This window comes from Pseudomonas sp. GW821-FHT02H09 (assembly GCF_059421425.1).
This window is the reverse complement of sequence record NZ_JBWKVA010000009.1, coordinates 111,012-164,857: the sequence shown is the minus strand read 5'-3', so window position 1 is coordinate 164,857 and position 53,846 is coordinate 111,012. Positions and strand designations below refer to the sequence as shown.

The 53,846-nt window shown below is 58.5% G+C and carries 64 protein-coding genes, 1 tRNA gene and 2 pseudogenes (1 of these 67 only partly in view); 20 read left to right on the top strand and 47 right to left on the bottom strand.

The features are described from left to right. From AC07VR_RS14710 to speE, 4 genes are all read right to left on the bottom strand, one after another. On the bottom strand, nucleotides 1-35 hold the 5' end (the start) of the coding sequence (locus AC07VR_RS14710) for a YnfA family protein (RefSeq protein ID WP_494994611.1). The gene continues 298 nt to the left of window position 1, outside the view; 35 of the gene's 333 nt are visible here — the first part of the coding sequence; the start codon lies at nucleotides 33-35; its stop codon lies off the left edge, out of view. 64 nt (nucleotides 36-99) lie between these two features. After that, nucleotides 100-915 carry an SDR family oxidoreductase gene (locus AC07VR_RS14705; protein WP_495011620.1) on the bottom strand — a complete coding sequence of 272 codons (816 nt, stop codon included), beginning with the start codon at nucleotides 913-915 and terminating at the stop codon, nucleotides 100-102. 324 nt (nucleotides 916-1,239) lie between these two features. Continuing rightward, nucleotides 1,240-3,327, bottom strand: a complete 2,088-nt coding sequence (locus tag AC07VR_RS14700; protein WP_494994609.1) for an LTA synthase family protein — start codon at nucleotides 3,325-3,327, stop codon at nucleotides 1,240-1,242. 316 nt (nucleotides 3,328-3,643) lie between these two features. Then, nucleotides 3,644-4,519 (bottom strand): polyamine aminopropyltransferase, encoded by an 876-nt coding sequence (speE, locus tag AC07VR_RS14695; protein ID WP_494994608.1) that lies wholly within the window; start codon nucleotides 4,517-4,519, stop codon nucleotides 3,644-3,646. Between the two features lie 178 nt (nucleotides 4,520-4,697). Between speE and AC07VR_RS14690 the strand changes: the two genes are divergently transcribed. Then, a complete protein-coding gene (locus AC07VR_RS14690; protein WP_494994607.1) occupies nucleotides 4,698-5,171 on the top strand; it encodes a methylated-DNA--[protein]-cysteine S-methyltransferase in 474 nt (157 codons plus the stop codon). A gap of 51 nt (nucleotides 5,172-5,222) precedes the next feature. Here AC07VR_RS14690 and AC07VR_RS14685 read toward each other — a convergent pair whose 3' ends face one another. The 3 genes from AC07VR_RS14685 to AC07VR_RS14675 all read right to left on the bottom strand — a co-directional run bounded on the left by AC07VR_RS14685 (nucleotide 5,223) and on the right by AC07VR_RS14675 (nucleotide 6,746). Continuing rightward, entirely contained in the window at nucleotides 5,223-5,411 is a 189-nt protein-coding gene (locus tag AC07VR_RS14685) for a PLDc N-terminal domain-containing protein (RefSeq protein WP_494994606.1), read from the bottom strand. Between the two features lie 71 nt (nucleotides 5,412-5,482). Next, on the bottom strand, nucleotides 5,483-6,013 hold the full coding sequence (locus AC07VR_RS14680; protein ID WP_494994605.1) for a hypothetical protein: 531 nt from the start codon (nucleotides 6,011-6,013) through the stop codon (nucleotides 5,483-5,485). A gap of 214 nt (nucleotides 6,014-6,227) precedes the next feature. Next, nucleotides 6,228-6,746, bottom strand: a complete 519-nt coding sequence (locus tag AC07VR_RS14675) for an ankyrin repeat domain-containing protein (protein ID WP_495011619.1) — start codon at nucleotides 6,744-6,746, stop codon at nucleotides 6,228-6,230. Between the two features lie 436 nt (nucleotides 6,747-7,182). Between AC07VR_RS14675 and AC07VR_RS14670 the strand changes: the two genes are divergently transcribed. Next, nucleotides 7,183-7,461, top strand: coding sequence for a DUF3509 domain-containing protein (locus AC07VR_RS14670; RefSeq protein ID WP_495011618.1), 279 nt, complete (start codon nucleotides 7,183-7,185; stop codon nucleotides 7,459-7,461). Between the two features lie 98 nt (nucleotides 7,462-7,559). Here AC07VR_RS14670 and mtnC read toward each other — a convergent pair whose 3' ends face one another. From mtnC to aroC, 5 genes are all read right to left on the bottom strand, one after another. Next, complete coding sequence (mtnC, locus tag AC07VR_RS14665) at nucleotides 7,560-8,243, bottom strand: acireductone synthase (RefSeq protein ID WP_495011617.1); 684 nt, start codon at nucleotides 8,241-8,243, stop codon at nucleotides 7,560-7,562. A gap of 4 nt (nucleotides 8,244-8,247) precedes the next feature. Further along, complete coding sequence (locus AC07VR_RS14660) at nucleotides 8,248-8,793, bottom strand: 1,2-dihydroxy-3-keto-5-methylthiopentene dioxygenase (protein ID WP_495011616.1); 546 nt, start codon at nucleotides 8,791-8,793, stop codon at nucleotides 8,248-8,250. Nucleotides 8,794-8,893: 100 nt separating this feature from the next. After that, nucleotides 8,894-9,514 carry a methylthioribulose 1-phosphate dehydratase gene (locus AC07VR_RS14655; RefSeq protein ID WP_495011615.1) on the bottom strand — a complete coding sequence of 207 codons (621 nt, stop codon included), beginning with the start codon at nucleotides 9,512-9,514 and terminating at the stop codon, nucleotides 8,894-8,896. Beyond that, nucleotides 9,511-10,656: an MFS transporter gene (locus tag AC07VR_RS14650; protein ID WP_494994598.1), complete on the bottom strand. Its 1,146-nt coding sequence runs from the start codon at nucleotides 10,654-10,656 to the stop codon at nucleotides 9,511-9,513. The genes AC07VR_RS14655 and AC07VR_RS14650 overlap by 4 nt, the downstream gene beginning before the upstream one ends. Before the next feature lie 40 nt (nucleotides 10,657-10,696). Further along, nucleotides 10,697-11,788: a chorismate synthase gene (aroC, locus tag AC07VR_RS14645; RefSeq protein ID WP_495011614.1), complete on the bottom strand. Its 1,092-nt coding sequence runs from the start codon at nucleotides 11,786-11,788 to the stop codon at nucleotides 10,697-10,699. Nucleotides 11,789-11,870: 82 nt separating this feature from the next. On the opposite strand from aroC, the gene AC07VR_RS14640 reads away from it, so the two are divergent. Together AC07VR_RS14640 and AC07VR_RS14635 are read left to right on the top strand one after the other, a co-directional pair. Then, entirely contained in the window at nucleotides 11,871-12,869 is a 999-nt protein-coding gene (locus AC07VR_RS14640; RefSeq protein WP_494994674.1) for an alpha/beta hydrolase, read from the top strand. A 99-nt stretch (nucleotides 12,870-12,968) separates the two neighbouring features. Then, on the top strand, nucleotides 12,969-13,760 hold the full coding sequence (locus AC07VR_RS14635; protein ID WP_495011613.1) for a hypothetical protein: 792 nt from the start codon (nucleotides 12,969-12,971) through the stop codon (nucleotides 13,758-13,760). Between the two features lie 56 nt (nucleotides 13,761-13,816). Here AC07VR_RS14635 and AC07VR_RS14630 read toward each other — a convergent pair whose 3' ends face one another. The 5 genes from AC07VR_RS14630 to AC07VR_RS14610 form a co-directional block, all read right to left on the bottom strand. Then, a complete protein-coding gene (locus tag AC07VR_RS14630) occupies nucleotides 13,817-14,680 on the bottom strand; it encodes a DMT family transporter (protein ID WP_494994595.1) in 864 nt (287 codons plus the stop codon). Nucleotides 14,681-15,040: 360 nt separating this feature from the next. Continuing rightward, nucleotides 15,041-15,979 carry an aspartyl/asparaginyl beta-hydroxylase domain-containing protein gene (locus tag AC07VR_RS14625; protein ID WP_495011612.1) on the bottom strand — a complete coding sequence of 313 codons (939 nt, stop codon included), beginning with the start codon at nucleotides 15,977-15,979 and terminating at the stop codon, nucleotides 15,041-15,043. 325 nt (nucleotides 15,980-16,304) lie between these two features. Continuing rightward, nucleotides 16,305-17,279 (bottom strand): cysteine synthase A, encoded by a 975-nt coding sequence (gene cysK / locus AC07VR_RS14620; RefSeq protein WP_494994593.1) that lies wholly within the window; start codon nucleotides 17,277-17,279, stop codon nucleotides 16,305-16,307. Between the two features lie 142 nt (nucleotides 17,280-17,421). Continuing rightward, a complete protein-coding gene (locus tag AC07VR_RS14615; RefSeq protein ID WP_495011611.1) occupies nucleotides 17,422-17,928 on the bottom strand; it encodes a DUF2442 domain-containing protein in 507 nt (168 codons plus the stop codon). Further along, nucleotides 17,916-18,146 carry a DUF4160 domain-containing protein gene (locus tag AC07VR_RS14610; protein WP_495011677.1) on the bottom strand — a complete coding sequence of 77 codons (231 nt, stop codon included), beginning with the start codon at nucleotides 18,144-18,146 and terminating at the stop codon, nucleotides 17,916-17,918. The genes AC07VR_RS14615 and AC07VR_RS14610 overlap by 13 nt, the downstream gene beginning before the upstream one ends. Nucleotides 18,147-18,347: 201 nt before the next feature. Between AC07VR_RS14610 and AC07VR_RS14605 the strand changes: the two genes are divergently transcribed. Both AC07VR_RS14605 and AC07VR_RS14600 read left to right on the top strand, forming a co-directional pair. After that, nucleotides 18,348-19,193 carry an AAA family ATPase gene (locus AC07VR_RS14605; RefSeq protein WP_495011610.1) on the top strand — a complete coding sequence of 282 codons (846 nt, stop codon included), beginning with the start codon at nucleotides 18,348-18,350 and terminating at the stop codon, nucleotides 19,191-19,193. Nucleotides 19,194-19,226: 33 nt separating this feature from the next. Further along, the gene (locus AC07VR_RS14600; protein ID WP_495011609.1) at nucleotides 19,227-20,405 is read left to right on the top strand and encodes a vWA domain-containing protein; all 1,179 of its coding nucleotides are present in this window, start codon (nucleotides 19,227-19,229) and stop codon (nucleotides 20,403-20,405) included. A 129-nt stretch (nucleotides 20,406-20,534) separates the two neighbouring features. Here AC07VR_RS14600 and AC07VR_RS14595 read toward each other — a convergent pair whose 3' ends face one another. From AC07VR_RS14595 to AC07VR_RS14565, 7 genes and pseudogenes are all read right to left on the bottom strand, one after another. Beyond that, nucleotides 20,535-21,452, bottom strand: a complete 918-nt coding sequence (locus AC07VR_RS14595; RefSeq protein WP_495011608.1) for a 5-oxoprolinase subunit C family protein — start codon at nucleotides 21,450-21,452, stop codon at nucleotides 20,535-20,537. Next, complete coding sequence (pxpB, locus tag AC07VR_RS14590) at nucleotides 21,449-22,153, bottom strand: 5-oxoprolinase subunit PxpB (protein ID WP_495011607.1); 705 nt, start codon at nucleotides 22,151-22,153, stop codon at nucleotides 21,449-21,451. Before pxpB ends, AC07VR_RS14595 begins: the two co-directional genes overlap by 4 nt. Next, a complete protein-coding gene (locus AC07VR_RS14585) occupies nucleotides 22,150-22,902 on the bottom strand; it encodes a 5-oxoprolinase subunit PxpA (RefSeq protein WP_494994587.1) in 753 nt (250 codons plus the stop codon). The genes pxpB and AC07VR_RS14585 overlap by 4 nt, the downstream gene beginning before the upstream one ends. A 66-nt stretch (nucleotides 22,903-22,968) precedes the next feature. Further along, nucleotides 22,969-23,130: pseudogene (locus AC07VR_RS14580) on the bottom strand (MFS transporter); the annotation flags it as partial. A 202-nt stretch (nucleotides 23,131-23,332) separates the two neighbouring features. After that, nucleotides 23,333-23,875: a DUF2937 family protein gene (locus AC07VR_RS14575; RefSeq protein WP_494994586.1), complete on the bottom strand. Its 543-nt coding sequence runs from the start codon at nucleotides 23,873-23,875 to the stop codon at nucleotides 23,333-23,335. Between the two features lie 9 nt (nucleotides 23,876-23,884). Next, nucleotides 23,885-24,661 (bottom strand): class II glutamine amidotransferase, encoded by a 777-nt coding sequence (locus AC07VR_RS14570; protein ID WP_495011606.1) that lies wholly within the window; start codon nucleotides 24,659-24,661, stop codon nucleotides 23,885-23,887. A gap of 32 nt (nucleotides 24,662-24,693) precedes the next feature. Next, nucleotides 24,694-25,191 carry an MFS transporter gene (locus tag AC07VR_RS14565; RefSeq protein WP_495011605.1) on the bottom strand — a complete coding sequence of 166 codons (498 nt, stop codon included), beginning with the start codon at nucleotides 25,189-25,191 and terminating at the stop codon, nucleotides 24,694-24,696. A gap of 101 nt (nucleotides 25,192-25,292) precedes the next feature. On the opposite strand from AC07VR_RS14565, the gene AC07VR_RS14560 reads away from it, so the two are divergent. Beyond that, nucleotides 25,293-27,362, top strand: a complete 2,070-nt coding sequence (locus AC07VR_RS14560; protein WP_495011604.1) for a S9 family peptidase — start codon at nucleotides 25,293-25,295, stop codon at nucleotides 27,360-27,362. A 102-nt stretch (nucleotides 27,363-27,464) separates the two neighbouring features. Further along, nucleotides 27,465-27,938 carry a cyclic nucleotide-binding domain-containing protein gene (locus AC07VR_RS14555; protein WP_495011603.1) on the top strand — a complete coding sequence of 158 codons (474 nt, stop codon included), beginning with the start codon at nucleotides 27,465-27,467 and terminating at the stop codon, nucleotides 27,936-27,938. Here the strand turns inward: AC07VR_RS14555 and AC07VR_RS14550 are convergent. Next, the gene (locus AC07VR_RS14550) at nucleotides 27,935-28,225 is read right to left on the bottom strand and encodes a hypothetical protein (RefSeq protein WP_494994581.1); all 291 of its coding nucleotides are present in this window, start codon (nucleotides 28,223-28,225) and stop codon (nucleotides 27,935-27,937) included. The two genes, AC07VR_RS14555 and AC07VR_RS14550, sit on opposite strands and share 4 nt — an antisense overlap. A 97-nt stretch (nucleotides 28,226-28,322) precedes the next feature. On the opposite strand from AC07VR_RS14550, the gene AC07VR_RS14545 reads away from it, so the two are divergent. From AC07VR_RS14545 to AC07VR_RS14530, 4 genes are all read left to right on the top strand, one after another. Beyond that, a complete protein-coding gene (locus AC07VR_RS14545; RefSeq protein WP_494994580.1) occupies nucleotides 28,323-29,009 on the top strand; it encodes a spermidine synthase in 687 nt (228 codons plus the stop codon). Between the two features lie 49 nt (nucleotides 29,010-29,058). Then, a complete protein-coding gene (locus tag AC07VR_RS14540; RefSeq protein ID WP_494994579.1) occupies nucleotides 29,059-29,433 on the top strand; it encodes a YajD family HNH nuclease in 375 nt (124 codons plus the stop codon). A 185-nt stretch (nucleotides 29,434-29,618) separates the two neighbouring features. Continuing rightward, nucleotides 29,619-30,086 (top strand): RNA methyltransferase, encoded by a 468-nt coding sequence (locus tag AC07VR_RS14535; protein ID WP_150642116.1) that lies wholly within the window; start codon nucleotides 29,619-29,621, stop codon nucleotides 30,084-30,086. 82 nt (nucleotides 30,087-30,168) lie between these two features. Then, on the top strand, nucleotides 30,169-30,546 hold the full coding sequence (locus AC07VR_RS14530; protein ID WP_495011602.1) for a YgaP family membrane protein: 378 nt from the start codon (nucleotides 30,169-30,171) through the stop codon (nucleotides 30,544-30,546). A gap of 49 nt (nucleotides 30,547-30,595) precedes the next feature. Here AC07VR_RS14530 and AC07VR_RS14525 read toward each other — a convergent pair whose 3' ends face one another. After that, on the bottom strand, nucleotides 30,596-31,834 hold the full coding sequence (locus AC07VR_RS14525; protein ID WP_494994577.1) for a hypothetical protein: 1,239 nt from the start codon (nucleotides 31,832-31,834) through the stop codon (nucleotides 30,596-30,598). A 48-nt stretch (nucleotides 31,835-31,882) separates the two neighbouring features. Further along, on the bottom strand, nucleotides 31,883-32,332 hold the full coding sequence (locus tag AC07VR_RS14520) for a YcgN family cysteine cluster protein (RefSeq protein WP_495011601.1): 450 nt from the start codon (nucleotides 32,330-32,332) through the stop codon (nucleotides 31,883-31,885). A gap of 277 nt (nucleotides 32,333-32,609) precedes the next feature. On the opposite strand from AC07VR_RS14520, the gene AC07VR_RS14515 reads away from it, so the two are divergent. Then, complete coding sequence (locus tag AC07VR_RS14515; RefSeq protein ID WP_494994576.1) at nucleotides 32,610-33,203, top strand: nitroreductase family protein; 594 nt, start codon at nucleotides 32,610-32,612, stop codon at nucleotides 33,201-33,203. Nucleotides 33,204-33,328: 125 nt separating this feature from the next. Here AC07VR_RS14515 and AC07VR_RS14510 read toward each other — a convergent pair whose 3' ends face one another. The 6 genes from AC07VR_RS14510 to cynR form a co-directional block, all read right to left on the bottom strand. Continuing rightward, nucleotides 33,329-34,261 (bottom strand): D-2-hydroxyacid dehydrogenase, encoded by a 933-nt coding sequence (locus AC07VR_RS14510; protein WP_495011600.1) that lies wholly within the window; start codon nucleotides 34,259-34,261, stop codon nucleotides 33,329-33,331. 125 nt (nucleotides 34,262-34,386) lie between these two features. Beyond that, entirely contained in the window at nucleotides 34,387-34,680 is a 294-nt protein-coding gene (locus AC07VR_RS14505; protein ID WP_494994574.1) for a YcgL domain-containing protein, read from the bottom strand. Continuing rightward, nucleotides 34,677-35,810, bottom strand: coding sequence for a ribonuclease D (rnd, locus tag AC07VR_RS14500; RefSeq protein ID WP_495011599.1), 1,134 nt, complete (start codon nucleotides 35,808-35,810; stop codon nucleotides 34,677-34,679). Before rnd ends, AC07VR_RS14505 begins: the two co-directional genes overlap by 4 nt. A gap of 123 nt (nucleotides 35,811-35,933) precedes the next feature. Next, nucleotides 35,934-36,620 (bottom strand): class I SAM-dependent methyltransferase, encoded by a 687-nt coding sequence (locus tag AC07VR_RS14495; protein WP_495011598.1) that lies wholly within the window; start codon nucleotides 36,618-36,620, stop codon nucleotides 35,934-35,936. A gap of 250 nt (nucleotides 36,621-36,870) precedes the next feature. Further along, the gene (locus tag AC07VR_RS14490) at nucleotides 36,871-38,253 is read right to left on the bottom strand and encodes a glutamine synthetase family protein (protein WP_495011597.1); all 1,383 of its coding nucleotides are present in this window, start codon (nucleotides 38,251-38,253) and stop codon (nucleotides 36,871-36,873) included. 362 nt (nucleotides 38,254-38,615) lie between these two features. Then, a complete protein-coding gene (cynR, locus tag AC07VR_RS14485) occupies nucleotides 38,616-39,497 on the bottom strand; it encodes a transcriptional regulator CynR (RefSeq protein ID WP_495011596.1) in 882 nt (293 codons plus the stop codon). A gap of 108 nt (nucleotides 39,498-39,605) precedes the next feature. Here cynR and AC07VR_RS14480 point away from each other — a divergent pair, with 108 nt between their 5' ends. From AC07VR_RS14480 to AC07VR_RS14465, 4 genes are all read left to right on the top strand, one after another. After that, on the top strand, nucleotides 39,606-40,265 hold the full coding sequence (locus tag AC07VR_RS14480; RefSeq protein WP_495011595.1) for a carbonic anhydrase: 660 nt from the start codon (nucleotides 39,606-39,608) through the stop codon (nucleotides 40,263-40,265). Between the two features lie 35 nt (nucleotides 40,266-40,300). Beyond that, on the top strand, nucleotides 40,301-40,771 hold the full coding sequence (gene cynS, locus AC07VR_RS14475; protein ID WP_494994568.1) for a cyanase: 471 nt from the start codon (nucleotides 40,301-40,303) through the stop codon (nucleotides 40,769-40,771). A 170-nt stretch (nucleotides 40,772-40,941) separates the two neighbouring features. After that, nucleotides 40,942-41,853, top strand: a complete 912-nt coding sequence (locus tag AC07VR_RS14470; RefSeq protein WP_495011594.1) for a DMT family transporter — start codon at nucleotides 40,942-40,944, stop codon at nucleotides 41,851-41,853. Between the two features lie 159 nt (nucleotides 41,854-42,012). Next, on the top strand, nucleotides 42,013-42,948 hold the full coding sequence (locus AC07VR_RS14465; RefSeq protein ID WP_494994566.1) for a LysR family transcriptional regulator: 936 nt from the start codon (nucleotides 42,013-42,015) through the stop codon (nucleotides 42,946-42,948). A 17-nt stretch (nucleotides 42,949-42,965) separates the two neighbouring features. On the opposite strand, the gene AC07VR_RS14460 is transcribed toward AC07VR_RS14465, so the two are convergent. The 7 genes and pseudogenes from AC07VR_RS14460 to AC07VR_RS14430 form a co-directional block, all read right to left on the bottom strand. After that, entirely contained in the window at nucleotides 42,966-43,331 is a 366-nt protein-coding gene (locus AC07VR_RS14460; RefSeq protein WP_495011593.1) for a 5-carboxymethyl-2-hydroxymuconate Delta-isomerase, read from the bottom strand. 81 nt (nucleotides 43,332-43,412) lie between these two features. Next, a complete protein-coding gene (locus AC07VR_RS14455) occupies nucleotides 43,413-43,544 on the bottom strand; it encodes a hypothetical protein (RefSeq protein ID WP_495011592.1) in 132 nt (43 codons plus the stop codon). Nucleotides 43,545-43,640: 96 nt separating this feature from the next. Further along, nucleotides 43,641-44,579, bottom strand: a complete 939-nt coding sequence (locus AC07VR_RS14450; protein ID WP_494994564.1) for a LysR family transcriptional regulator — start codon at nucleotides 44,577-44,579, stop codon at nucleotides 43,641-43,643. Then, nucleotides 44,569-45,447: a DUF6311 domain-containing protein gene (locus AC07VR_RS14445; protein ID WP_495011591.1), complete on the bottom strand. Its 879-nt coding sequence runs from the start codon at nucleotides 45,445-45,447 to the stop codon at nucleotides 44,569-44,571. Before AC07VR_RS14445 ends, AC07VR_RS14450 begins: the two co-directional genes overlap by 11 nt. Beyond that, a complete protein-coding gene (locus tag AC07VR_RS14440; RefSeq protein WP_494994562.1) occupies nucleotides 45,416-45,811 on the bottom strand; it encodes a GtrA family protein in 396 nt (131 codons plus the stop codon). The genes AC07VR_RS14445 and AC07VR_RS14440 overlap by 32 nt, the downstream gene beginning before the upstream one ends. 28 nt (nucleotides 45,812-45,839) lie before the next feature. Next, nucleotides 45,840-46,550, bottom strand: coding sequence for a class I SAM-dependent methyltransferase (locus AC07VR_RS14435; protein WP_495011590.1), 711 nt, complete (start codon nucleotides 46,548-46,550; stop codon nucleotides 45,840-45,842). Nucleotides 46,551-46,552: 2 nt separating this feature from the next. Further along, nucleotides 46,553-46,784 (bottom strand): annotated as a pseudogene (locus AC07VR_RS14430) (glycosyltransferase); the annotation flags it as partial. A gap of 160 nt (nucleotides 46,785-46,944) precedes the next feature. Between AC07VR_RS14430 and AC07VR_RS14425 the strand changes: the two are divergent. Beyond that, nucleotides 46,945-47,136, top strand: coding sequence for a YegP family protein (locus AC07VR_RS14425; protein WP_494994560.1), 192 nt, complete (start codon nucleotides 46,945-46,947; stop codon nucleotides 47,134-47,136). A gap of 141 nt (nucleotides 47,137-47,277) precedes the next feature. Here AC07VR_RS14425 and AC07VR_RS14420 read toward each other — a convergent pair. From AC07VR_RS14420 to dapA, 5 genes are all read right to left on the bottom strand, one after another. Beyond that, nucleotides 47,278-47,367, bottom strand: a tRNA-Ser gene (locus AC07VR_RS14420). Nucleotides 47,368-47,450: 83 nt separating this feature from the next. After that, entirely contained in the window at nucleotides 47,451-48,161 is a 711-nt protein-coding gene (gene purC / locus AC07VR_RS14415; protein WP_419115063.1) for a phosphoribosylaminoimidazolesuccinocarboxamide synthase, read from the bottom strand. A gap of 49 nt (nucleotides 48,162-48,210) precedes the next feature. Then, nucleotides 48,211-48,969, bottom strand: a complete 759-nt coding sequence (locus AC07VR_RS14410; RefSeq protein WP_495011589.1) for an MBL fold metallo-hydrolase — start codon at nucleotides 48,967-48,969, stop codon at nucleotides 48,211-48,213. 4 nt (nucleotides 48,970-48,973) lie between these two features. Then, the gene (gene bamC, locus AC07VR_RS14405; protein ID WP_495011588.1) at nucleotides 48,974-50,089 is read right to left on the bottom strand and encodes an NlpB/DapX family lipoprotein; all 1,116 of its coding nucleotides are present in this window, start codon (nucleotides 50,087-50,089) and stop codon (nucleotides 48,974-48,976) included. A 17-nt stretch (nucleotides 50,090-50,106) separates the two neighbouring features. Then, entirely contained in the window at nucleotides 50,107-50,985 is an 879-nt protein-coding gene (gene dapA, locus AC07VR_RS14400) for a 4-hydroxy-tetrahydrodipicolinate synthase (protein ID WP_495011587.1), read from the bottom strand. 329 nt (nucleotides 50,986-51,314) lie between these two features. Between dapA and AC07VR_RS14395 the strand changes: the two genes are divergently transcribed. Together AC07VR_RS14395 and AC07VR_RS14390 are read left to right on the top strand one after the other, a co-directional pair. Then, on the top strand, nucleotides 51,315-51,875 hold the full coding sequence (locus AC07VR_RS14395) for a glycine cleavage system transcriptional repressor (RefSeq protein WP_419115067.1): 561 nt from the start codon (nucleotides 51,315-51,317) through the stop codon (nucleotides 51,873-51,875). A 10-nt stretch (nucleotides 51,876-51,885) separates the two neighbouring features. Beyond that, nucleotides 51,886-52,359, top strand: a complete 474-nt coding sequence (locus AC07VR_RS14390; RefSeq protein WP_495011586.1) for a peroxiredoxin — start codon at nucleotides 51,886-51,888, stop codon at nucleotides 52,357-52,359. A 49-nt stretch (nucleotides 52,360-52,408) separates the two neighbouring features. Here the strand turns inward: AC07VR_RS14390 and AC07VR_RS14385 are convergent, their stop codons facing one another. Beyond that, on the bottom strand, nucleotides 52,409-53,479 hold the full coding sequence (locus AC07VR_RS14385; protein ID WP_494994544.1) for an AI-2E family transporter: 1,071 nt from the start codon (nucleotides 53,477-53,479) through the stop codon (nucleotides 52,409-52,411). Between the two features lie 31 nt (nucleotides 53,480-53,510). After that, a complete protein-coding gene (locus AC07VR_RS14380) occupies nucleotides 53,511-53,750 on the bottom strand; it encodes a sulfurtransferase TusA family protein (protein WP_494994543.1) in 240 nt (79 codons plus the stop codon). Nucleotides 53,751-53,846 lie beyond the last annotated feature (96 nt).

The following is a 53,846-nucleotide window of genomic DNA, read 5'->3' as shown; positions in this document are numbered from 1 at the left end:
AGCGCCGCGAGAAAAAACCACAGGTAATTGAGCATGCAACGGTCTCCTCAAGGCTGCCAGAATCGGCAACCCTAACGAGGCAGCTCCCCGTGAGCAAGTTCAGCCGGCGGTTTGTTTGGCCTTGGCGCGCATCTTGTCCGCCATCACGGTCATTTCGTTGTAGAGCAACTGCGGGTTCTTCTGCTTCAGCGCCCAGGCCATGCGCCCCTGTTCATGGGGCAGAATCATGAATTCACCCTCGGCGACATGTTGGTAGATGTAGTCGGCGATATCGCTGGCGCTGATCGGAGAGCTTTCCAGCAGTTTGCCGACCTGGGCTTTCATGGCGGGTGTCGGGCCACGGAAGGAATCCAGCAGGTTGGTCTGGAAGAACGACGGGCAAACCACGTGCACGGCGATTTCCTGGTGCGCCAGTTCAATCAACAGGCTTTCGGACAAGGCCACCACGCCGGCCTTGGCCACGTTGTAGTTGCTCATCGCAGGGCCTTGCATCAAGGCTGCCATGGAGGCGATGTTGATGATCTTGCCTTTGCTTTTTTCCAGCAGCGGCAGGAAGGCCTTGCAGCCTTTGACCACCCCCATCAGGTTGATCGAGATCTGCCAGTCCCAGTCTTCGAGGGACAGCTCACTAAAGAAGCCGCCCGAGGCCACGCCTGCGTTATTGACGATGACATCGATGCCGCCCAGCTTCACTTCGCAGGCTTGAGCAAACGCGGTCAATTGGCTGTAGTCGCGCACATCACAACGCTGGATAAAACCGTCGCCTCCGGCTTCACGAACCAGTTTGAGTGTCTCTTGCAAACCCGCCTCGCTGACATCCGACAAGGCTAACCGCCAGCCTTCACGGGCCCAGCGCAGAGCGATTTCGCGACCAAGGCCGGATCCAGCGCCGGTGATCATCATGCGATTTTGCATAGGAAGTTGCCTTGTTGTTCCGGGGAAGATGAGCCGCAGTGTAGCGAAGGACTTTCCTCCATCCACGCACCATCAGAGTGCTGAATGCCCCAGGCAAACCACGGAGCTGTACGACGACAAATTGCGTTGCAGCCAATCGCGGGCAAGCCTTGCTCCTACAGTTTTAACGCGTACTCGCAGGAGCGAGGCTTGCCCGCGATTGAACGATAACGCGGTCTTGCTGAATGAATGCAGCAAGTAAAACAAAAGAAATAAGCCCGGCACCGGAAAACATGTTCAAAAAAAGAGGCCCACATGGGGCCTCTTCCTTATTGAGCCAAACCCTTAGTCCGGGTTGCCGTCGACAACGCCAGCGGTGTTATCGAGCAGGCTCTTGGTAGCGGTCTGCAGGAACGCGTCCAATTTCTGCTTGAGGCCGGCTTCATCCGGCGAGTTCGGGATCACCTGACCTCCAGGGTTGGCCCCAAGCTTGTACTGCCAGACCTTGGCCGGCATATCCTTGGGTTGTACCAGAATGTGGTCACCGTTGATGATGGCCACCGTCGGTTCGTTACCCGAAGGTTTGATGACACCGATGCCCTTGTCGCCTTCCGGCAGGTTGAGCAAGTCACGCCCCCAGCATTGCTGGCGGAACTCGCCACCGATACGACCCATGATGGTCGGCACGATATCAATCTGCGTGCCCACGATGTCACTGCGCTTGCCGAACTTCTCCTGGAGGCCCGGAGCGATCATCAGCATTGGCACGTTGAAACGTCCCAGGTCCATCTCGGTGATCTGCTGATCGTTACCAAACCCGTGGTCACCCACAACGACAAACAAGGTTTCTTTGAAATACGGCTCTTTACGCGCTTTTTCGAAGAACTGGCCCAAAGCCCAGTCGGCGTAGCGCATGGCAGTCAAGTGCTCGTTCAATGTGCCGCTGTCCGTAACCTTGTCGACGGGCAAGGGTGTCGGCAACGCATACGGTGTGTGGTTGGACAGGGTTTGCAGCAGTGCGTAGAACGGTTTTTTGCCATCGCGTTTCTTCAGTTCTTCGAGGCCACGATTGAACATGTCTTGATCGGAAACACCCCACGTCGGATCGGAGAACACCGGGTCGATGAAGTCGTTACGACCAATGAAGTTGGTCATGCCCTGATTGCTGAAGAAGCCTGATTGGTTATCCCAGGCAAAGTCGCCGTTATAGACGTACACATCGTCATACTTACGAGTGCTGAGCAATTGAGGCAGACCGGACAGCTTGTGGCTGCCTTCCGGGGTTTGCATCAGGTACTCGAAGCCTGGCAGGTTGGGGAAGCAAGCCATAGTCGCAAACATACCCTGGTGGGTATGGGTACCGTTTGAGAAGAAACGGTCGAACAAAAGGCCTTCTTTCGACAGATTATCGAAGTACGGCGTGATATTGCCGGGACGACCCAGCGCGCCCACCGAATGACCGGCGAAGCTTTCCATCAGAATGACCACGACGTTTTTGATCGGCAGGGTATTTGCCTCCGGCGGCGTAGTATCGCGACGCATGGCGGCAATATCGGCGTCGACCAGCTTGTCGTTGGCCACCAGCAACATGTCGCGCACGGTCTGCTGAGCCAAAGGCTGATCCAGAGTGGCTTTCCAGATATTGGAGCGATCGTCGGACAAACGGCTCTCCGCCGCGGAGATCAGTGTCAACGTTCCGTTGAGGCCCAACTGGTTGGCAAAGTTGGAGTTGGTGGTGTAGGCGTCACCCCAACGCAGCGGCGGGCCTTGACGCAAGGTGCCACGGGCAGCCACGACACAAATCAGCATACATACCACGAATACACCAATGCGCACGTACCACGGGGCGATTTGACGCGTGCCGATGCTGCCACCGCTGAACGGGCCACGAGGCCGGGTCGCACGGTCGGCGCCCTTGAACGCCAGGCTCAACAACCAGGTGCCAACGACCCAGGCCAGCAGATAGCGAACCACCGGGAAGCCGTACCAGAGCATGCTCATCACGGTTTTCGGGTCTTCCTTCACGTACTGGAAGACCAACCCGTTAAGGCGCTGGTGAAACTCGCGGTAGAAGTCCATCTCCATCAGGCCGAGGAACAGCGCAATGCTGGAGGCGATGGTCAGCCAGAAACGGAAGAAACCACGGGCGGCCATGATCCGGGCGCTGAACAGTGCCAGCAGCAGCGGGATACTGATGTAGACCACCAGACGCACGTCAAAACGCAGGCCGTTGGCAAAGGCTTCGAGGAAGGTCGAGGCCGGGGTGTCGAGGATCATCTCTCGGTTATAAACCAGCAGCGCCACGCGCAGCACAGAGAGCATCACCATCATGACCAGGGCGCAGAGTAGCGTATATGCCAGATGCGATTTGACGGTCGGTTGCAGCAAGCGACTTGAAGCTCGCTGCTGACTCAGGGCGTCCGGGATTGCCATGTCGATTCAGAACTCATTGGAAGTTAAAATTTCATAAATGCAGCTGCGCCCTGCCCTCTCATAGCCATTACTTGTACGTATTGGTCGCGGGGTTTTCGCGGTGCGCAAATGGTGCACGATCACTCGCGGCATTACCATTTATTACTGGCATGCGCTCCCAGCGTGGTGTTTCAAGGCTCTGGAACAGGAGGCTGCTGAAGGCTGAGCGCGGAAAACAGCGGGTGCGAATTGTCTTGGAGCGGTTGTGAAAATTTCGTTCAACGCACATTTTGACACATAAAAAAGGGCCTTGCGGCCCTTTCATCAACACTGTTGCTTAGTCATTGCTCGGTTTATTAATCGCCTGCAATACATATTGCGGCAAGGCGAAAGCGCCGATATGAATCTCAGGGTTGTAATAGCGAGTGATGATGCCGCTGCCAGCAAAACGCTGACTCAGAGTCTCGCGGGACAACTTGCGGTAAGCGGTGTTGGTCGCGCCCCAGGCGAAGGTCATCGCGCCGCCGATGTAGGTCGGCACCGCAGCCTGATAGAAGTGCCAGTCCGGGAACAGGCTACGCATACGACCGGCAGTGGTTTTCACTTCGCTCAGTTGCATGAACGGCGTGCCGTTCTGGGTCACCAGGATGCCGCCCTCGTTCAGGCAACGGTGGCACGCCTGATAGAAGTTTTCCGAGAACAGCACTTCGCCCGGACCGATCGGGTCGGTGGAGTCGGAAATGATCACGTCGAACTTCTCTTCGGTGGTCGCGACGAAACGCATGCCGTCGTCGATCACCAGATTCAGGCGTGGATCATTGAACGCGCCCTTGGAGTGATCCGGTAGAAACTCTTTGCACATGTCGACCACGGTGCCGTCGATTTCGACCATGGTGATGTGTTCGATGCTGCGGTGCTTGGCTACTTCACGCAGCATGCCGCCATCACCACCACCGATGATCAGCACCCGCTTGGCAGTGCCATGGGCCAGGATCGGTACATGGGTGAGCATCTCGTGGTAGATGAACTCGTCGGCTTCGGTGGTCTGGATCACGCCGTCCAGGGCCATCACGCGACCCATGCGCGGGTTCTCGAAGATCACCAGATGCTGGTGTTCGGTGCGCACTTCGTGCAGCAGTTTTTCCATGCGGAAACGCTGGCCGTAGCCTTCGTAAAGGGTTTCCAGGTACTCGCTGTTCTGGGTGGTGCTCATGGGTAAGTCCCCCGGTAAATGCTGGTGGCAACGGACGGTCACCCGCCCATGCTGGCCAATCGTCGGCACGGGTGTCGGCAATTGACCAAGGAAAGGCGCGCATTCTACGTCGCAGAACATGACAGGTCGAACCTTCTGGCTCTATCTTTGTGCCTGACCTTTACCAAGAGCCAACAAGATGTTTTACCGCTATCACCCAAGCCCGATCGGGCCGCTGCTGCTGGCCGGGGATGAGCAGGGGCTGCGCCAGCTGTACATGGACAACCACCAGCACTGGACGCCGCCGCAGTACTGGTTCGAAGCCAGTAATGAACTCGATACCGTCTGTCGGCAACTGGATGAATATTTCGAGGGTAAGCGTGAGTGTTTCGATGTGCGCCTGGCACCTCAGGGCACGCCGTTCCAACAAACGGTGTGGCAGGCCTTGCAGCGAATCCCCTACGGCCATACCTGGAGCTACGCCGAGCTGGCGGTGCAGATCGGCAACCCGAAAGCCGTACGTGCGGTCGGCACCGCCAATGGCGCCAACCCGATATCGATCATCATCCCTTGCCATCGGGTGATCGGCAGCAACGGGACCCTCACCGGCTATGGTGGTGGACTGGAACGCAAACAAACGCTGTTGCAACTCGAGGGTGCGTGGCTGATTTGAACCGAGGCGCAGTCGCTGGGCTGGCAAAAAGATCGCAGCCTGCGCCAGCCCCTACATATTGTTGCCCCGTGGCCCGGCGATGGCCCAGATGATCAGACCCAGTACCGGCAGCAAGATAATCACCATCACCCAGATGATCTTCATCCCGGTATCGACGCCGCTTTTAAGAATGTTGATGATCGCCCAGATATCCAGGACAAGGACTATCAGGCCGACCAGACCATTGAAAGTGGAACCCACGGTGTCGCTCCTAAGTAATGGCTAACACACTCAGGATAGCCGGGCTTGATAAGGATTCCGTCTGATTATGGTTAGACGTGAATCGCCACTCGTAGTGCTTCAAGGGACGGCGCAGCGTTGATGCCGACTTCGGCGCACAACTCCAGCACCCGTGGCACGTCGTTGCCATACACCAGCACCGCCTGAATTTCGTCATCGAGCAACTGGCTGAAGTTCATCAGCACATAACCACCGTTTTCAGGGTTCATGCTGCTCAGCTGGATCTGGATGCGGTTGAGCGCAGTCAACGCTTCGACTTTGGCAAGCTGTTTGGGTTTGATATTGAACGCCACGCCCGGGCCGAACGAAGCGACTATCCCGGCAAACAGGTCCATATAGGTGTCCGCCTGAAACAACACGGTTTCCGGCAGGCTGCCCACCACGACCCACTCACCCAGCGGGATCGAAAACGTGTCGTCGTAGTTGATGTCCGGATTGGCCGCCAGGAAAGCGTCCGCGTCGGCGTAGGCTTGCGCAGCTTCGTCGGCGATCCGCGCCACTTCATCATCACCCATACACCCGGAGCTGATTTTGCTGATGAGTTCAACGAGGGCGGTTTTCATGGGCGAATCCTGTAACGAAGGAAATTTGAGGGCGCGAAGGATAGCGCATTCGGGGGCAAACCTGTGTAGCAGGCTGGCGCCAGGCTGCGTCCGACCGCGTAGCGGTCGTAAAATCAGACACTGCGATTTTGCAGGTTAACCGAGGAGGCCGGATTTACGACCGCTTCGCGGTCGGACGCAGGCTTCGCCAGCTGCTACGGACAACCTTGAACTCTCAGCCCGGCAACTTTTCCAACTGCACCGTGGTGTCCGCTGCGCCCATGGTTTTTGCGGCGTCCAGCGCGGACACTCCATTGGCATCCCTGGCCTTTGGATCGGCGCCTTTGCTGATCAGGTAGTCGACGATTTGCGTACGGTTGAACATCGCCGCCATCATCAACGCGGTGCGACCGTCAAAGGACGAACCCTCGACCTCGGCGCCACCTTCGACCAGCACTTTGACCACCGGCAGGTCACCTTTGAACGCTGCGCCGGCAATCGGGCTTTGGCCGTTGTCGTTGCGGATCTCCGGATCAGCCTTGTGCTCGAGCAATACCCGCACCGCATCGACGTGCCCGTGATAGCTGGCGAGCATCAGCAAGGTATCGCCCTTGTGGTTGCGCAGATTGACCGGCAGGCCTTTGCTCAGCAGCGCCGCGAGCATGGCCGCGTCGCCTTCACGCGCTTTGTTGAACACCTGCTCGGCAAACTCCGCAGCTTCTTCTTCGGTCATCTGGCGGCTTTTGTCTGACATTCGGGACTCCACATTCTGATCGCAAAGCCGATAGTTTCCCGAGCGGCCTTGCGCCTGTCACCCCTTTTTTCTCAAGGCCTGCCATAGTCAGAATCAATAGCGAAACTTGCCACCTTGAATATCCGCCAGCACCTGCTCGGTCACTAGCACGTAAGTGTCCGATCCCGGCACGCCCCTGACATTTTTTTGCATGAAGCCGACCTCGTTGCGAATCGGCGCACAGCGGTTCAGCGTGTTGCTGCGATCTGAAAATCCCTGCAAACCACGCAAAATGCACGATGCACGATGGCCACTCATGCAAATTGCACGAAGCCGAAATGCCTGTAAAATTATAACTTACTGATTTATATAGTATTTTTTATAGCGGCAATACTGGCACAATCAATGCTCCTATCACTTCACGCTTGCCATTCAAGAGCTAACGGAGCTGATAGACATGAGCCTTATCCAGGAAAAGTTCTCTTCTTTGTTCTCCGACTTCAACGTCACCACCCAGGCACGGCCTGACGGCAGCATTGTGCTCACGTTGTGCAACCGCGAAGGTAAACAGCTCAAACGATCCATTTCTTATGCGCAGTTACATGCCGGTGAGCAACTTTCCAGGGTGATCAGCGCGATTCGCCGCGACCTGGCAGAACAGGCCGGCGAACTGCCAAAGATTTCAATGCTGCAAAGCCAACAACGCTTTGCGCTGCCGACCTATTACTCGGCCTGATTCATCACCCGCTTCAACTGTTCAGGTCGTGAAGCCTTCTGGCTTCACGACCTGATTTCATTTTGGGGTCAGTTCAATCACGCCCCAACCACTGCGGCTTAGAACCCTGACGGATCTATTTGCGCGAAACTGTTCACGTTCAGATGCCCGGCCAGTTCACCGCCATTGCGCACCAGACCGCACGTGGCCATGCCCGCTTGCTGCGCCGCATCCAGCTCCTGGACGATATCGGACAAGAACAGAACGTGCTCGGGCTCGCAGCCAATCGCCTGGCTGATCCGCTGATAGGACTGCGCTTCGCGCTTGGGGCCCGACGTGGTGTCGAAATAGCCACTGAACAACGGCGACAAATCACCGGCTTCGGAGCAACCGAAAATCAGCCGCTGAGCCTGGATAGACCCGGAGGAGTAAACAAACAGTTGATAGCCGTCCTGATGCCAGCGTTCAAGCGCTTCGACCGCATCCGGGTAAACGTGCCCTTTGAGCAGCCCGGCTTGATACCCCTGCTCCCAGACCATCCCTTGCAAGGCTTTGAGTGGCGTCGCCTTACGGTCTTCGGCAATCCAGCTCAAGAGGATCTCGATGACCCGCTCAACGTCTGCCGTCGGTTCACCGCTGTCCTGACGAACTGCCTGCAGTTGCTCAGCCACGTTCGGTTGTTCGGCGTTCTTGCGGACAAACTCCGGAAGGTGTCGGGTGGCATAAGGAAACAGCACCTCAAACACGAAACTCACGGCGCTGGTGGTGCCTTCAATGTCGGTGAGAATGGCTTTGATCGACATCCGCTCAGTCCTCCAGGCGTGGGAAGCGATTGGCGATGTCTTCGCCAGTGAATCTGGCCACCCACCCCTCGGGATTGTTGAACAGGCGGATCGCCACAAAGTGCGGGTTCTCGCCCATGTCGAACCAATGCGGCGTACCCGCGGGTACCGAGATCAGATCATTTTTCTCGCAGAGCACGGCGTACACGTAATCGTCGATGTGCAGGGTGAACAAGCCACGCCCGGCGACAAAAAACCGTACCTCGTCCTCGGCATGCCGGTGCTCATCAAGGAACCTGGCACGCAGCTCGGCTTTTTGCGGGTGATCGCTGTTGAGGCTGATGACGTCGACAGTGATGTAACCGCGCTCGGTCATCAACTGATCGATCTGCACCCGATAAGCGGCGATCACTTCGTCCTGGCTCGCACCCGGTTCGATTCGTGTAGCGGCTTGCCAGCGGTCGAAGCGCACGCCCTTCTCGGCCAGGGTCGAAGAAATATCGTCGAAATGGGTCAGAACCTTGTTCGGCAGTTCCGGGCTGGATACGTGGTAAACGGACAGGCTGCTCATGCTGGCAACTCCTCGGTATCAGCATCGCCTTCCGGTTTTTTACAGACCGGTCAGGTGGTGCGTTTCATCAGGCGGTGAGCTACTTCTGAAGAAGTAAGCGTTAACGGTTAAGCACCGAGCGGGTCTTCAACTCACACTCGAACAAAAATTCAAAGGCTTCGATCTGCCGCAGCGCATCACTCATCCGCGCGCCCCAGGTGTACAGGCCATGGCCGCGGATCAGGTAACCCACGCAATCGGGGTGAGCCTCAAGCCAAGGCTGCACCCTGGCGGCCAGGCGAGCAATATCCTGATCGTTATCAAAGATCGGCACCCGCACTCTGGACTCGTGAGTGGAGATGCCACTGAATGCCTTTTGCAGTTCGTAGTCTTCGAACTCGATAAAGTCTTCGATGGTCAGCCGCGACAGTACGGTGGCGTTCACCGAATGCGTATGCAACACCGCGCCGATCTCCGGGCGCCAGCTGTAGAGCTGGGTGTGCAGCAGGGTTTCGGCCGAGGGTTTCTTGCCCGGTTCCAGGCTGTTGCCGGACAGATCAGTGGCTAATACGTCATCGGGCCCCAACTGACCTTTATGCTTGCCGGAGACGGTCAGCAAGGCTTCGCCGGGCGACAGCCGGGTCGAGTAATTGCTGCTGGTGGCCGGCGACCAGCCGCGACCATAGAGAAAACGCCCGGCTTCGATGATTTCCAGGGCTAGCTGTTCACGGGTAAGGCTCATGGCCTGTCCTCTTGCATACGAGTGGCAATGATAACGGCTGCAGCCAGCGCTGCGAGGCTGGCAATACTAAAGGTCAACGTCGCCCCCAGGGCATTCCAGCTGTAACCGGAATACAACGCGCCCAGCGCGCCGCCAGTGCCGGCCAGCGCGGCATATAGCGCCTGGCCCTGACCTTGCTGACGAGCACCGAAGCTACGTTGCACGAAATGGATGGCAGCCGCATGAAAGCTGCCGAAGGTGGCCGCGTGCAGCACTTGAGCAAACAGCAGCACCCATAAAAACTCAGCGAAGGAGCCCAGCAACAACCAGCGCAACGCGGCCAGCAGGAAACTCGCCATCAGCACGCGACGCACGGAGAACCGCACCAGAATCTTGCTCATGGCCAAAAACATCAGCACTTCGGCGACAACACCCAACGCCCAAAGCATGCCGATCAAGCCACGGGTGTAACCCAGTCGCTCGAGGTGCAGAGTCAGGAAGGTGTAATAAGGTCCATGACTCATCTGCATCAGCCCCACACAGGCATAAAACGCCAATACGCCGGGGCTGCGCAATTGCTTTACAAAACCCTCTCCCGCCAGACGACTGCCCTGGACTGGCTGGGCATTCGGCACCCAGGCGCTGCTGACGACGATCCCGGCCATGATCACCACTATCGCCACCGGATAAATGTCCAGACTCAGCCATTCGAACAAGCGTCCAAGCGCCACCACCGTGATGATGAAGCCGATGGACCCCCATAAGCGGATCTGGCTGTAACGCGAGGTCTGGTCGTTCAAGTGCGCCAGGGTGATGACTTCGAATTGTGGCAACACCGCGTGCCAGAAGAACGCATGCAAGGCCATGACCATCGCCAGCCAGGCGTAGCTCTTGCTGAGGAAGATCAGTGAAAAGCTCAGCAACGTGCAGACCGCGCCAAAACGCACGATCGCCAGTCGGCGCCCGGTGTAATCACCGAGCCAGCCCCAGATATTCGGCGCCACGCAGCGCATCAGCATAGGGATCGCCACCAGCTCGCCAATGCGCGCGCTGGAAAAGCCCAGGTGATCGAAATACAGCGCCAGAAACGGCGCCGTCGAACCGAGCAAGGCGAAATAGAACAGATAGAAACTGGATAACCGCCAGTACGGCAGCGCCGCCACGGCCGTCAGACCGTGGCGACTGGCTGGGCGCCGCCGGCCATTACAGCTGGCCCAGCACCGGTGTGCTCACGCGCACGTCCGCGTTCTGCCCGCGATTGCGCAGCAAGTGGTCCATCAGCACGATGGCCATCATCGCTTCGGCGATCGGCGTGGCGCGGATGCCGACGCACGGGTCGTGACGGCCCTTGGTGATGACATCCACCGGATCGCCGTGCACATCAATGGAGCGGCCCGGTGTGGTAATGCTCGAAGTCGGCTTGAGGGCCAAGTGCGCAACGATCGGCTGCCCGGAGGAAATCCCGCCCAGAATGCCGCCGGAGTTATTGCTGAGGAACCCTTGTGGGGTCATTTCGTCACGGTGCTCGGTGCCGCGCTGGGCGACACTGGCGAAACCGGCACCGATTTCCACGCCCTTGACCGCGTTGATGCTCATCAGTGCATGGGCCAGTTCAGCGTCGAGGCGGTCGAAAATCGGCTCGCCCAGACCCGGCATCACGCCCTCGGCGACCACGGTTATCTTCGCACCGATGGAGTCCTGATCACGGCGCAGCTGGTCCATGTAGGCTTCAAGCTCCGGCACTTTGTCCGGATCGGGGCAGAAGAAGGCGTTCTCTTCCACCGAATCCCAGGTCTTGAACGGGATTTCGATCGGCCCCAACTGACTCATGTAACCGCGAATTACGATGCCCTGGCCGGCCAGGTATTTTTTCGCAATCGCGCCGGCCGCCACGCGCATGGCGGTTTCCCGCGCCGAACTGCGACCGCCGCCGCGATAATCGCGTTCGCCGTATTTATGGTGATAGGTGTAATCGGCATGGGCTGGACGGAACAGACCCTTGATCGCCGAGTAGTCCTTGGACTTCTGGTCGGTGTTGCGGATCAACAGACCAATCGGGCAACCGGTGGTGCGGCCTTCGAAAACCCCGGAGAGGATTTCGACTTCATCGGCTTCCTGGCGCTGGGTAGTGTGGCGGCTGGTGCCGGGCTTGCGCCGATCCAGATCGCGTTGCAGGTCGTCCAGCGACAGCTCAAGGCCCGGCGGGCAGCCGTCGACAATGGCGACCAACGCCGGACCATGGCTTTCGCCAGCGGTGGTGACAGTGAACAGCTTGCCGTAGGTATTGCCGGACATGCAGGGCGCTCCGCGAAATCAGCTCAAAAAACCAAAGGCGCCAGTATACGCAGGCTGCCTCAGTAGTTCATCCTCGAACCTTATCGGTGCCTGCGAGTCCAACCTGCACCTTGTCCATGATGGCGCGATGATGCTGCGAGTTCTTGTCTTGAGCCTTTCCCTGTTTACCGGCCTGGTCCAGGCCTCTGTCCTGCAACGCCCGCTCAGTCTGGACACCGGTAACGGCGAATTGTATGGCTCGATGTTACTGCCAAAATCCGACGCACCGGTGCCTGTGGTGTTGATCATCTCAGGCTCCGGCCCCACCGATCGCGACGGCAACAACCCCGAAGGCGGGCGCAACGACAGCCTCAAACGCCTGGCCTGGGTGCTTGCCAAACACAACATCGCCAGCGTGCGTTACGATAAACGCGGCGTCGCCGCCAGCCTCGCGGCCACCCCCGACGAACGCAATCTGACCCTCGACGACTATGTGGCCGACGCCGTGGCCTGGGGCAAGAAGCTCAAGGCCGATCCACGCCTGGGTAAATTGATTCTCCTCGGACACAGCGAAGGGGCGCTGATCGCCAGCCTCGCAGCGCCTGAAGTGGATGCCGCGGCGGTGATTTCCGTCTCCGGCAGCGCCCGCCCGATCGACCAGGTATTGCGTCAACAATTGAGCTATCGCCTGCCAGCACCGTTGATGCTGCGCAGCAATCAGCTGCTCGACAGTCTCAAGGCCGGGCACGTCGTCGACGACGTGCCAGCACCACTGCTAGTGATTTTCCGCCCCAGCGTACAGCCATATCTGATCACGCTGTTTCGCCAGGACCCGGCGGCGGCCTTCGCCAAACTGAAGATGCCGGCCTTGATCATCCAGGGCAGTAACGACATTCAGGTCGGCGTCGGCGATGCGCAAATGCTCAAGGCGGCCAAACCGGACGCCGAACTGGCACTGATCAGCGGCATGAACCACGTCATGCGCATCGTGCCCAACGATATCAGGCGCCAAATGGCCTCTTACAAAGACCCGCAACTACCGCTGGCTGCGGAGTTGGGCGCGCATATCTTGAGCTTTATTGAAGGACTTCGCGCCAGTTAAGCGGCTTTGCCCCTCCAGTCCTGAAAAAAACGGCCGATAAACCATTGCCGGCAGTTCACTTGCAATCGGCAAGCAGGACTTGGACAGGATTTCGCCGTTATGACTGATACCCAGAATTCACCCGAAACAGCAGCCGATGAAACCGCCCCGCAAGCGGTCGAACTGCCGTGGGCGGACGTCCAGGTCGAGCACCACAAGATGCTCCGCCTGGCGCCGCTGCAAACCGATCGCGCCACCGGCGGACGGCCTTTACGCTTTGTCGAATTCGGCTACGCCGAGCGCAACGGCAAGGACCACAGCCTGCTGCGGATGAATATCCAGTTACCGGGCCAGCGGGTTCGCAAAGAGCAGAACTATCTGGACGTGTGGGTCGATCACGCTACCCGCCGGGTGCGTTTCAGCCCTGAAATCGGCTTGCAGATCGAACCCTGGAACCGTGGAATCGGCCGTTTCCTGATGGCTCAGGGGGTCACTTGGGCGCAGAAAAAATGGTCGAATTACCGCGTCGATGGCATGGATCTGTCGAACAAGGATGCCCTCAATGAGGACACGCGTCTGCGCCGTGATCACTTTTTGCGCATCCATGGTTTCGATGTGGTTTACGCCGATGTCCAGCACCTGAAGGGCAGTGTGAAAGATGTGCTGGTCAGTGAGCTGCGGGGAAACTGGAACACTGAAAAGCTGCAGTTCGTAGAAATTCTCGAAGCCGCGCAGATGCTCCAGCAAGCCGAGCAAAACCTGGCGGAACAAGAAGTCAAACTACGCCAGCAGGAAGAAAAGGTCAGCAAGTTCAAACGCGAAGATATCGGGTTGCGCTTCACCATTACTTGCCTGGTGGCGTTCTCGGTGTTCCAGGCCGGGTTGTTGATCTGGATTGCTACCCATCGTTAATCCACTTGATCGGCAGGAGCCTTCGATAACGCCAAAGGCTCCTAAGCCGCCTCGAATCAGCTCGTTTTACGGAACACAAACACCAGACCGACGATGATCAGCAACATGCCGAGCATGCTCAGCGCCGCCAGTTTGTTGCCGAAGAACAGATAGTCCATCACCGCTGTTACCGCCGGCACCAGATAGAACAGACTGGTGACATTCACCAGATTGCCCCGGGCGATCAAGCGATACAGCAACAGGGTCGCCAGCACCGAGACCACCAGCCCCATCCACAACACCGGCACGATAAAACCCGTGCTGTGTTCAATGTGAAACGGCTGGAACGGCACAAACACCCCGCACAACAACAGGCCCGCCAGGTATTGGACTGGCAGCGTGCCCAACGGGTTATCGGTAATGCGCTTCTGCATGATCGCGCCGAACGTCATGCTCGCCAGCGCCAGCAAACCGAAGAGCATCCCGGCCAAGGACATACCGGCCAGGCCAATGCCCTGATAAACCACCATGACCAGACCTGCCAGCCCAAGCCCCAGACCGAAGATCCGGCGCCATGAACGCTGACGCTCCATCAGCACCACGGTGAGGATCGGTTGAACGCCCATGATGGTGGCCATTACCCCGGGGGTGACCTTCAAGTCGAGGGCCAGCAGATAGAAAATCTGATAAGCCCCCAGCAACACCACGCCGGTAGCCGCCGCATAAAGCATCGGTTTGCCGCCACGGGGCAGTCTCAATTTGAGCAATGGCATCAACAGCACCAGCCCGAACAGCGCAATGGCGAAGCGGATCAGCAGGAAGGCAAACGGTGAAGCGTGGGCCAGGCCCCATTTAGAGAAGATCGCCCCGCTGCTCCAGAGCAGGACGAACAGGCTCGTCGAGGCCGCCGCGGCCGCGGATTTTTTCGAAATGACAAACATGGATACCACCTGTAGTCAGGCAAAAACGCCAACTCAGCAAACGCTGAAATTCAGTAGTTTTTTTCAGACGGGCACAGGGAACAGCAAACGAAGCTGATCAGCCCGAAATGCCAACGCCTGGCGGTGATACGACTGCGCACACCGGCGTGCTACTGACAGGTGGGGGGTAATGACTGATCTGCGCAGGCTGTTGACCCCCGCACGGCACGACGCCAGCGTTGACCGCTGAATCGACTACCGCGTTGATGAGGGAAACCGGCATGTGCTGATCTTTTTGAGGGAAATCAAGGTGGATGTTGAAATGCACCGAGCGCCGACTATAACCAGCGCTCGATGCCTATTGCAACGACTTGCAACGACTTAGCCAAACAACCAGTAACCCAGCAACGTCAGCACCACCACCGCCAGCACCGGTCGCAGGACGCGATACAGTTTGGGATTGCGGCGTTTCCATTGTTTGACCACGCCACTGAAGCGGTCACTGGAGTTCTTGGTCCAGGCGTAGGCCTGGTTGATCCCGCCGACGCGTTCGTCGTCGAGATTCTGTGGTGCCGTGGCGCGGCCCAGCACGCCACTGACCCAGCGATTGATGCGGGTCATGAGGCGGCTGCTCAGGGGACGCTCGATGTCACAGAACAGGATCACGCGGGTCTTCTCGGTTTCGTTCTTGACCCAATGCACGTAGGTTTCGTCGAACATCACGTCTTCGCCATCGCGCCAGGCGTAGACCTGACCGTCAACGAAAATCCGGCAATCGTCGGAGTTCGGTGTCGACAGCCCCAAGTGATAACGCAACGAACCGGCAAACGGATCGCGGTGCGGGTTGAGGTGGCTACCGCCCGGCAGCAAGGCAAACATCGCGCCTTTTACATTGGGAATACTGCTCAACAATGCCACGGTTTTCGGGCAGAGCACATTGGCCGACGGCAGCGGCTTGTCGTACCACTTGAGGTAAAAACGCTTCCAGCCCTTCTTGAAGAACGACCCAAAACCGGCGTCGTTGTTCTTCTCGGCAGCGCGGATGTAGCCCTCGTCGAACAAGTGCATGGCTTCGTCGCGGATGACTTCCCAGTTGTCTTTGAGTACATCCAGTTCCGGGAACTTGCTGCGATCCAGGTACGGTTTGGATGGCACGCCGGAGAACAGGTACATCAAGGCGTTATAGGGCGCGAACAATGCCGAATGGTTGACGAATTGACGCAATACCGGCAAACGCGCCTTGCCGCGCAAATGCACATAAAGCGTGCTGCCCAGGAACAGCAGCAACACCGACGCCTTGGCGGCAAAGGAAAAGGTCATGCAACAACTCCTTGAAAATAGGCAACTCTGTGCTGCGTCATTTACCCGGCATGGCAGCCGGGCATGATAAACACTACCGGCCTCGGGAAAAACCCGCATAACTCAACATTCAGTGTTAAGGGATACGCAATAAAGCACTTATTAACATAAGGCGGTTGAATGGGAGCTGATGTGGGTCAGCACAATTGTGCCCAGACTGTTTGCGACCGCTTCGCGATCGATCGCGGGCAAGCCTCGCTCCTACAGGGATCCGCCGCACCATAGGAGCACTCCTTGCCCGCGAAGGCGTCCTCACAGACGCTAAAAAACTATCGACACAAGATCGTTACTGCTGATTTTCCTGTTCAGTAAACAAATCGCTGAACAACATGCTCGACAGGTAACGCTCACCCGAGTCCGGCAGGATCACCACAATAGTCTTGCCCTGCATTTCCGGGGTTTCGGCCAGCCGCGCGGCGACGGCCATGGCCGCACCACTGGAAATACCGCACAAAATCCCCTCTTCCTGCATCAACCGTAGCGCCATGGTCTTGGATTCTTCATCGCTGACCAATTCGACCCGGTCGACCATTGACAGATCAAGGTTATTCGGCACAAATCCGGCGCCGATGCCCTGGATCTTGTGCGGACTCGGTTTTATTTCTTCCCCTGCGAGCTTCTGAGTGATGACTGGTGAGCTAATCGGCTCCACCGCCACCGACAGAATCGGCTTGCCCTGGGTGTTCTTGATGTAGCGAGACACCCCGGTAATAGTCCCGCCGGTGCCCACACCCGCCACCAGCACGTCTACCGCACCGTCGGTGTCATTCCATATCTCCGGGCCGGTGGTTTTTTCGTGGATAGCCGGGTTGGCCGGGTTATCGAATTGTTGTGGCATGAAGTACATCGCCGGATCGCTGGCGGAAATCTCGGTAGCCTTTTCGATGGCGCCTTTCATGCCTTTGGCAGGGTCAGTCAGCACCAATTCGGCACCCAGCGCCTTGAGAACCTTGCGTCGTTCGATACTCATGGACGACGGCATGGTCAGCACCAACTTGTAACCGCGAGCTGCCGCGACGAACGCCAGGCCGATACCGGTATTGCCCGAGGTCGGCTCGATAATGGTCATACCAGGCTTGAGCTTGCCGGTGCTTTCGGCGTCCCAGATCATGCTTGCGCCAATCCGGCACTTGACTGAATACCCTGGATTACGCCCTTCGATCTTGGCCAGAATCGTCACGCCACGGGGGGCGATGCGGTTGATCTGTACCAGGGGCGTATTGCCGATGGAGTGGGCGTTATCAGCAAAAATACGGCTCATGACTGGGTCCTTATGCAGCATTGAAGAAGCCTTCAAGGGTATGCCTCGTGCTCATGGGCGTCCAGTCAGCCGAGCGACTGTCGTGTAGAACAATCAATGGCTTAATGCGACTTGAGACTAACCAGCACAACGCATCGGTTGACTAGTTTTTGCGGGTCACTTGATAACGGCCGGTTTCTTCGGCTGCTTGCAGAGCGGGCGATGCCAGCTCCTGCAACGAGTCCCAGCCCAGACAGGCCAGCGCCAGAGACCGAGGCACCGGCTCGCGGCCGTTACTGTAGCGGGAGATGCTACGCGTACTGACCCCCAGCGCTTCGGCGGCCTGGCTAAGTGGCAACCCGGTACGGGCTCGCCAGCCGATGAAGATCCGGGTGTTTTCGTCTGCAGCATTCTGCGCCAGAGCATCCAGGTACAAGGTGTCGGCGCCGATCTGAATGTCCAGCTCCGGCCATTCCACGGTCCAGCCGTCATCACCCAACTCTGCGCCAGCAAACGCTTGCCCATCCTGCAGCGGCAACAGCCCCGGGAATTTACTCGGATCGCTGCTTAAATCCAGGGTCAATTGCTGACCATCGATAAAGGTCAATGCCAGTCTGCTATCAGGCAATACCTGCACGGCCGCCAAGCGTGGCCGTTTCATCGATACCATAGTTTCCACTCCTCCAAAAGTTGCTCGCGATGCGCCCTTACCCATTCCAGCGCTTCCTTCTGGATCAGCGCGGGAGCATGGCCCGCCATCACTTCCACTGTTTCCAGGCTAATCATTACATCCACCCCGCCACCGGTCAGATGAACGTGTGGCGGTAAATGGTCCTGTTCCCGCAACTGAATACGGTATTTGTCGCGAAATCGATATTTAGTAGACATGCCGAGCAAGCTATAGCCAAAATGGCGATACATCAATACTGGCTCCCCGCCCTGACTGAGTCAAGATGTGACGCCCCATTCAGAGACTGAATGGGGCGTCTGCGTTCACAGTCGACCGGGCACCGCGTTATAGTCGGACATGACTTTTACTTCGCCCGCCCTGCTTTGCTCAGGTCGGCGTTACCGTTCGAGGATTTGCAGATGAAGTTCGAAGGCACCAGCGCATACGTCGCCACCGATGACCTGAAGCTTGCGGTCAACGCCGCCATCACGCTGGAGCGACCATTGCTGGTCAAGGGCGAACCCGGCACCGGTAAAACCATGCTCGCCGAGCAAATGGCCGAGTCCTTCGGCGCGCGGTTGATCACCTGGCACATCAAGTCCACCACCAAGGCCCATCAGGGCCTTTACGAGTACGACGCGGTCAGCCGCCTGCGTGACTCGCAGCTGGGCGTGGACAAGGTCCATGACGTTCGCAACTACCTGAAAAAGGGCAAGCTGTGGGAAGCCTTCGAGTCCGAGGAGCGGGTGATTCTGCTGATCGACGAAATCGACAAAGCCGACATCGAATTCCCTAACGACCTGCTGCAAGAACTCGACAAGATGGAGTTCTACGTTTACGAGATCGACGAGACCATCAAAGCCAAAAAGCGGCCGATTATCATCATTACCTCCAATAACGAGAAAGAACTGCCGGACGCCTTCCTGCGCCGCTGCTTCTTCCACTACATCGCCTTCCCGGACCGCATCACCCTGCAAAAAATCGTCGACGTGCACTACCCGGATATAAAGAAAGATCTGGTCAGCGAAGCGCTGGACGTGTTCTTCGACGTACGCAAGGTGCCGGGGCTGAAGAAGAAGCCGTCGACCTCCGAACTGGTGGACTGGCTGAAACTGCTGATGGCCGACAACATTGGCGAAGCGGTGCTGCGTGAGCGCGATCCGACCAAAGCCATCCCGCCGCTGGCAGGCGCCTTGGTGAAGAACGAGCAGGACGTGCAATTGCTTGAGCGTCTGGCGTTCATGAGCCGTCGCGGCACTCGTTGATACTTCTTTTTTACGATCTCAAGGGCGACAGCCATGCTGCTCAACCTGTTCAATGAAATGCGCGCGGCCAAGGTGCCGGTTTCGGTACGCGAACTGCTGGACCTGATCAACGCGCTGAAACAGCGGGTGATCTTCGCCGACATGGACGAGTTCTATTACCTCGCCCGGGCGATTCTGGTGAAGGACGAACGACATTTCGACAAGTTCGACCGGGCGTTCGGCGCCTACTTCAATGGCCTGGAAAAGCTCGACGATCATCTTCAGGCGTTGATCCCCGAAGACTGGCTGCGCAAGGAATTCGAGCGTTCCCTGAGCGATGAAGAACGTGCGCAGATCCAGTCCCTCGGCGGCCTGGACAAGCTGATCGAAGAATTCAAGAAGCGCCTCGAAGAGCAAAAGGAACGTCACGCCGGTGGCAACAAATGGATCGGCACTGGCGGCACCAGCCCGTTCGGCTCCGGTGGTTTCAACCCGGAAGGCATTCGGGTTGGCGATGCCGGAAAACGTCAGGGCAAAGCGGTCAAGGTCTGGGATCAGCGCGAATACAAGAACCTCGACGATTCGGTCGAACTGGGCACCCGTAACATCAAGGTCGCCCTGCGTCGTCTGCGCAAATTCGCTCGCCAGGGCGCGGCGGAAGAGCTGGATATCGACGGCACCATCGACCACACCGCTCGCGATGCTGGCCTGCTGAACATTCAGATGCGTCCGGAGCGTCGCAACACCATCAAGCTGCTACTGCTGTTCGACATCGGCGGCTCGATGGACGCCCACGTGAAAATTTGCGAGGAGCTGTTTTCGGCCTGCAAGACCGAGTTCAAACACCTGGAGTATTTCTACTTCCACAACTTCATTTATGAATCAGTGTGGAAGAACAATATGCGTCGCGGCTCCGAACGGACTTCGACCCAGGATCTGCTGCACAAGTACGGCGCCGACTACAAAGTGATCTTCATCGGCGACGCCGCCATGGCGCCCTACGAAATCACCCAGGCCGGCGGCAGCGTCGAGCACTGGAACGAAGAAGCCGGTTATGTGTGGATGCAGCGTTTCAAGGAGAAGTACAAGAAGCTCATCTGGATCAACCCCTACCCGAAAGACACCTGGGGCTACACCGCCTCGACCAACATCGTGCGCGACCTGGTCGAAGATCAGATGTTTCCGCTGACGTTGCGTGGTCTGGAAGAAGGGATGCGCTTTCTCTCGAAATAACCCTCAGTCCTGATCGTTCCCACGCTCTGCGTGGGAATGCCGCCATGGACGCTCTGCGTCCGCTGTTGAGGCTGTGACGCGGAGCGTCACGGGATGCATTCCTACGCAGGAGCGTGGGAACGATCAACATCAAGCAAACCTGCGCAAATAACTCACTTGCTGCTGATGCGCGGTCTCCTGCACCACTGGCGTCAACCGGATCTGCGCGCCCGGCAAACACTGCGCCAACCGCGCCAACGCCAATGGCGTCAACGCCCCCAAGCGTGGATACCCACCAATGGTCTGCCGGTCGTTAAGCAGTACAATCGGCTGCCCATCCGGCGGCACCTGAATGGCGCCCAGCGGGATGCCTTCGGAGATCATTGGCTGGCCCTGATACTGCAGCGCGGGCCCAAGCAGACGAATGCCCATGCGATCAGCACGGCTGTCGACAGTCCAGGTGCTGTTGAAGGCATCGAATAGACTTTGCCCACTGAACTCGCCAATCTGCGCACCGAGCACCACGTCCAGTGGTCGGTTCAATTTGAAATCCGGAATGAGTTCGCGAGGCAGTTCGCGCACAGTCGCAGCTGACGGCACATAACTCAGCTGCGCACCTTTTGCCAACGCTTGCCCAAAACCATCAAGCCCACCCAGCTCTTCACGAACCACCGTGGCACAACTGCCCAACACCCTGGACGCGCTGAAACCACCTGGTGCCGCCAGGTAGGCTCGTGCTCCGAGCAACGGTTGAGTGAACTGCAGGCGCTGGCCCTTCTTCAAGCTGAAACCGCGCCACGGTGAAAGAGGCTGGCCGTCGAGTTGAGCACCAAGGTCTGCTCCCGCCAACGCCAGGCAGCAATCGTCCTGCGCCAATAATGTGAAGCCACCGAGAGTCACTTCAATCACCGCCGCATCCAGCGCATTGCTTAGCAACCAATTAGCCCAGGACATCGACACCCAGTCCAGCGCGCCGCCCTGAGTCACGCCCAGATGCCGCACGCCGAAACGCCCTGCGTCCTGCAGCAGGCACAACGGCGTGCTGGCTTCAATCAATAGACGGCTCATGCCACGCTCTCCAACGGCGAGTCATCACCGCCCAGATTAATGAACTCTGCATGGCTGACGGCCTCGAAGCGCACGGTGTCACCCGGCTGCATCAGGCTGTAGCCGTCGCGTTCCCGGTCGAACAATTTGCTCGGTGTGCGGCCAATCAGGTTCCAACCACCGGGAGAGACCACCGGATAAGCGGCGGTCTGCCGCTCGGCGATCCCCACACTGCCGGCCGCCACGCGCTTGCGCGGCGTACTCAGACGTGGCGCGGCCAGCACCTCCTCCACCAGGCCCATAAAGGCAAAACCCGGCGCAAAGCCCAGAGCGAACACTTGATATTCGCGCTCGCTGTGGCAACGAATCACTTCGTCGACCGCCAAGCCGCTGCGCCGGGACAACAAACCCAGCTCAGGCCCGACGCTTGGGTCATACCAGACCGGCAGCACATGGCTCCGGCCTCTGGCCTGCGGGTTCGGCGTCAGATCGGTCAAGGCCTCGGCAATCAGTTCACGGGCCCGGGAGGGGGTCAGCGCGGTCAGATCGTAATGCACCATCAAGGTCGTATAGGACGGCACCAGATCGATCAGATGCCCGGCGAAACCGCTGCGCAGTCGTTCGCTGGCAGCGAGCATCCACGGCATGTTGTCCTCGGCGATGACGTCGAACAGCCGCACCATCAGACAGTCAATGGCCACCACTTCAACCCGTGGCCTCATGGTTGAGTCTGCTGGTTCAAGGCCTCGCGGATACGCCGCACGGCGGCGACCGAACTGGCGTTGTCGCCATGCACGCACAGCGTGTTGGCCTGCAAGTGCAAGGCGCTTCCATCACTGGCGATCAGGTTCTCACCACGGGCAATGATCAACGCTTGCTCGATGATTTTCTCGGGATCGTGATGCACCGCACCCGGTAACTGCCGTGACACCAGGCGCCCGGCACTGTCGTAGGCCCGATCGGCGAACGCCTCGAACCACAGCGACACGCCGTACTCATCGCCCAGGGCCTGAGCCGCACTGTTGTCGCGGGTCGCCATCAGCATTAGCGGTAATTGCCGGTCATAGGCGGCCACGGCCTGGATCACCGCACGCAGTTGCTCAGGATTGGCCATCATGTCGTTGTACATCGCACCGTGGGGTTTAACGTAACTCACGCGACTGCCCTGGGCCCGGCAAATGCCATCCAGGGCGCCGATCTGATAGTGCAGCAGATCCTGAATTTCCTGCGGGGTGCAGGCCATGGAGCGGCGACCGAAACCCACCAGGTCCGGATAGGCCGGATGCGCTCCGACCTGTACGCCATGGGCCAGCGCGAGGCTGACCGTCTTGCGCATGATGCTCGGGTCGCCGGCATGGAAACCGCAGGCAACGTTGGCGCAATCAATGAACGGCATGACCTCGGCGTCCAGACCCATGGTCCAGTTGCCAAAGCTTTCGCCGATGTCGCAGTTCAATAGCAGGCGGCTCACGATGAACGCTCCTGTAGGCTTTTGAATGTTCTTGTGCGGGATCTTTCGTCAGCATCAGGTTATCAGTTACTGCACCTCGAGTTGCTTGCCACGGGCGTCCGGCAGGCTCAGGGCCGCCAGAATCGCCACGCCGTAAGAGACCGCTGCAAAAACCCCGACCCCCATGCCCAACGGCACGTTCTGGCTAAGCAGACCCATCAGCAGCGGGAAAAATGCCGCCAACGCCCGGTAAAATATGGCAAATATCCACGTTAACGTTATGGGTATGGTTCTGAACCACGACGACGCATATCGTGGATTGGGCGCATTCTTTGGCGCAGGCGCCCTGCCCGTCCAATTAATACAAACCACCCGCCGAGCAGATGATGGACACCTATCCCTTCGATCGTTCCCACGCGGGAGCGTGGGATCGATCAGCATCACGCCAAACTTACAACCCCCGCAAATCGCGCTCTTCAATCGGCCGGCTCTGGCGCAGGCGTTTGCCGCCCAGTACCACCCAGTCGATCAAGCGAAACAGGCATTCCAGACCGAACGACAGCAGCAACGCACCGCCCATTCCCCAACCCATTGCTTCGGGGTTCAGCAGGATCTGATAGCTGTAGCCGTTCCAGGTTTCCTTGCGAATGTCCGGGTCGGCGGCCAATGCCACCTGCAATGCACGGATGTACCACGGGCCTTGCATGGCCTGGAACTGTTTATCCAGGGCCAACTGGCGCGTGAGCAAAGTACTCAGGCTCTCGGCATCGCTGCGAATCACCGGGTCTTCACTGGCGCGGTAATGAGCCACCAACGCTTGCAGGTCGCCCTTGAAGAATTGCCGGGCGGTACCCTGAAAGCCTTGAAGCCCGGTCTGCGCCTCGATCAAGTGGGCTTCAACCCGCTTGGCGTAATCGCTGATGAAACCCGGCACTTGCACACCAACCAACAAGCCAATGGCAAACAACACCAGTCGCAAATAACTGAGCAACATAGGGGGTCCTTATTCGGTCTGGCCCTGACTGACGCATTCGCCGCGTCGCCACAGGCTCCATTGGCCCGGTTCGTAGCGGGTCCAGGTTTCGTTTTCGGTCAAGGGCTCGGTGGCAATCACAGTCACCACGTCATTGGGCGTGGTTTCTGCCTGGAAATCGACGATCACATCGACATCCTTCAAGCGCGCCGGGCCGAACGGCGCGCGGCGAGTGATATGCGCAAGCTTGGTCGAGCAATAACAGAACAGCCAGTCGCCATCGCTGAGCAGGCAGTTGAACACACCTTTGCCGCGGTATTCGGCGCAGGCGGCCACCAGGTCCGGCAACAGCTGCTCGATGTCCACCGGTTCGGGAAACGCCTGGCGCACACGATTGAGCAAATCGCAGAACGCCGCTTCGCTGTCGGTATCGCCGATCGGCCGATAGAAACTGGCGGTGGGCTGCAAATCGGCCAATTGGCCGTTATGGGCGAAACACCAGTTACGCCCCCACAGCTCACGAACAAACGGATGGGTATTGGACAGGCAGACCTTGCCGACATTGGCCTGACGGATATGGCCAATCACTACTTCGCTTTTGATCGGATAACGCTGCACCAGTTGCGCGACTTGCGAATCGCAACTGGCCGCCGGGTCCTGAAACAACCGCAAGCCCCGGCCTTCGTAGAACGCAATGCCCCAGCCGTCACGGTGCGGACCGGTGCGGCCACCGCGCTCCATCAGCCCGGTAAAGCTGAACACGATATCGGTCGGGACATTGGCGCTCATGCCCAATAACTCACACATGCTCGGACTCTCGCTTCAATGCCGGGGCAGGGTTACAAACGCGGTTCGACTCGCAAACGCTGGGGGCTGCCAGGAACGGGTGGGCGGCCATAGCGGTCATCACCGGCGCCACCAAAGGGCTGTTCATCCTCAGGTTCCGGCATCGTAGCCGCAGCCTTCGCGGCCGCGGCCTGCTCGCGGCGGGCTTTGGAAGCGCGCTCGATCGGCCAGCGGATCAACACGAAAACGAGGTAAATGCCAAAGGCAATCATGCTGTACATGAGCAGGTCAGAGATCGCACGCCAGACGTTGTTACCGACCTTGAACAGCAGGTCCAGAGCGGTAATGGCCACGGCCGGGGCGAACTTTTCCTTCACCGGGTCGATAATGGTCGGACTGAACAGCAGCACGGCCATCAGCAGGCGCAATGGCTCGCGCAACCAGCGCCACATCCAGCGGGTCATGCGCATCCATACCAACAGGCAGCCTAAAGCGGCGAAGGCGTAGAGGCCCCAAGCGATCAGATAGTCGTTCTCGGTCATGGTGTCCATGGCAAGGCAGGCAAAGAGACGCTTATGATAACGGCTTTTCGCATGTCAGGCTGCACCGCCGTCGGCGAACCCTTCTTTTGTACAACGTCCGAGAGCCATTCATGCCCCTATCCGCCAACGTTCTCGCTGCCCCGATCGCCCACAAGGCCGATGGTGCTGACCCTTATGCCTGGCTACAGGACCGCGACAGCGCGCCGGTGCTCGACTACCTCAAGGCTGAAAATCGCTACCAGGAAGCGCAACTAGCCGATCAGGCCCAACTGCGCGAAACCCTGTACCAGGAAATCAAAGCAAGAATTCGCGAAACCGACCTTTCGCTGCCCTCGCCCTGGGGCCCGTATCTGTATTACACGCGCACCACCGCAGGTGATGAGTACGCCCGGCATTACCGCTGCCCGCGCCCGGCCGATGACAGCCTGCAGGTCGATGAAAGCCAGGAAGAGCTGCTGCTCGACCCGAACGTATTGGCCAATGGCGGATATTTCTCCCTCGGCGCGTTCAGCATCAGCCCGGACCACCAGCGCCTGGCCTACAGCCTGGACACCAGCGGCGAGGAAACCTACACCTTGTTCGTCAAGGAACTGGCCAGCGGTACAGTCAGCGAACTGTCGTTCGAAAATTGCGACGGCAGCATGACCTGGGCCAACGACAGCCTGACGCTGTTCTTCGGCGAGCTGGACGACACCCATCGCCCGCACAAGCTGTTTCGCTACCGCCTGGATGGCACCGCGGCCGAGGAGGTGTTCAATGAGCCGGACGGACGTTTCTTCCTGCATTGCTACCGCTCCAGCTCCGAACGCCAACTGATTTTGTCTCTGGGCAGCAAGACCACCAGCGAAGTCTGGGTGCTCGACGCCACACAGCCACAGCAACCCTTTACCTGCCTGGCGCCACGGGTCGAAGGCCATGAATATGACGTCGACCACGGCAAGCTCGACGACCAGTGGGCCTGGCTGATTCGCAGCAACCGTGACGGAATCAACTTCGCCTTGTATCAGGCCGCCGACAACGGCGTCGTACCGTCCCAGGATGACTGGCAGAATCTGGTCCCCCACAGCGACAGCGTGATGCTCGACGGCATGAGCCTGAACGCTTCGGCCCTGACCCTGAGCCTGCGCGAAGGTGGCTTGCCAATCGTAGAGGTCCGCCCCCAAGGCCTGCCCGCCTACCGCGTGCAACTGCCCGACGCGGCCTACAGCCTGCATGTGCAAAACAGCCTGGAGTTCGCCAGCGACAAGATCCGTCTGCGCTACGAAGCGCTGAATCGTCCGGCTCAAATCCGTCAGCTTGAGCTTGCAACCGGCGAACAGAAAGTCCTCAAGGAAACCCCGGTGCTCGGCCCGTTCGATCCGGACGCTTATGTGAGTCAACGTCTCTGGGCCACCGCCCCTGACGGTACTCTGGTGCCCATCAGCCTGGTGGTCAAACGCGAAGCCTTGCTCGAAAACCAGGAGCGTAAACCAACACCCCTCTACCTCTACGGTTACGGCGCCTACGGTGAAAGCCTCGATCCGTGGTTTTCCCATGCGCGCCTGAGCTTGCTCGATCGCGGCGTCGCCTTCGCCATCGCCCATGTGCGGGGAGGCGGTGAACTGGGCGAAGCCTGGTATCGTGCCGGCAAGCAGGAACACAAACACAACACCTTCAGCGACTTCATCGCCTGCGCCGAACACCTGATCGCCAAGGGTTTTACCACCTCATCGCAACTGGCGATCAGCGGCGGCAGCGCTGGCGGCCTGTTGATTGGCGCGGTGCTCAATCAGCGTCCGGAGCTGTTCCAGGCAGCGATTGCCGAAGTACCGTTTGTCGACGTGCTGAACACCATGCTCGATCCCGACCTGCCGCTGACCGTCACCGAATACGACGAATGGGGCAATCCTGAAGAGCCCGAAGTCTATGACCGGATCAAGGCTTATGCGCCCTACGAAAACGTCAGTGCCCAGACCTATCCGGCAACGCTGGTGATTGCTGGCTACAACGACAGCCGCGTGCAGTACTGGGAAGCTGCTAAATGGGTGGCCAAACTGCGGGCGACCAAGAGCGACGACCATCTGCTGCTGCTCAAGACCGAACTCGGCGCTGGCCACGGTGGCATGAGCGGTCGTTATCAGGGACTGCGTGACGTAGCGCTCGAATACGCATTTGTTTTTAAGGTATTGGGCATTGCCTGAGGAACTCCACCCGGCGTCCCGGTCTTAACACTGGGCCGCCGGGGTTTGGCGTTTCATCCAACGCCCGGAACAGTAACAGACACAAAAAAAGACTGTGATGACATGTCAGAACCCACTTTACTGAACAACGAAATCCGCGACTGGCTGATGGACTGCGGCATGTTCGATCAGCTGTTGCCGGTCGACTTCAGCACCGCTGCCGGCTACTTCAGCATCAGCACCATCGCCCAAGGCAAAGAGATTTTCCATGAGGGTGATGCCGGCAGCTTCATGTGCATCATCCACACAGGCCAGGTCGCGGTGCAAAAGACCAACGGCGAAGGCCAGCAGGTGACCATCGCGACTCTGCGCAGTGGCCGGGCCTTCGGTGAGATGGCGGTGCTCGACGGCGAACGGCGCTCGGCCAGTTGTGTCGCCGCCAGCGATTGCCAATTGCTCAATCTGGGCAAGGACTCGCTGGAAAAGATGCTCAACGACGCCCCGAAAATCGCCGCCAAGATTATCCGTGCCATCGCTATTGCGCTGTCCAAACGCCTGCGCATGGCTGATGGGCAACTGCTTTCGCAGCAGGTCTAACCGCCGGGCGTCTTGGCTTTCTGCTGATTCTGCTCCAACCCCGGCAAGGTCTGATCCTTCGGCGGATTGGGCATTTCGATCGGTGGCAGCAAAGGCGAACCGGCGCTCCCGCCACCCGCCCTGGGCACACTTCTTGGTGTGACCTGCGGATACGGCGTAGGTGTCGCGGTGCCCGGCGAACCTGACGCCGGCTCGGGTGTAATGGGGACAGGTTGCAACTCTTGCGCCCGCGCTGCACTTATCGAGAGCGCGGCCAACACAATGGCCGTTAGAATAGTGCGCTTCATCAATGGCTCCGTTGCCCTTGTTGGGGTCTTCAGGCTACTCCCAACCGCGCAGTTTTGCCCTTCTCAATGCCAGTTTTCCCTCCCTAATGAGAGTCCCATGAAACGTTTCGTTCTGCTCGACACCACCCCGATTCCCGAAAACGGCGGTGCCTTGTGCCTGTTCGAGTATGGCGAGGATTTCGTCATCAAGATCCAGGGCGGTGACGGCGGACAGCTGATGAACACTCGCATGCACGGCTCCGAAGACGCCCTGGCGGAAATTCCCTGCCGTAAGGTTGCCGGCCGTCCGGGCTCTCGTGTGTTGATCGGTGGTCTGGGAATGGGCTTCACGCTGGCCGCGGCCCTCAAACACCTGGGCAAGACCGCCGAAGTGGTGGTCGCGGAGCTGGTACCTGGCGTGGTTGAGTGGAATCGTGGGCCGCTGGGGGAAAAATCCGGTCGACCGCTGCTCGATCCGCGCACAGTGATCCGCATGGAAGACGTGGCCAAAGTGCTACAAGCCGAGCCGCAGGGCTTCGATGCGATCATGCTCGATGTCGACAACGGCCCCGAAGGCCTGACCCAGAAGGCCAATAGCTGGCTGTACTCCTCAGGCGGCCTCAGCGCCTGCGCCAAAGCCTTGCGCCCCAAAGGCGTGTTGGCGGTATGGTCGGCCAGCGCTGACCGGCAGTTCTCCGACAAATTGCGCAAGGCCGGTTTCAAGGCCGAGGAAGTGCAAGTCTTCGCCCATGGCAATAAAGGCACCCGGCACACCATCTGGATTGCCGAGAAGCTCAAGGGCTGAGCTAAACTTGCCTCATAACCGTCATTAGTCTTTTTACAAAGGTGAACCCATGAGTTCGTCAACGCCTCCCTCCAACACGGCCAAGCTGGACCGCATCCTCGCCGACGCTCAGCGCGACCGTGAAATGGGTTACCGCGACAAGGCCCTGAAGATGTACCCGCACGTCTGCGGACGCTGCGCCCGTGAGTTCTCCGGCAAGCGCCTGAGCGAGCTGACCGTGCACCACCGCGACCACAACCACGACAACAACCCGCAGGACGGTTCCAACTGGGAGCTGCTCTGCCTGTACTGCCACGACAACGAACACTCGCGCTACACCGACCAGCAGTACTACGCCGAGGGTTCCACCAGCTCGCCGACCATCGCCAAGGCCACCCACAACCCGTTCGCCGCATTGGCCGGGTTGATGAAGAAAGACGAGTAAGCCCTGCCAAATCTTCTTTGATAGTTCCGGCCTCTCGCGAGCAAGCTCGCTCCTACATGGATTGCACAAGACCTGTAGGAGCGAGCTTGCTCGCGATGGCGATAGATCTAGCACCCCATCCCCAAAGCAAACGCCCCGAGCACAATCCCCGTATAATCGCGTTTTTTCTCGAAGGCACCCGGCTCGTGGCAAACAAACGGTACAGCTGCATTGGTTTGTATAACCCCAAATCACCGGAGAACGTCGGTTCGGTGATGCGCGCCGCTGGCTGTTATGGCGTGGCGTCGGTGTTTTACACCGGCAAACGTTATGAACGCGCCCGCGACTTCGTCACTGACACCAAGAAAGTCCATCAGGACATTCCGCTGATCGGCATCGAAGACCTGAAGAAAATCCTCCCGCTGGGCTGCATACCGGTCGCTGTCGAACTGGTCGAAGGGGCCCGTTCACTGCCGGAATACACCCACCCGGATCGCGCGCTGTATATCTTCGGACCGGAAGACGGCTCGCTGGATAAAGACATCCGTGACTGGTGTGAGGACGTGGTGTACATCCCGACCACCGGCTGCATGAACCTCGCCGCGACCGTCAACGTGGTGCTTTACGACCGCATGGCGAAAGGCAATAACACACGCTCCGGTCCGAAATTCTAGTTTATAAATATAGAAAATGGACGGAACAAGCGGCGCACTCGCGCAGTCCGCGTTATATCAATCACCCCGCTGGAGACAGATCATGAGCGACAGCAAAATCGTAGAGCGCAGCGAATCCACCCCGTCCCAGACTCTGCCGACGCAGAACGTCCTGGGCTGGGAGCGCATTGGCTCGCTGGCCGGTGGTGTGGTGATGATGGGCAAAGGTCTGCGCCGAGGCGGCGTTTTCGGTTTGATTCAGGTGGCGATTGGCGGCGTAGCCCTGGCCCGCGGCATCACTGGTCACAGCTCGGCGAAAGACCTGCTGGAAAAAGGCCGTCAGGACATGAACAACGTGCGCTCGAGAATCGAACGAACCGCAGAAGAGTTGAGCCGCTTTAAAGCCAATGCTGGAACAGCGACTCGCACTGCGACGGTGGTCGACAAGGATTCGCTGAAATCGCCTGAAGCCGGGGTTTGAAGCGACACAGATGATCGTTCCCACGCTCTGCGTGGGAACGCATCCGCATCTACTGCAGCAACTCGCTATCCAGCACCTTCGACGGCCCCTCGAGGATGCCTTCACTCAATTGCACAAACTCCTTGGTGCTGACGCTACCCTGGTTCATGACCGCGTGCAGCACGTCATCCAGTGAACGCTTGTTACGGGTTTTCAGGCGTATCTCGCCGTCCAGCGCCTGCAACAGCAACACCGCTTTGGCGACCGCCGGCCCGCTGATCTGTTTACCACGCAGGGTGGTGACCTGGTGACTTTCCCTGGTCAGCCGGGTCTCCAGGCTCTGATAACGCTCGTCACTCATACCGCCAGCACGGCGCACCAGTTCGATCGCGTAGTACTCGGCAAAACCTTCGCTGATCCAGTCGCTGTGCTGATTGCCATTGACCCTGCCAAATACCTGAACCAACTCGCGCACCAAGGGGCTGATGCCGCTTTCGCTGACCAGCGGTATGCGGCTGTGCAGGTAGATCGAATCCCGCCCGGCCAGACTGCCGCGCCACATCGGATCGGCGGCACCGACGATCAGCAGTTTGTTCAGGTGGCGCGGGAATACTGCCTGCACTTGCGGCCAAACGAAGGTCAGCAGCGTCAGTACGTCCATACGCCGCATGCCCTGCCCTTGCGGCGAGGCGACCGTAACTTCGGTTTCCCCCAGGCGAGCGCGGCGACTACCCAGGGTTCCGGCGAGCATCCAGCCGGTCGGCCGGTCAAACAGGCGCGAAACGTTGTCGACCCGAAAGCGGTTCTTGCCAATACGCGGCCAGGGGGTTTCGATGCTTTTCCAGCCCGCCGGCAATTCGAATTCCAGACGTGACACCAACTCGGTGCCGTCCTGTTGATCCAAACGCGCCGCCGGCACCAGGTCTTCGCCGCGCAGCAACGCCCAATTGGGGGTCATACGGGTTTCGAACGAGCCATTCTTGCGGGCATTGCTGATGCGCACACGGTAGGTAAGACTGGACTGGCCACTGGCAGGGCGCCAGATGCCGCGCTGGCTTTCGGAAGTTTTGGGCGTAGTGGATTGCCACTGACCATCGGCCTTGAAATCGCTGTAATCACCGCGATTACCCAGATCGAAGTCCAGGCTGTGTACCGCAGCACCGTCGGCCAGTGTCAGCCGAACTTCGGCCTGATCGCTCTGCGGCAACAAACGCACGTGGTAATCCACATCGACTTTCTTCGCCGCCAACAGCGGCGAACTCAGTGCCAGCAGCAAAATGGCTAACGGCAGCCTTGACCCCACAGCCATATACACGCCCTCGTGAATCAACGTTGAAATGCTTGACCCGCTCGGCCCTCAACCCGCACGGAAGATCAAGTGATCTTCCCAATCCTCTTCGGCCACGCTGCCTTCGGCCAGCATGCGCCCGGATTGGGAAATCCGCTCGTGGTGAACCGCATCGCGATCACCGCAAACCAGATGGTGCCAGAGCGGCAAGTCCTTGCCCTCGCTGACCAAACGATACCCGCAAGTCGGCGGCAGCCATTTGAACTGGTCAGCCTTGCCCGGCGTGAGCTGGATGCAATCGGGCACCGAATCGCGACGATTGGTGTAATCGCTGCACTGGCAGGTTTTCAGGTCCAGCAGTTTGCAGGCGATCCGCGTGTAATAGACGCTGTTGTCTTCCTCGTCTTCAAGCTTTTGCAGACAGCACAGACCACAGCCATCGCACAACGACTCCCACTCCTCTTGATCGAGTTGTTCGAGGGTTTTGCGTATCCAGAAAGGTTCGACTTTGGCGGCCATGGTTCAAGCATCGGTATCAGCGAGTGAAAAGGCCGCCAGTCTAGTGCGCGAGGGCTCTGGGGCCAAGCGATTGCGACTGCCGGTAGAACAGGACTTGTCAGTTCTTGCGCCGCGAAGTAGCTTTGCGAGTCGAAAGAAGCCATGCACAGGTGCCATCAACGCTCGACCGCGTTGCACTCAGGTTAGCTGCCACACCTCAGAAAACCATATCTGCTCAGTTAACTGCGCCCGCCGGTTTTTTCAACCTTTGATTCTCAAACGTAGTCAGGAACTCTTCATGAGCGCTAATCCACGCGTTGCCGAATATGCCATCCACCCACAGTTCACTGACCGCTGGTCTCCCCGCGCCTTCACTGGTGAAAGCATCCCGCAAGAAACCCTGCTGAGCTTTTTCGAAGCCGCGCGCTGGGCACCTTCGGCCTACAACTCGCAGCCTTGGCGTTTTCTCTACGCGCGTCGCGACACGCCAAACTGGGAGCGCTACCTGGGTCTGTTGAATGAATTCAACCGCAGCTGGGCACAACACGCCTCGGCGCTGGTGATCGTGATTTCGAAAACCACCTTCACGGCACCAGGCGCCGAAGAGGAAACTCCGGCGCTGTGGCACACCTTTGACACCGGCTCGGCCTGGGGCCATCTGGCGCTGCAAGCCAGCCTCAGCGGCTGGCACACCCACGGCATGGCCGGTTTCGATCAGGAGCTGACCCGCAAGGAACTGAATATTCCTGAAGGCTACGCGCTGCACGCCGCGGTGGCGATCGGCAAACTGGGGGACAAAGCGACCCTGGCCGAGTACCTGCAAGCCCGCGAAACCCCAAGCCCGCGCCGCCCGCTGAGCGAGCTGGCGGCCGAGGGTGATTTCAGTTTGTAAGCCACACTGCAAAACCAAATGTGGGAGCGAGCTTGCTCGCGATGGCGGCGTGACAGTCAACAGTGATGCTGAATGTGATGGCCCCATCGCGAGCAAGCTCGCTCCCACAGTTGATCACCGCGACGTCAATACCCGCGATTGAAATCCACTTCTCCGCGCAACGCCGTATCAGCCTGATACGCCCGCAGATTCTCGATAAACAACTGCACCATCATCGGCGGTGAAGTCGGCGCCGAACTGTGTCCGGTCAGCAGCAAGCCCCAGGCGGTCCAGAACGGGTGACGTTGCGGCAACGGTTCCTGACGGCAGACGTCGATCACCGCCCCCGCCAGATGCCCTTCCTTCAACGCCTCGACCAGATCCGCATCGACCACCGCCACACCGCGCCCGACGTTAATGAACAACCCGGTCGGCTTGAACTGCTTGAACAGCGCCGCGTCGTACAGATCATGGGTGTTGGGCGTGTTGGGCAGGAGATTGACCACGTAATCGACCTCCCCTACGAGACGGCCCAAATCCTCCAGTCCGGCGACTTCAATAAACGGCGCTTGCTCTCGAGCCTCACTGGCGATGCCATACAACTGGACGCCGAACGGCACCAGGAACTGCGCCACGCTGCTGCCGATATCGCCGGTGCCGACGATCAACACCTTGCGTCCCGCCAGGCTCTGAGCCAAGCGGCTGTCCCACTTGCGCTCGACCTGGCTGACCAGTCGTGCCAATACTTCGCGCTCATGGCCAAGCATATAAGTCAGCACGTATTCAGCCATGACCTGGCCGAAAATGCCCACTGCCCGCGTCAGTCGGTAATGCCGAGGCAAGCCCTCGGCGAGCAACGGGGTGATCCCGGCCCAGGTCGATTGCAGCCACTGTGGCTCGTGGCCCTGACGCAACAGGGTCGCCAGCAGGTCCGGTTGACCAAGCCAGATCGGGCAATCAGCGGCAAGGCTCGCAAGCTCGGCGGAGTCACCACTGGTGAGCACTTCCAGGTCAGGAGCAGCCTGACGCAACAATTGGGCGTAAAGAGCGTGGTCGTGTTCAGCAATCAGAACGCGCATGGTTCAAACCTTTCAAAACAGTGCAGGAGGTCGTCGATGGGTTTTTCCCCATCGTCAACGGCCACCGCCAGATTATTCAGTTCTATTTATAAGAGTGCTCTGGACAGAGCACTCGGACCAGTCCGTCAGACCGGATCATTACGCCGTAGCAATTCTTCAGGCAAATGTTCGATGTACTCGTCTTCGGCCGGTGGCATTTGCAGGTGATAGCCCTGCTTGTCGAGATTCTCCAGTACCACGTTGATGTCCTCGCGGGACAACTTGCGCTCAGGGCTGAGTACCAGATCGAAGGCATGGTGCGGTTTGCCGAAAGCCAACAGCAGGTTTTCCGGAACGCGCTCCAGTGCATCGCTTTTCAGCACGTAGAGGTACATCTCGTTTTTGCGCAGGCTTCGGTAGATGGAGCAAATACGTTTCAAGGCTGTTCTCCGGCGGTGGCCAGGCTGTCGAGCAACGCCTGGCCCATCAATTCGCGGCGCCAGCCACGCAATGAATCAGGCAATTGGTAAGGGCCCTCGGGGAAGCCGCTTTTGAGCAGGGCCTCCAGGGTTTTCTTGCGCAGCATTAATTCCGGCGCCATCTCCAGGCGTTCAGCTTCAGCCTGACCGAGCGCTCGCAAACGCTTGATCAGCGCCGCGGCCTCAACCGGCAACGGCTCAGGCACCGCGGGTGGCCATTGATCAGGGGATACACTGCCAGACTGTTTGATCAGTTCAAGCAGAAACTCACCATCCTGACGCACGGTACGCGGGTGCATGTCTTCGATTTTTGCCAGCGCTGCAAGGTTATCCGGCTGAGTCCGGGCCAATGGCCACAACGAGTGTTCACGGATAATCCGGTTACGCGGCAGGTCGCGAGCGCGGGCTTCACGCTCACGCCAGGCGCAGAGCTCGCGCAGCACGGCCAACTGGGCTCGGGAGAGTTTCCAGGCCAGTTTGGCCTCGCGATAGACCTCGTACGGGTCGACTTCGCGGCGCAGATTGGCCACCAGTTCAGCACCGTCCTCCAGCACCCAGGCGTACTTGTCGTCAGACAATTTGGGACGCAGGCGGATGTAAACCTCAGCCAGATGCAAAGCATCTTCCGCGGCGTAGCTGATTTGGGTTTCAGACAACGGGCGTTGCAACCAGTCCGAACGGGTCTCGCCCTTGGGCAGATCAATGTCTAGCACTTCCTGGACCAGACGCGAATAGCCCATGGAGAAACCCAGATTCAGATAAGCAGCGGCCAATTGCGTATCGAACAGCGGCGCCGGCAGGCTGCCGGTCAGACGCAGCAATACTTCCAGGTCTTCGCTGCAGGCGTGTAAAACCTTGATCACCGCCGGGTTTTCCAGCAATGCGGCCAAGGGTTGCCAGTTGTCGATCGTCAAAGGATCAATCAGGTAAGCGCGCACGCCATCGCCAATCTGAAGCAGCCCGGCGATCGGATAAAAAGTGTCGACCCGCATGAATTCGGTGTCGAGGGCAACGAATGGCAGTTGCTGCCACTCGGCGCAAAACTGACCGAGGCTATCGTTGTCGCGAATCCAGTGAATATCGATGGCCACACGGCTCTCCCTTGAAGATTGGCGCGCAGTATATAACGCGCCCGGCGATTTCCGAGCATCCACTGCAGAAGTGCGTGTGGGAAAACATCTGTAGGACTACCAGAATAGTCCGACAGATCAGCACTAGCTGCCTTTGCGCAGTACGTAAACCCGCGACAGAGCACAGCCAGGTATGAAGTTTTGATAACCGAGAATCTCGAAGCCCGTCTGTCTGAACTCACTCTCTACCTGAGTTCTACTGGCCAGCGGGTACTTCGCAACGCCTGCCGACGACGGCTCGTCAGCACCCTGCCCCTGACCTCGCCGAACTTTGAAGCCGACGTCGACCCCCACCGAAACGATCACGGTGTCACGGCTGACACGGTGAAATTCACGCAGCAGCAGCAGTCGGTGCTCACTGCTGACAATGTGTTGAAACAATTGCATGCAGAAAATGCAGTCCACCGCATTGGACGGCAGACCGATGGTGAATGCCGAGCCCTGGAAGGTTTTGACCCGTTTGAGCAGGCCTGGCGAGTGATGGGTCTGGGCATGGTTGAGCATGTCCTGAGAGTTGTCCGTCGCCAGGATTACCCGATTGGCACGCTCGGCCAGCACCGACCAGAAACGCCCGGCACCGCAAGCCACATCGAGAACCAGCCCGGGCTCGCCCGCCGCTTTGAGGGCGCGCCGCACCAACTGCTCATCTCGCCAAAGCGAAAGTCGCCGGGCCAACCCGGTCGGCCGTGTCTCCAGGCAAACTTGAGCGTGCTCCTGGTCGTAACGCCTGGCGAACTCAAGCTCGATGGAGGATGGAGGCTGCGATGACATGACTCGCGAACTCTTAAAAAGGGATCTTCTGGCGACAGATTAACGGCTGGCGCGTGAAAAAAAGGTCGAACGGTGGTGAAGACCTTACTGAGTGGTCACAACTGCGTCGATCACAAGGACCGTCAATGAAGACAAGCCTTGGTAGTTGACCAACCCTCAGGCAGCCAGCCATCAACTTTTCGTGCAAAACCAGCCCGCAAATAGTCAATCAATGGCTAATTGCCAGAACCGTCGCCAGAACCCGGGAACTTCAGGCCTGGTGCAAATACCAACGCCAGTCCTGCTCCCCCACTTCCCCCATGAACTGACGGTACTCGGCACGTTTGACCGCCAGATATACCCCAAGAAACCCGGCACCGAATGCATCCCGAGCCCAGGAGGAGCCTTCCAGTGCGCGCAAGGTGGTCAGCCAGTCCGTAGGCAGCAGCTCTTTGGCCTGAGCGTAACCATTGCCTTCAACCGGCACACCAGGGTCGCACTGCTCACGAATTCCCCGATGAATGCCCGCCAGAATCGCAGCTGCCGCCAGATACGGGTTGGCATCGGCACCGCAGATGCGGTGTTCGATATGCCGGGAAAATGCCGGGCCGCCAGGCACTCGCAAACTCACAGTGCGGTTGTCCACACCCCAGGTAGCGGCCAGCGGCGCGTAGCTGTTGGTCTGGAAACGTCGATAAGAGTTGGCATTCGGACAAAACATCAGCAACGAATCAAGCATGGTACTGAGCATGCCGCCGACCGCTTGCCTGAGCAGCGGCGTGCCGTCGGGTGCTTCGCTGGCGAACAGGTTGTTGCCATCCTTGTCCGCCAGACTGACGTGCATGTGCATGCCGGTGCCAGCCAGGTTATCGAACGGCTTGGCCATGAAACAGGCGGTCATTCCATGCCTGTGCGCCACGCCCTTGACCAGACGCTTGTAACGCACCGCTTCATCCATTGCCTGCAAGGCATCGCTGCGATGTTCAAGGGTGATTTCCACCTGCCCCGGCGCGTACTCGGAAATTGCCGTGCGTGCCGCAATGCCCTGAAGTTTGCAGGCGTTATACAGATCCGCGAGGAACGGCTCGATCTGCTCCAGCTCACGCAAGCCATAGACCTGTGTCGCCAGCGGCCGGCCACCATCGACATCCCGCGCAGGTTGCGGGCGACCGTCGCTGTCGCGTTGGCGATCAAGCAGATAAAACTCCAGCTCCGCCGCCATCACCGGATAGTAGCCATCGGCTTTGAGCGCATCGATCACCTTGACCAGCAAGTGCCGCGGATCAGCCACCGTCGCGGGCATCCCCTCTTGCGGATGCATGCTGACCTGCACCGCTGCCGTGGGGATCTGCCGCCATGGCATGCGCTGCAAACTGCCACTGAGCGGATAGGCCCGACAGTCGACATCACCGACTTCCCAGACCAACCCGGAGTTTTCCACGTCGTCGCCATTGATGGTCAACCCGAGGATGGTGCTCGGCAGCGGCCGTCCGCTTTCATAAACCGCCAACAGTTCATCGCGATGCAGCAACTTGCCCCTTGGCACGCCGTTGTTATCGAGGATGAACAACTCGAACATCTCGATATCCGGGTTGTGCTCAAGAAAAGTCAGGGCTTCTTGCTTTGAGGCAAAGGGGGTCGTGGCAAAACTCATGGGAACTCTCGTATTTCCGCGTCAGGCGAACGCACAGGCGCCGCCGGTTCGATCCACCGCACAGGGCGAACCATATGAAGACTTAACGGGAAATGCAGGTATCCGGTGGGCGCGCGTGGCGACAGTGCCATAGCGCCCAAAAGGCCAGTTCAGAAGGGAGTGCAGACAAGCTCGGAGCGGTGGCAGGGGTGAATCGACGACGGGACTGAAGGCTTGACGCGCAGGCGCCAGGCGAAGCCTCGTGCTTGATATCAACTGACCAACCGTCCATAGGGATAACCGCAGAAAACAGGTGTCGAGCAGCGTCACACGGGCAGATAAGCCGTTAAATCCAGACTTGACGAAGTGTGGTTGCAGATTGACTAAACATTCCCCCGCTGCTCGACCAACTCGACAAACGCCCCACACGCGGCACTTCGGTAAGCGCCCTTGCGACTGAGCAGTGCCACGGTGCGTTGCAGCAACTCGGGATCAAGTGCCAGCGACTGCAATCCCGTCTGCTCGTGGGCGATGGCTTGCGGGAGAATGGTCGCCAGCTGGCTGCGGCGCACGATTTCGATTATCGCGCTGATGGAGTTGGCTTCAATGGCGATGCGTGGTGCGATGTTTTGCTCACGGCAGTACCGGTCGATGTGCTGGCGGGTGGCAAAGTCACCACTGAGCAAGACCAGCGCCTGCTCACCCAGAGCGTGAGCACTCAGCGACTGTTGCCCGGCGAACCCCGGATGCACATCACTGACCACCAGGCTCAAGGTTTCGGCGAACAGCGACTGAGATTCGATATCGGCCAAATGCTCACCGCTGAATCCAATGCCGATATCCAGGCGGTCTTCGGCCAGCGCCGCCTCTATACGGTCCTGAGTCATTTCCTCAACGCTCAGGTTGATCGCCGGGTAGAGGTTGTTGAAGCGGGTCAGCAACGGGCCGATCAGGTACGCGGTGAAGGTCGGGGTCATCGCCAGACGCAACGCCCCCCGGCTCAGATCCTGCACGTCATGCATCGCCCGCTTGGCCGCCTGTAGATCCTGCAAGGCCTGCCGCGCATAACGCACATAAGCCTCACCGGCGTCTGTCAGGCGCACGCAACGCCCCGAACGGTCGAATAGCGGCGCACCGAGGGAGTCCTCCAGTTGCTTGATCTGCTGCGACAGCGTCGGCTGGGACACATGCAGAGCTTCAGCGGCTCGAGTGAAGTTGCGATGCTCGGCGACCGCAAGCAGGTAACGAATATGGCGTAGCAGCATGGGCGCTCAACTATAGGCCTGACTTATAGAAACAATAATAAGCCAGTCTTGGACGCTATAACTGAAAACTTTCATCCTTGCCCCATCAGCAACGCAAGGAGAACCACCATGCAAGACATCATCGACGGCTTCCTCAAGTTCCAGCGTGAGGCCTTTGCGCAGCGTAGCGAACTGTTCAAACAACTCGCCACCACACAAAGCCCCGGCACCTTGTTCATCACCTGCTCGGACAGCCGGGTGGTCCCGGAACTGCTGACTCAACAAGAACCTGGCGGCATATTCGTGATCCGCAACGCCGGCAACATCGTCCCTTCCTACGGCCCCGAGCCGGGCGGTGTCTCGGCCACGGTTGAATACGCAGTCGCCGTACTCGGCGTCAGCGACATCGTGATCTGCGGCCATTCCGACTGCGGTGCAATGACCGCCATCGCCACCTGCAAATGCCTTGACCACTTACCGGCCGTCGCCAATTGGCTGCGTCACGCCGAGTCGGCCAAGGTGATCAATGCCTCTCGTACTCACGCCTCAATTGAAGACCGCCTGGATTCGCTGGTGCGGGAAAACGTCATTGCCCAACTGGCCAACCTCAAGACTCACCCCTCGGTCGCTCTGGCCCTGGAGCAAGGTCGACTGAACCTGCACGGCTGGGTCTATGACATTGAAAGCGGTTGCATCGCCGCCCTGGACGGCGCGTCCCAACGCTTCGTTTCCCTCGCCGAACACCCGAAAACCTGCGCGCTGTCCAGCAAGTTGCAACGCGCCGCCTAACCCACAACTCTTGCATCACTAAAGAGGAAATCATCATGCTGCAATCCCAATTCGCTCAAGCTCCACGCCTGGCCCTGGCCGACATCATCATCGACGCCAAGGCACGCAAGAATCTGTCCTGGCAGGACCTGACCGACGGCACGGGCCTGAGCCTGGCTTTCGTGACCGCCGCCCTGCTCGGTCAACACCCGCTGCCGGCTGAAGCAGCCGATGTGGTTTGCGACAAACTCGGCCTGGACCAGGACGCCAGCCGTCTGCTGCAAAGCGTGCCATTGCGCGGCAGCATTCAGGGTGGCATCCCGACCGACCCGACCGTCTACCGCTTCTATGAAATGCTGCAAGTCTACGGTTCGACCCTTAAAGCCCTGGTCCACGAGCAATTTGGCGACGGCATCATCAGCGCCATCAACTTCAAACTGGACATCAAGAAAGTCGAAGACCCGGACGGCGGTTCCCGTGCAGTGATCACCCTGGATGGCAAGTACTTGCCGACCAAGCCATTCTGATAGACCGCCAGGAAGGTTCTATGAACCTTCCTGGCCCTCAGGATGCTCACCACTACCCCCTCACCTGATTTTTCAATAACCGCAGCAAGTTTTTGATTTGCTGCGCTGCCGCATACCCTGCCTAATCACACGCTTATCACTCAACGCCTGATGATGGAAAACAATCGAAGATGAAAAGCGTTAGTTTCGCCACCGCCAACGCAGGAATGCTGATCTGGGCGCTGTTGATCGCTGCCTCGTTTTTCGCCGCTGCACAAGTCAGTCAGGCTATCGATCCAATCCTCCTGACCGGTCTGCGACTGCTGTTTTCGGCATTGATGTTTTTGCCGATGCTGCTGTTGAAAGGCACCACCCCTATGACTGCGCGCGGCTTGCTCAGCCACGCAGCCCTTGGATTATTGCTGGCAGTGTATTTCGGTTCGGTGTTCGAAGCCCTGCGCTACACCTCTGCGGTCAATACCGGGACGATGTTCACCCTCGTGCCATTGATGACGCTGCTTTTCGAAGCCTTTCTGATGCCCAACAACAGCGTTAGAAATCGCTTGCTGCCCATGCTGATCGCAGCGGCCGGCGCAGTGCTGCTGATTCTCAAAGGCGCAGGTCCCGGACAGCTGCCTTCGCTCTACGCAGTCCTGGTGTATGGCGTCGGGTGTCTGGCGATGGCCTTTTACTCGCCCCTGAGCCAGCGACTCAAAGACCACAGCCTCAAAGGTCGCGGCCCGGTGGCCATGACCTTCTGGAATATGCTGTTCGGCTCACTGTTTCTGTTTGTCTTCTCCCTGCTCAGCGGCGGCTGGCGCACGGGTTCGCTATTGGCGATCAGTGATTTCTTCTGGCTGGTTTACCTGGCGCTGTTCGCCACACTCGCTACTTTCTGGCTGTTGCATCGGGCAATCGGTGTCATTGCCCCGTCCACGGTGATTTCCTACGTTTACCTGAGCACGCTGTTCATCACCTTGTTCCATTGGTTCTGGCTCAGACAACAACCGCTGCTGATAGAACTGTTTGGCGCACTGCTGGTGGGGATCGGAATGCTCGCGCTGGTCATCTCCAGCCGACGCTCGGAACCTGCAACGGCGTAAGAGCGGGCGATGGAGTGCGCAGGTCGCCTTACCTGCATTTTGTGACCCACTGCTGACCACGAAATTTCCCACGAGGCATTCTCTTGGGACTATCGTTCCGTTACCCTTTTACTTACGTGTTGCGCTCAATCGGCGCAAGGGGCTCATGAGACGGATCTGATGCTGAACAGCAACTTGCTTAGAAAGCTCGACATGCAGGACCTTATGGTCTTTATCGCTGTTTATGAACAAAGCAGTGTCACCGGCGTGTCCGAAACCCTCTATGTCAGCCAGTCCACGGTCAGCTATTGCCTGAAAAAGCTGCGTACCAGCTTCGAGGACGAGTTGTTCATCAATACCCGAACGGGTATGCGTCCGACCTGCAAAGCCACCACCATGTACGGGCACGTGCTGAAAATTCTTGAAAGCATCAATCTGTGCCATTCCGGTGTTCAGGCCTTCGATCCAACCCAAAAAGCCGTGACGTTCAACATTTGCGCGCCGGAATACTTCGAACTGCTGATACTGCCGCGACTATTGAAAAACTTCGATTTCGCCGACCTGCCGGTGATCGTCAATGTGCAAAAGCTCGAAACCGACATTCCCGCCGATGAACTGCGCGACGGCAGTCTCGACCTGGTGATTTGCTTCGGCCCCAACTTTCACCGCAGCCACAACGACTTCAAATCCCGGATGCTGGTGGAAGATGACCTGGTGTGCGTCTTCGATAAACGCGCGACCCCGCTGGAACCGCGCTTCAGCCTGCAATCGTTTGTCGAGCGTCGTCACGTGTTTCCCACGCCGTGGACCTCCGATACCAACATGGTGGATGGCTGGCTGGCCCACCAGGCGCATAAACGGCAGATTGTCGCGCGGTCCAACAGCTACAGCGCAGCACTCAAGATGATCACCGGCACCGACTTCATCCTGACGCTGCCACGGCGCATTCAAACGCTTCTGGCCAATGACGCAGTCTTCAGCCATTGCGAAGCACCGAATGGCTTGCCGGGGTTCACCCTCGACATGCGGTGGAGTGAAGCCAGCGATCAGGACAGCGCCAATACCTGGCTCCGTGAGCAAGTGCTCAAAGTCTGCGTGGAACAAGGCTTGCTCTGAGCCCGGAAGCTCGCCTGTCAGTGGCCGATAGCCGCCTTGGTGTAGGACTCACGATCGATATCCAGAATCTCCACGCACAACTGCACCTCTACATCGGCCGGCCATTCACACAGGTCCTGTAGCACGGCCAACAGGCTTTGCGACAACTGCTTCTTGATCTCGGCCGAACGTCCGCTCAACAGCGCCAGCTTCACATGCACAAAAGCACGTTCGCCCAGTCCGGTACCGACCCGAAATGCTCCCACCTGCACCGCTCGGCTCTTGATATCGAACTCCGCCGTAAACTGCCCGGAAGCCACCAACGCATGGTTGAGTCGCGACAATGCCTTGTCGGCATCGAGCGCTGGCAGGTTGGGGGTGTATTCCATATGCAGGTGAGGCATGGCGATTATCCTGATCGGGTAAAGGAAAGGTCGTACATATAACACAGACCAGTCCTGCTCCACCTGAGCACTAGTTAATGCTCAGGGGCAGCCACTGAGTCGCGCAGCGCAAGGCTTTCCCACGCAGCAACCGTAATCAGCACCGCCGACCGTGCCGGCCTTGCCACTGTCGTGGCTGCCGCGCCCACGCAACAGAGAACGGGAACTGCTCATGGGGTGGATCTCCGGTCAAATCCTGAGGGGTAACGCTACACAGCAAAACAACCCAGCCTCGAGGTATCAAGCAGGTCCCTGCGCATTGCGTTAGCTTCAGAGCGACTTGATGTCCTGTATTTCGGACAAACCACGTTCGCTCATAAACGCTTCCAGCCGCGAACGCAGCCAGCGCTCGGCCGGGTCGGTATCGACATGACTGAGCCAGACCATGGACAGGTCCAGTGTCGGCGTCTTGAACGGGAACGGCTCGCAGAACAACTGACCTGAAGCGGCCATGGCCGCGGCCGTGTAATCCGGCAGGCTGGCGATCATGTCGGTCCCGGCGAGCAATGCCGGCAAGGAGCTGTATTGCGGTACCGAGAGCACCACCTGGCGTTTACGACCAATTTCCGCCAACCATTCATCTGCGAAACCGCTGACATTGGCCGTGTGAGAAACCAGCACATGCGGCCGTGAGCAGTATTCATCCAGGGTCAGCGGGGTTTCAGAAGCGTCCGCGCGCAACACGCTGGGTTGAATATGCCTGAGCAATTTGCGCTTGGCATTAGCCGGCAGGCCGCGGGTCTGGCTGATGCCGACGGTGATGTCGCCGGACGCCAGCAAGTCCGGGATACGCCAGTAATCGACGTGTTGGACGACGAACACCACCTGCGGCGCCTCTTGGCGCAACGCGCGCAACAACGGCGGCAGCAAACCGAATTCGACATCATCGGACAGGCCAATGCGGAAGGTCATGGTGCTGCTGGCGGGATCAAAATCGTGGGTCAGGCTCAGAGCGACCGACAACGAATCCAGCGCCGGCGAGAGATGCTGAATGATCTCCTCGGCCCTTGCCGTCGGCTCCATGCGATGGCCAACCCGGATGAACAGTGGATCGTTGAACATCGTGCGCAAGCGATTGAGCGCCGAACTGATGGTGGGTTGCCCAAGAAACAGCTTCTCCGCCACCCGCGTCACATTGCGCTCAAGCATCAGCGTTTCGAACACGACCATCAGGTTGATGTCCGCCTTGCGCAGTTCGTTACGATTCATCTGCTATCCCCAGTCTCCAAGACTGCGGGCAGTGTAGAAAGGCCTGGGGGTTGGCGTCTACCTGCCTGCGCAGAAGATCACCCAGACCGTCACCGGATCCCGACGCACTTGAGGCGCTGGCCAACGCCTGCAGTCCTATCGCCAGCTTGCGTCCATCCTCGCCCTGTTTCAGCAAGGGTATAAGCTTGAGCGGATTTGTTGCGCTCATCTGGAGGCAGTCTGCGCATTGCTTCCAGCCCGGCGCAAGAATATTCAAACCATCGATTTGGGCCAGAAGATCGGTGTTGGCATCAATGCTGATGGCCGCCTGAAGCAGTGCCCGCTCATCCAGAACATACAGTGAATCCGCGTCATACTTCCCGGTGGCAAGGCGATGGGAGCTAGCGTAATCCGCCAGCGCAAGCCAATTGGGCGAGTAATTCTGCGGACGGACCCAGCGAACCTTCTGGTAGTGAGAAGCAGCGCTCTGCCAGAACGGATCAACGAGCGCGGTCTTTGCCGATGCTGGCGGCACCATCAGGAAATTACCTGTGCCTGCCCAGCCTGCCCGGGTATCCGTCACCTGTATCACCAGTGCGACGGCCAACAGACAGAGGGTTGTACGCGGACTGTGGCCCCGAACAACAACATAGATAACGGCGAAGATAGTCACGTAGAAAACCGGCCAGAACATTCGCCCCGACGCCCGGAAAACATTCGCGGCAGCCGCTACAAACGCGGGCAGAGGATAGTCGAACTCGAAGGGGCCGATACCGACTTTGTTGGAGACCGCGAAAAGTGCTAGCCCCCCATAAGAACAGGCAACAGGGTGATCGCCAGATGCTTTCCAGAAAGCTTCATCGATAAGTCCAAAAGTTATGCAGTACAAAGGTGAAAGCGGGAATGGTCAGCGCTACTGCAGCAATTCCCAGCAGATAATGAAGCCCGGCCATTTGGGCGGCCCAGGCCACCAACATCGCAAGTAAAAAACCTGCGCCCGAGACCATCATGAAGCGCACCAGCGTCCGGCCGTGCAATCGGCTGGAAAAACTCCAGGTGGTATTGATCACATAAGAAGCCACGGTCGCTACAGCGAACGCCGCGCCGTTGGCCAAGGGCGGCAGGGGTAACACATAGTTGATGAACAGTACGGCAATGAGTGCATGAAGGGCCGTGACGAACAATCCGGTCACGGCAAAACGCCGGGCACGTTTGATCAAGGCTGACTTGTCAGTGCCTGTCTCACGGCTCATTGCTTGTCACTCAAGCAGCAGCGCGACGTCACGGCTTCTGCGCCAGACAGAACACCGTCAGACCAGCCAGACGGTTCGCACCCATGAAGGGAAGCTCGACACTACACAACATCTTCAACAGCGTATTGACCAGCGGATGATGCCGCTTGAGTTGCGAGCGCGGTGGCGACGGTTGTGCACTTTTTGGCAGTAGCCGCAGGGTTGCCGCAATGGGGAAGACCAGGCCGAAGTAGTAAGCTCCGTGCCTGACCGTCAAACCAGCGTCCCTGGCCACCGTTTCCAGTTGCGGCAGGGTGTAACGCCGTTTGTGCTCGAGAAAGTCATCGTGCCCGCTCCAGAGAAACTGATATGCCGGAACCGTCATCAGAAAACGGCTGCCGGACGGGACTTTATCGACGTAGGCCTTGAGCAATCCGACGTCGTCATCGACATGCTCCAGCACGTCCATCAGCAGTACCAGGTCGGCATCGACCGAGTCGATCGAACGACGGTAGTGCACCGGTTTCCCGGCGATTGTGGCGTCCGAGTCCGCCTCATAGCTAATGTCCACGCACCAGGCCTCACTGGCGAGTGTATGGCTCAGCAGATGATGGGAAAAGAACCCCGAACCGGCGCCCACATCAAGGATCTTGCGGCTCTCTGCGCCCTGAAGCAGGCGGATCATCGCCGCCGCTTTTGAACAGTAATACCAATGCTGCTCGATGCTAGAACCGAGGATGTCGGTTTCCTTGAGATCCATGCTCAGTCCTTGGCGTTGTAGACGCGACGCACCAGGAAAACCGGGCGGCGTTTTGATTCGATGCAGGTTCTGCCCAGGTACTCGCCCAGCCCCCCGATACCGATCAATTGCAGGCCACCCAGAAAGGTGACGGCAACTATCAACAATAGCGTAGCCCGGTACATCGATCCCGGTAAACAACGTCCGCAACACAATGAAAGTGGCGAACGAAAAAGAAACTGCGGCGGTTTTGGCCATCCAACGTACCGGCATGTCAGCGTCAGTTGCACTGCCGAAAAGACTTTCCAACTATTAGAAACAAAAACCTGACAGCCAAAAAAACCACCTTCGCTATGCTTGCTTCGATGCGTCACATAGGCTGTCGCAATTAGATCAATCGCATGGAGCGAGCAGTATGTATTTTGAGATTTACAGGCAATCCCAAGGCACCCCAAGCACCGGAACAGGACAATGGCGCTGGCGGTTGAGGGCGGGAAATCACGAGATAATCGCCAGCGGCGAATCCTACATCAACAAGGCTGATTGCTTGCACGCAATCGGGCTGATCACAAGCACCCAGAGCGATATCCCGGTGAAGGAAATCTAAACCCGCTGGCCGATGCCGAAACTGTTCAGGAGCAATGAGCCGCTTGGGCATGCTTCGAACAGTCGATGATGCGAGCATGAGCAAACACCGGAAAACGAAAAAGCCCCGTAGCTTATTCAGCTACGGGGCTTTTTCTGTGTATGGCGGAGAGATAGGGATTCGAACCCTAGGTACCGGTGAAGGTACAACGGATTTCGAATCCGTCCCATTCGGCCACTCTGGCATCTCTCCAACGGCGCGCATCATAACAGCACAGTTACTGGAAGCGAAGCCCCCAAGCAAAATTTTTCCGTGCTATCAGATGCTTGCGTCGATTAAAGCGGTACGCCGAGACGCTTGGCAACTTCTTCGTAGGCTTCGATGACGTCACCGAGGCCTTGACGGAAGCGGTCTTTGTCCATTTTCTTGCCGGTGGCTTTGTCCCACAGACGGCAACCGTCCGGGCTGAATTCGTCACCGAGGACGATTTCGCCGTGGAACACGCCGAATTCGAGTTTGAAGTCGACCAGCAGCAGGCCAGCATCGTCAAACAGCTTGCTCAGGACTTCGTTGACCTTGAGCGACAGCTCTTTCATGCGAACCAGTTGCTCAGCCTTGCCCCAACCGAACGCCACGACGTGGGATTCGTTGATGAACGGGTCGCCCTTGGCGTCGTCCTTGAGGAACAGTTCGAAGGTGTAAGGCTCAAGCTTGAGGCCTTCTTCGACGCCCAGGCGCTTGACCAGGCTGCCGGCTGCGTAGTTACGCACGACGCACTCGACCGGGATCATGTCGAGCTTCTTCACCAGGCATTCGTTGTCGCCCAACAGTTTGTCGAATTGGGTCGGCACGCCGGCTTCTTCGAGTTTCTGCATGATGAAGGCGTTGAACTTGTTGTTCACCATGCCTTTGCGGTCGAGCTGCTCGATGCGCTTGCCGTCGAACGCCGAAGTGTCGTTGCGAAACAGCAGGATCAAACGGTCAGCGTCATCGGTCTTGTAAACCGATTTGGCTTTGCCGCGGTAGAGTTCTTCACGTTTTTCCATGATGGGCTCCGCTTGCTAAGTAGGTGGGCTAGGCGCCCCGTTTGGGACACTAGGCGATATGCCGCCAGTCGAGCCCTGAATCTTGATCGGCCAACTGCAGCCAGTCCGGGTCGCACCCGAGGGTGTCGACAAAACATTGCCGGGCCAGCTGCGGCAGGTTGTTCTTGCTGCTGAGATGGGCCAGCACCAAATGCTGCAAATCTTGCCATCCCAACTCGTCCACCAGGCGTGCGGCCTGATGGTTGTTCAAATGTCCCGTTTCTCCGCCCACCCGCTGCTTGAGAAAGTACGGGTAGTGGCCTCGAGCGAGCATGTCGCGGCAATGGTTAGCCTCGATCATCAACGCATCCAGATCGCGATAGCCGTCGAGCACAGTGGCGCAGTACGAGCCCAGATCGGTCAACAGACCGAAACGCCGTTGACCATCACTGAAGACGAATTGCGTCGGCTCCTGCGCATCGTGGGATACGGAGATCACGCTGATACTCAAGGCACCAACCTGAAATTGCTCGCCACCCGCCACGAAGCCCGTCGGCTCAACAGGTTTGCGCATCCCGCGCAACGTACCGCGACTGAGGTAGACCGGTAGATTGTAGCGCCGAGACAGTAAACCCACGCCATGCACGTGGTCGGCATGTTCGTGGGTTACCAGTATGGCGCTCAGCTGCGTTGGGTTGACACCCAGGCGCAGCAGGCGCCGCTCGGTTTCGCGCAAGGAGAAACCACAATCCACCAGAACGTACGTCTCATCACTGGCTATCAGCGTGCCATTTCCTTGGCTACCACTGCCGAGAACGGCGAAACGCATCTGATCAGCCCAGGTTGTCCTGAATCACGCTCAACACTTTGCGCGCCACTTCAGCCGGCGCAACGGTATTGATGTTTTTCTCGACGGTGACTTGTACCGTGTCGCCAACCTTGCTCAGGCGAACCTGATAACGCTCGGCGCGGGCTTCGACTTCTTCTTTGGCGGGTTTGCTGCCAAACAGCTTGCCGAAGAAACCTGGTTCGTCGTTTTTCTTCTCGGCTTTTTCAGCGAGGTTGATGTAGTACAGGCCCAGGCTGCGGTTGATGTCTTCAACACGCCATTCGCCATGCTCCAGCGCACGACCGACACTCGACCAGGCGCGATCGAGGTCTTCGCTGAGGTTGAGCACCACGTTACCACTACCGTCTTCGGTGAGGCTGACGCGGTTAGGCGTATCGAAATCACGCGCGGCCAACAACGATACCGATCCACCCTTCTCGGAGCTGCGGCTCATGCTGGCAAGCATTTCGTCGACCAGTGCGGCGTCCAGACCGGTATTGACCGAACGGCTGGTGAAATCCACATTGGTCGTGCTGCCGGCTGGACGCTCGGCACTGACCACATAGACCTCACTGGTGTTGCGCTGCACGCCCGGCTCGATACGAACCCGCACACGGGTTTCGCTGCCGGATGCCACTCCAGCACTGCTCAGGCGTTTGGCCATCGAGGCGGAAAGTTCGTCGGAATGCTGCCAGGCGGTGGTGAACTCGCCGGTTTTCGGACGCTGTTCATCGAGACGGAAACCGTTATCCTGGAAGAACTGCACGGCCACTGGCCAGACTTCAGCGGGTGGACGCTGGGCCATGACCCAGCGCGAGTCAGCGCTTTTCTGCAGGCTGTAGTCGCTGGCCTCGGCCACGGCCGACAACGGCTGTGGACGCGGTACTACGTATTCGCCCTTGGTGGTGTCGTCGGCCACGTTACGCGGGATCGGCAACAGCGGGTCGAAACGCTTGGAAGTGCTGACATTCGGCGGCAATTGCATTGGCGCAGTTTGTTTCGACTCCAGATAATCGCTACCGCGGTCACGGAAGTAGCCTTCCGAGCCCCAAAGCCAGCCGCAGCCACTGGTGCTGGAAATAATCAAGGCAAGTGCGGAAAGTCCGGCCAATCGCTTCATGCGTAGTACTTCCTCAATTAAACCAATACGCCGGACTGGCGCATGGCCTGTCGCAGCGGTTCGTGACAGGCAGCACTGAGCCAGGTGAGCGGCAGACGGATACCGTCCGGCATCAGGCCCATCTCGTGCAGGGCCCATTTCACGGGAATAGGGTTGGATTCGATAAACAGGGTTTTATTGAGTGGCATCAGCTTTTCGTGGATCGCACGGGCAGTCACGGCATCGCCACGCATCGCAGCGGCGCACAGATCGCTCATGGCACGCGGGGCAACGTTGGCGGTTACCGAGATGTTGCCTTTGCCGCCGAGCAGCATCAGCTCGACCGCGGTCGCGTCGTCACCGGAGTACACCAGGAAGTCGTTGCTCACGCCGGCCAGGATGTCCTTGGCGCGTTGCAGATCACCGGTGGCTTCTTTGATGCCGATGATATTTGGCACGGTAGACAGGCGGATCACCGTCTCGGCCAGCATGTCGCACGCAGTACGGCCCGGCACGTTATAGAGAATCTGCGGGATATCGACCGCTTCGGCGATGGTGCGGAAGTGCTGATACAAACCTTCTTGCGTCGGTTTGTTGTAGTAAGGCGTTACCAGCAGGCACGCGTCGGCGCCAGCGTTCTTCGCATTGGTAGTCAGTTCGATCGCTTCGCGCGTCGAATTGGCGCCTGTGCCGGCGATTACCGGGATACGCCCTGCAACTTGAGCTACCACGCGACGAATCACTTCGATGTGTTCGTTCACATCAAGGGTGGCCGACTCACCTGTAGTGCCGACCGCCACGATGGCGTTGGTGCCCTCTTGCAGGTGGAAGTCCACCAGTTTGCTCAGACTGTCCCAATCGAGACGACCCTGTGCATCCATGGGTGTGACCAGTGCCACCATACTGCCCGCAATCATGCAACCGCTCCTGCCGGAAAAAGAGAACGGTAATGGTACTGGCGCCAAGATGCTTGTACAAGCGAAGTACTACGCTCGCGCCATTCCCCTGAGCGATGGTTTTCGCTACCCTTCAGACTTTGATCGGTACTGATAAGCTTGTACGCCGGGTTCCAGCCTCCCTTTTCGGCATCCGAAGCCCTCGATTCCCCGTTGCCACCCCTCGCTCTCGTCTCACTGGAGCTCGTCGCAACCTCTGGATTCAGGGTTTCTGAATTCGTATCCGGACGCTCGCCCCCCAGTACTCGAGCCCGTAAAGTATCGACCGCTCATCGTATTAGGAATGCTGCATGTCCACCCCCACAGTCCGCGAACAATTCCTTGTCATCAGTGCCCTCGGCGCCAACCCCATGGAGCTGACTAACGTCCTGTGCCGCGCCAGCCATGAAAATCGCTGCGCCGTGGTGACCTCCCGCCTGACTCGCCATGGCGAATGCAGCGCGTTGGTCCTGCAGATTTCAGGCAGCTGGGACGCCCTGGCGCGCCTGGAAGCCGGCTTGCCCTCTCTTGCCAAGAAGCACGCTTTCACCGTTAACGTAGTGCGTAGCGCTGCGCTGGAAAATCGTCCCGAGGCATTGCCTTATGTGGCGTATGTCAGTTCGGCCTATCGCTCGGATATCGTCAACGAGCTGTGCCAGTTCTTCATCGACCATCACGTCGAGCTGGAAAACCTGACCTGCGACACCTACCAGGCCCCGCAAACCGGCGGCACCATGCTTAACGCAACGTTCACCGTGACCTTGCCGGCCGGCGTGCAAATCAGCTGGCTACGCGACCAGTTCCTGGATTTTGCCGACGCGCTGAACCTCGATGCGCTGATCGAACCGTGGCGCCCTCAGAACCCAATGTAAGGAAACTTTCATGGCCGTTGCTATCGACCAACCCGTTGCCGACTTCGAAGCGCCTGCCACCAGCGGGCAAACCGTCAGCCTCGCAGGACTCAAAGGCAAACAAGTGGTGATCTACTTCTACCCGAAGGACAGCACACCCGGCTGCACCACTGAAGGTCAGGGTTTTCGTGATCAGTACCCCGAGTTCAAGGCTGCCAACACCGAAGTGTTCGGCGTGTCCCGCGACAGCTTGAAGTCCCACGAGAACTTCAAGTGCAAGCAGGAGTTTACGTTCGAACTGATCAGCGACAAGGACGAGGCCCTCTGCCAACTGTTCGATGTGATCAAACTGAAAAAGCTCTACGGCAAGGAGTACATGGGCGTAGACCGCAGCACTTTCCTGATCGACAAGGATGGCGTCCTGCGTCAGGAATGGCGCGGTGTGAAAGTACCCGGCCATGTGGATACCGTGCTGGCTGCAGCCCAGACCCTCAACAAGATCTGATCCTGTTTAAGCGATGGGCTGTCCGCCAGGACGCCATCGCGGGCAAACCCTAGAGCAAGGGCGCTACAACCGGCTCCTTGCTCGGCCAGGCATCCAGCACCGCCTTGAACAGGGTAGCCAGAGGAATTGCGAAGAAAATCCCCCAGAAGCCCCACAACCCGCCAAACAACAGCACCGCACAGATGATCGCCACCGGATGCAGGTTGACCGCCCCCGAAAACAGCAGCGGCACCAGCACGTTGCCGTCCAGCGTCTGAATAATCCCGTACACCGCCATCAGATAAATGAACTGATCGCTCCAGCCCCACTGGAACAGCGCAATCAGCATCACCGGCACGGTCACTACTACCGCGCCGACGTAGGGCACCACGACCGAAATCCCGACCAACAGCGCGAGCAATGCCGCATAGTTCAGACCCAGCGTCACAAAGGCAATGTAAGTAATGCCGCCGCAAATAAAGATTTCGATAACCTTGCCGCGAATGTAATTGGCGATCTGACGATTCATTTCCTGCGCAACCCGGGTGATCAACGCTCGCTCGCGGGGCAGATAGCCACGGACCCATTGCCCGATCATTTCCCGGTCCTTGAGGAAGAAAAACACCAGGATCGGCACCAGAACCAGGTAGATCATGATGTTGACCAGCAACGGCAGACTGGACAGCGAGAACGTCAGCGCCCATTGACCGAACTTGCCAATCTCACCGCGTGCCACTTCGATGGCCTGCAACACCTGCTCGTCGGACACCAGATGCGGATAACGCTCCGGCAGCAGCAATAGCAGTGATTGCCACTTGGCGAGCATGCCCGGTAACTCGTTGAACAAGGTGATCAACTGATGCCAGAGCAACGGCACGACCACCACGATGAACACCAGCAGCACGCCCATGAACAAGGCGAACACCGTACCCACCGCTGCCCCGCCGGGCAAACTCAGGCGTTCAAGCGTGCTGACCAGCCCTTGCATCAGGTAGGCCAGCACCATACCCGCCAACACCGGCGCCAGCATGCCACCCAAGGTCAGTACTGCAGTAAAAGCCAGAAACAAGAGAACGGCCAGGACCACGGCCTCCTCATCGGAAAAGTAGCGCTGAATCCAGTCGCGTAACACTTTGAACATCAATGATCCTTATAAATGGGCGCTGCAGGTTTCAGGCTTTACGCAGCCAATAGCGATAGACGCCGTCGTCATCTTCTTCTCGAAGCAGCGTATGACCTGCCAAACGGGCAAAGGTGCGGAAATCGCGCTGGGAACCTGCGTCAGTAGCAATCACCTTGAGCACCGCACCGCTGGCCAGGCGATTGAGTTCCAGCTTGGCCTTGAGCAATGGCAACGGGCAGTTCAAGCCGCTGGCATCAAGTTCGGCGTCGTGCGTTAAAGCGTCGGTCATTACTTTGCTCCTGACAGGCATTCAAGCCGCCTAGAATATCTGGTCCCGAGCCAAGTGTCCGGCTACAGTAGGCTCTTTGTCGACTAAGGCTTTGTG

Bases quoted from the DNA above. Each gene is read 5' to 3' on its own strand.
- AC07VR_RS14705 (WP_495011620.1), bottom strand. From the start codon at position 915: ATGCAAAATCGCATGATGATCACCGGCGCTGGATCCGGCCTTGGTCGC.
- AC07VR_RS14700 (WP_494994609.1), bottom strand. From the start codon at position 3,327: ATGGCAATCCCGGACGCCCTGAGTCAGCAGCGAGCTTCAAGTCGCTTG.
- speE (WP_494994608.1), bottom strand. From the start codon at position 4,519: ATGAGCACCACCCAGAACAGCGAGTACCTGGAAACCCTTTACGAAGGC.
- AC07VR_RS14690 (WP_494994607.1), top strand. From the start codon at position 4,698: ATGTTTTACCGCTATCACCCAAGCCCGATCGGGCCGCTGCTGCTGGCC.
- AC07VR_RS14680 (WP_494994605.1), bottom strand. From the start codon at position 6,013: ATGAAAACCGCCCTCGTTGAACTCATCAGCAAAATCAGCTCCGGGTGT.
- AC07VR_RS14675 (WP_495011619.1), bottom strand. From the start codon at position 6,746: ATGTCAGACAAAAGCCGCCAGATGACCGAAGAAGAAGCTGCGGAGTTT.
- AC07VR_RS14670 (WP_495011618.1), top strand. From the start codon at position 7,183: ATGAGCCTTATCCAGGAAAAGTTCTCTTCTTTGTTCTCCGACTTCAAC.
- mtnC (WP_495011617.1), bottom strand. From the start codon at position 8,243: ATGTCGATCAAAGCCATTCTCACCGACATTGAAGGCACCACCAGCGCC.
- AC07VR_RS14660 (WP_495011616.1), bottom strand. From the start codon at position 8,793: ATGAGCAGCCTGTCCGTTTACCACGTATCCAGCCCGGAACTGCCGAAC.
- AC07VR_RS14655 (WP_495011615.1), bottom strand. From the start codon at position 9,514: ATGAGCCTTACCCGTGAACAGCTAGCCCTGGAAATCATCGAAGCCGGG.
- aroC (WP_495011614.1), bottom strand. From the start codon at position 11,788: ATGTCCGGCAATACCTACGGCAAGCTGTTCACTGTCACCACCGCTGGC.
- AC07VR_RS14635 (WP_495011613.1), top strand. From the start codon at position 12,969: ATGACTGATACCCAGAATTCACCCGAAACAGCAGCCGATGAAACCGCC.
- AC07VR_RS14630 (WP_494994595.1), bottom strand. From the start codon at position 14,680: ATGTTTGTCATTTCGAAAAAATCCGCGGCCGCGGCGGCCTCGACGAGC.
- AC07VR_RS14625 (WP_495011612.1), bottom strand. From the start codon at position 15,979: ATGACCTTTTCCTTTGCCGCCAAGGCGTCGGTGTTGCTGCTGTTCCTG.
- cysK (WP_494994593.1), bottom strand. From the start codon at position 17,279: ATGAGCCGTATTTTTGCTGATAACGCCCACTCCATCGGCAATACGCCC.
- AC07VR_RS14615 (WP_495011611.1), bottom strand. From the start codon at position 17,928: ATGGTATCGATGAAACGGCCACGCTTGGCGGCCGTGCAGGTATTGCCT.
- AC07VR_RS14610 (WP_495011677.1), bottom strand. From the start codon at position 18,146: ATGTCTACTAAATATCGATTTCGCGACAAATACCGTATTCAGTTGCGG.
- AC07VR_RS14605 (WP_495011610.1), top strand. From the start codon at position 18,348: ATGAAGTTCGAAGGCACCAGCGCATACGTCGCCACCGATGACCTGAAG.
- AC07VR_RS14600 (WP_495011609.1), top strand. From the start codon at position 19,227: ATGCTGCTCAACCTGTTCAATGAAATGCGCGCGGCCAAGGTGCCGGTT.
- AC07VR_RS14595 (WP_495011608.1), bottom strand. From the start codon at position 21,452: ATGAGCCGTCTATTGATTGAAGCCAGCACGCCGTTGTGCCTGCTGCAG.
- pxpB (WP_495011607.1), bottom strand. From the start codon at position 22,153: ATGAGGCCACGGGTTGAAGTGGTGGCCATTGACTGTCTGATGGTGCGG.
- AC07VR_RS14575 (WP_494994586.1), bottom strand. From the start codon at position 23,875: ATGTTGCTCAGTTATTTGCGACTGGTGTTGTTTGCCATTGGCTTGTTG.
- AC07VR_RS14570 (WP_495011606.1), bottom strand. From the start codon at position 24,661: ATGTGTGAGTTATTGGGCATGAGCGCCAATGTCCCGACCGATATCGTG.
- AC07VR_RS14565 (WP_495011605.1), bottom strand. From the start codon at position 25,191: ATGGACACCATGACCGAGAACGACTATCTGATCGCTTGGGGCCTCTAC.
- AC07VR_RS14560 (WP_495011604.1), top strand. From the start codon at position 25,293: ATGCCCCTATCCGCCAACGTTCTCGCTGCCCCGATCGCCCACAAGGCC.
- AC07VR_RS14555 (WP_495011603.1), top strand. From the start codon at position 27,465: ATGTCAGAACCCACTTTACTGAACAACGAAATCCGCGACTGGCTGATG.
- AC07VR_RS14550 (WP_494994581.1), bottom strand. From the start codon at position 28,225: ATGAAGCGCACTATTCTAACGGCCATTGTGTTGGCCGCGCTCTCGATA.
- AC07VR_RS14545 (WP_494994580.1), top strand. From the start codon at position 28,323: ATGAAACGTTTCGTTCTGCTCGACACCACCCCGATTCCCGAAAACGGC.
- AC07VR_RS14540 (WP_494994579.1), top strand. From the start codon at position 29,059: ATGAGTTCGTCAACGCCTCCCTCCAACACGGCCAAGCTGGACCGCATC.
- AC07VR_RS14530 (WP_495011602.1), top strand. From the start codon at position 30,169: ATGAGCGACAGCAAAATCGTAGAGCGCAGCGAATCCACCCCGTCCCAG.
- AC07VR_RS14525 (WP_494994577.1), bottom strand. From the start codon at position 31,834: ATGGCTGTGGGGTCAAGGCTGCCGTTAGCCATTTTGCTGCTGGCACTG.
- AC07VR_RS14520 (WP_495011601.1), bottom strand. From the start codon at position 32,332: ATGGCCGCCAAAGTCGAACCTTTCTGGATACGCAAAACCCTCGAACAA.
- AC07VR_RS14515 (WP_494994576.1), top strand. From the start codon at position 32,610: ATGAGCGCTAATCCACGCGTTGCCGAATATGCCATCCACCCACAGTTC.
- AC07VR_RS14510 (WP_495011600.1), bottom strand. From the start codon at position 34,261: ATGCGCGTTCTGATTGCTGAACACGACCACGCTCTTTACGCCCAATTG.
- AC07VR_RS14495 (WP_495011598.1), bottom strand. From the start codon at position 36,620: ATGTCATCGCAGCCTCCATCCTCCATCGAGCTTGAGTTCGCCAGGCGT.
- AC07VR_RS14490 (WP_495011597.1), bottom strand. From the start codon at position 38,253: ATGAGTTTTGCCACGACCCCCTTTGCCTCAAAGCAAGAAGCCCTGACT.
- cynR (WP_495011596.1), bottom strand. From the start codon at position 39,497: ATGCTGCTACGCCATATTCGTTACCTGCTTGCGGTCGCCGAGCATCGC.
- AC07VR_RS14480 (WP_495011595.1), top strand. From the start codon at position 39,606: ATGCAAGACATCATCGACGGCTTCCTCAAGTTCCAGCGTGAGGCCTTT.
- cynS (WP_494994568.1), top strand. From the start codon at position 40,301: ATGCTGCAATCCCAATTCGCTCAAGCTCCACGCCTGGCCCTGGCCGAC.
- AC07VR_RS14470 (WP_495011594.1), top strand. From the start codon at position 40,942: ATGAAAAGCGTTAGTTTCGCCACCGCCAACGCAGGAATGCTGATCTGG.
- AC07VR_RS14465 (WP_494994566.1), top strand. From the start codon at position 42,013: ATGCTGAACAGCAACTTGCTTAGAAAGCTCGACATGCAGGACCTTATG.
- AC07VR_RS14460 (WP_495011593.1), bottom strand. From the start codon at position 43,331: ATGCCTCACCTGCATATGGAATACACCCCCAACCTGCCAGCGCTCGAT.
- AC07VR_RS14455 (WP_495011592.1), bottom strand. From the start codon at position 43,544: ATGAGCAGTTCCCGTTCTCTGTTGCGTGGGCGCGGCAGCCACGACAGT.
- AC07VR_RS14450 (WP_494994564.1), bottom strand. From the start codon at position 44,579: ATGAATCGTAACGAACTGCGCAAGGCGGACATCAACCTGATGGTCGTG.
- AC07VR_RS14440 (WP_494994562.1), bottom strand. From the start codon at position 45,811: ATGAGCCGTGAGACAGGCACTGACAAGTCAGCCTTGATCAAACGTGCC.
- AC07VR_RS14435 (WP_495011590.1), bottom strand. From the start codon at position 46,550: ATGGATCTCAAGGAAACCGACATCCTCGGTTCTAGCATCGAGCAGCAT.
- AC07VR_RS14425 (WP_494994560.1), top strand. From the start codon at position 46,945: ATGTATTTTGAGATTTACAGGCAATCCCAAGGCACCCCAAGCACCGGA.
- purC (WP_419115063.1), bottom strand. From the start codon at position 48,161: ATGGAAAAACGTGAAGAACTCTACCGCGGCAAAGCCAAATCGGTTTAC.
- AC07VR_RS14410 (WP_495011589.1), bottom strand. From the start codon at position 48,969: ATGCGTTTCGCCGTTCTCGGCAGTGGTAGCCAAGGAAATGGCACGCTG.
- bamC (WP_495011588.1), bottom strand. From the start codon at position 50,089: ATGAAGCGATTGGCCGGACTTTCCGCACTTGCCTTGATTATTTCCAGC.
- dapA (WP_495011587.1), bottom strand. From the start codon at position 50,985: ATGATTGCGGGCAGTATGGTGGCACTGGTCACACCCATGGATGCACAG.
- AC07VR_RS14395 (WP_419115067.1), top strand. From the start codon at position 51,315: ATGTCCACCCCCACAGTCCGCGAACAATTCCTTGTCATCAGTGCCCTC.
- AC07VR_RS14390 (WP_495011586.1), top strand. From the start codon at position 51,886: ATGGCCGTTGCTATCGACCAACCCGTTGCCGACTTCGAAGCGCCTGCC.
- AC07VR_RS14385 (WP_494994544.1), bottom strand. From the start codon at position 53,479: ATGTTCAAAGTGTTACGCGACTGGATTCAGCGCTACTTTTCCGATGAG.
- AC07VR_RS14380 (WP_494994543.1), bottom strand. From the start codon at position 53,750: ATGACCGACGCTTTAACGCACGACGCCGAACTTGATGCCAGCGGCTTG.